57 protein-coding genes, 2 tRNA genes and 4 pseudogenes (2 of these 63 running past the window's edge) are annotated in these 55,998 nt (G+C 54.2%); 23 read left to right on the top strand and 40 right to left on the bottom strand.

Features of this window, described 5'->3' with window-relative positions; all coding sequences use genetic code 11:
• Positions 1-425, top strand: the final stretch of a protein-coding gene (locus tag AM379_RS16315) for an ABC transporter ATP-binding protein (protein ID WP_106503917.1). The gene continues 691 nt to the left of window position 1, outside the view; the window shows 425 of its 1,116 coding nt (coding positions 692-1,116); its start codon lies beyond the left edge, outside the window; the stop codon is at positions 423-425.
• Here the strand turns inward: AM379_RS16315 and hpxK are convergent.
• The 7 genes from hpxK to hpxU form a co-directional block, all read right to left on the bottom strand.
• Positions 422-1,663 (bottom strand): allantoate amidohydrolase, encoded by a 1,242-nt coding sequence (hpxK, locus tag AM379_RS16310; RefSeq protein ID WP_106503916.1) that lies wholly within the window; start codon positions 1,661-1,663, stop codon positions 422-424. The genes AM379_RS16315 and hpxK overlap by 4 nt on opposite strands.
• Positions 1,660-2,901: a pyridoxal-phosphate-dependent aminotransferase family protein gene (locus AM379_RS16305; RefSeq protein WP_014169474.1), complete on the bottom strand. Its 1,242-nt coding sequence runs from the start codon at positions 2,899-2,901 to the stop codon at positions 1,660-1,662. Before AM379_RS16305 ends, hpxK begins: the two co-directional genes overlap by 4 nt.
• 14 nt (positions 2,902-2,915) lie before the next feature.
• The gene (locus AM379_RS16300) at positions 2,916-3,653 is read right to left on the bottom strand and encodes an amino acid ABC transporter ATP-binding protein (protein ID WP_032677837.1); all 738 of its coding nucleotides are present in this window, start codon (positions 3,651-3,653) and stop codon (positions 2,916-2,918) included.
• Positions 3,634-4,290, bottom strand: coding sequence for an amino acid ABC transporter permease (locus tag AM379_RS16295; protein ID WP_025204495.1), 657 nt, complete (start codon positions 4,288-4,290; stop codon positions 3,634-3,636). The genes AM379_RS16300 and AM379_RS16295 overlap by 20 nt, the downstream gene beginning before the upstream one ends.
• Positions 4,290-4,955, bottom strand: coding sequence for an amino acid ABC transporter permease (locus tag AM379_RS16290; protein ID WP_040017102.1), 666 nt, complete (start codon positions 4,953-4,955; stop codon positions 4,290-4,292). Before AM379_RS16290 ends, AM379_RS16295 begins: the two co-directional genes overlap by 1 nt.
• A 4-nt stretch (positions 4,956-4,959) precedes the next feature.
• Positions 4,960-5,742, bottom strand: a complete 783-nt coding sequence (locus AM379_RS16285) for a transporter substrate-binding domain-containing protein (protein ID WP_020884739.1) — start codon at positions 5,740-5,742, stop codon at positions 4,960-4,962.
• A gap of 192 nt (positions 5,743-5,934) precedes the next feature.
• Positions 5,935-6,774, bottom strand: coding sequence for a MurR/RpiR family transcriptional regulator HpxU (gene hpxU / locus AM379_RS16280; protein ID WP_020884740.1), 840 nt, complete (start codon positions 6,772-6,774; stop codon positions 5,935-5,937).
• Between the two features lie 153 nt (positions 6,775-6,927).
• On the opposite strand from hpxU, the gene hpxW reads away from it, so the two are divergent.
• From hpxW to hpxZ, 4 genes are read left to right on the top strand one after another with little or no spacing between them, the layout of a single operon-like run.
• On the top strand, positions 6,928-8,511 hold the full coding sequence (gene hpxW / locus AM379_RS16275) for an oxamate amidohydrolase (protein WP_106503915.1): 1,584 nt from the start codon (positions 6,928-6,930) through the stop codon (positions 8,509-8,511).
• Positions 8,512-8,521: 10 nt separating this feature from the next.
• Positions 8,522-8,710 (top strand): oxalurate catabolism protein HpxX, encoded by a 189-nt coding sequence (hpxX, locus tag AM379_RS16270; protein ID WP_020884742.1) that lies wholly within the window; start codon positions 8,522-8,524, stop codon positions 8,708-8,710.
• Positions 8,707-10,104, top strand: a complete 1,398-nt coding sequence (locus tag AM379_RS16265) for an AtzE family amidohydrolase (protein ID WP_063156162.1) — start codon at positions 8,707-8,709, stop codon at positions 10,102-10,104. Before hpxX ends, AM379_RS16265 begins: the two co-directional genes overlap by 4 nt.
• Positions 10,101-10,487: an oxalurate catabolism protein HpxZ gene (gene hpxZ, locus AM379_RS16260; protein ID WP_032677834.1), complete on the top strand. Its 387-nt coding sequence runs from the start codon at positions 10,101-10,103 to the stop codon at positions 10,485-10,487. Before AM379_RS16265 ends, hpxZ begins: the two co-directional genes overlap by 4 nt.
• A gap of 91 nt (positions 10,488-10,578) precedes the next feature.
• On the opposite strand, the pseudogene puuE reads toward hpxZ, so the two are convergent.
• The 3 genes and pseudogenes from puuE to AM379_RS16245 all read right to left on the bottom strand — a co-directional run.
• Positions 10,579-11,496, bottom strand: a pseudogene (gene puuE / locus AM379_RS16255) (allantoinase PuuE); the annotation flags it as partial.
• Positions 11,396-12,269 (bottom strand): annotated as a pseudogene (gene hpxA, locus AM379_RS16250) (allantoin racemase). The pseudogenes puuE and hpxA, both read right to left, overlap by 101 nt.
• Entirely contained in the window at positions 12,269-12,985 is a 717-nt protein-coding gene (locus AM379_RS16245; RefSeq protein ID WP_106503914.1) for a GntR family transcriptional regulator, read from the bottom strand. Before AM379_RS16245 ends, hpxA begins: the two are co-directional and overlap by 1 nt.
• 144 nt (positions 12,986-13,129) lie before the next feature.
• Here AM379_RS16245 and AM379_RS16240 point away from each other — a divergent pair, with 144 nt between their 5' ends.
• Both AM379_RS16240 and guaD read left to right on the top strand, forming a co-directional pair.
• Positions 13,130-14,626 (top strand): NCS1 family nucleobase:cation symporter-1, encoded by a 1,497-nt coding sequence (locus AM379_RS16240; RefSeq protein WP_106503913.1) that lies wholly within the window; start codon positions 13,130-13,132, stop codon positions 14,624-14,626.
• A 99-nt stretch (positions 14,627-14,725) separates the two neighbouring features.
• Positions 14,726-16,045, top strand: coding sequence for a guanine deaminase (gene guaD / locus AM379_RS16235; protein WP_104440247.1), 1,320 nt, complete (start codon positions 14,726-14,728; stop codon positions 16,043-16,045).
• Here the strand turns inward: guaD and uraH are convergent.
• Positions 16,025-16,348: a hydroxyisourate hydrolase gene (gene uraH / locus AM379_RS16230; protein WP_014169459.1), complete on the bottom strand. Its 324-nt coding sequence runs from the start codon at positions 16,346-16,348 to the stop codon at positions 16,025-16,027. The two genes, guaD and uraH, sit on opposite strands and share 21 nt — an antisense overlap.
• Positions 16,345-16,845, bottom strand: coding sequence for a 2-oxo-4-hydroxy-4-carboxy-5-ureidoimidazoline decarboxylase (gene uraD / locus AM379_RS16225; RefSeq protein ID WP_106503912.1), 501 nt, complete (start codon positions 16,843-16,845; stop codon positions 16,345-16,347). The genes uraH and uraD overlap by 4 nt, the downstream gene beginning before the upstream one ends.
• 242 nt (positions 16,846-17,087) lie before the next feature.
• Between uraD and hpxO the strand changes: the two genes are divergently transcribed.
• Genes hpxO through AM379_RS16210 form a run of 3 tightly spaced genes read left to right on the top strand, consistent with a single transcriptional unit; the run spans position 17,088 to position 20,257 of the window.
• A complete protein-coding gene (gene hpxO, locus AM379_RS16220; protein WP_106503911.1) occupies positions 17,088-18,242 on the top strand; it encodes an FAD-dependent urate hydroxylase HpxO in 1,155 nt (384 codons plus the stop codon).
• A gap of 17 nt (positions 18,243-18,259) precedes the next feature.
• Positions 18,260-19,294: a molybdenum cofactor-independent xanthine hydroxylase subunit HpxD gene (hpxD, locus tag AM379_RS16215; RefSeq protein ID WP_032677828.1), complete on the top strand. Its 1,035-nt coding sequence runs from the start codon at positions 18,260-18,262 to the stop codon at positions 19,292-19,294.
• 12 nt (positions 19,295-19,306) lie between these two features.
• Positions 19,307-20,257, top strand: a complete 951-nt coding sequence (locus tag AM379_RS16210) for a PDR/VanB family oxidoreductase (RefSeq protein ID WP_106503910.1) — start codon at positions 19,307-19,309, stop codon at positions 20,255-20,257.
• A gap of 232 nt (positions 20,258-20,489) precedes the next feature.
• On the opposite strand, the pseudogene AM379_RS16205 reads toward AM379_RS16210, so the two are convergent.
• From AM379_RS16205 to AM379_RS16160, 12 genes and pseudogenes are all read right to left on the bottom strand, one after another.
• Positions 20,490-20,730, bottom strand: a pseudogene (locus tag AM379_RS16205) (PAAR domain-containing protein); the annotation flags it as partial.
• Between the two features lie 27 nt (positions 20,731-20,757).
• Positions 20,758-21,546: a hypothetical protein gene (locus AM379_RS16200; RefSeq protein ID WP_106503909.1), complete on the bottom strand. Its 789-nt coding sequence runs from the start codon at positions 21,544-21,546 to the stop codon at positions 20,758-20,760.
• A gap of 48 nt (positions 21,547-21,594) precedes the next feature.
• Complete coding sequence (locus tag AM379_RS16195) at positions 21,595-22,362, bottom strand: hypothetical protein (protein WP_106503908.1); 768 nt, start codon at positions 22,360-22,362, stop codon at positions 21,595-21,597.
• Positions 22,355-22,546, bottom strand: a complete 192-nt coding sequence (locus AM379_RS24380) for a hypothetical protein (RefSeq protein ID WP_236900301.1) — start codon at positions 22,544-22,546, stop codon at positions 22,355-22,357. Before AM379_RS24380 ends, AM379_RS16195 begins: the two co-directional genes overlap by 8 nt.
• Positions 22,547-22,591: 45 nt before the next feature.
• Complete coding sequence (locus tag AM379_RS24375) at positions 22,592-23,467, bottom strand: lipase family protein (RefSeq protein WP_236900331.1); 876 nt, start codon at positions 23,465-23,467, stop codon at positions 22,592-22,594.
• Complete coding sequence (locus AM379_RS24370) at positions 23,464-24,369, bottom strand: hypothetical protein (protein WP_236900300.1); 906 nt, start codon at positions 24,367-24,369, stop codon at positions 23,464-23,466. The genes AM379_RS24375 and AM379_RS24370 overlap by 4 nt, the downstream gene beginning before the upstream one ends.
• A gap of 33 nt (positions 24,370-24,402) precedes the next feature.
• Positions 24,403-24,834: a hypothetical protein gene (locus AM379_RS16185; RefSeq protein WP_106503907.1), complete on the bottom strand. Its 432-nt coding sequence runs from the start codon at positions 24,832-24,834 to the stop codon at positions 24,403-24,405.
• Positions 24,831-25,112: a hypothetical protein gene (locus tag AM379_RS16180; protein ID WP_106503906.1), complete on the bottom strand. Its 282-nt coding sequence runs from the start codon at positions 25,110-25,112 to the stop codon at positions 24,831-24,833. The genes AM379_RS16185 and AM379_RS16180 overlap by 4 nt, the downstream gene beginning before the upstream one ends.
• Before the next feature lie 45 nt (positions 25,113-25,157).
• The gene (locus AM379_RS16175; protein WP_106503905.1) at positions 25,158-27,686 is read right to left on the bottom strand and encodes a type VI secretion system Vgr family protein; all 2,529 of its coding nucleotides are present in this window, start codon (positions 27,684-27,686) and stop codon (positions 25,158-25,160) included.
• 185 nt (positions 27,687-27,871) lie between these two features.
• Positions 27,872-28,084: a hypothetical protein gene (locus AM379_RS16170; RefSeq protein ID WP_106503904.1), complete on the bottom strand. Its 213-nt coding sequence runs from the start codon at positions 28,082-28,084 to the stop codon at positions 27,872-27,874.
• Positions 28,081-28,722 (bottom strand): hypothetical protein, encoded by a 642-nt coding sequence (locus AM379_RS16165; protein WP_106503903.1) that lies wholly within the window; start codon positions 28,720-28,722, stop codon positions 28,081-28,083. The genes AM379_RS16170 and AM379_RS16165 overlap by 4 nt, the downstream gene beginning before the upstream one ends.
• A gap of 1 nt (position 28,723) precedes the next feature.
• Positions 28,724-29,184 (bottom strand): annotated as a pseudogene (locus tag AM379_RS16160) (type VI secretion system ATPase TssH); the annotation flags it as partial.
• Between the two features lie 644 nt (positions 29,185-29,828).
• Between AM379_RS16160 and AM379_RS16155 the strand changes: the two are divergent.
• Positions 29,829-30,080, top strand: a complete 252-nt coding sequence (locus AM379_RS16155; RefSeq protein WP_305963117.1) for a DUF4942 domain-containing protein — start codon at positions 29,829-29,831, stop codon at positions 30,078-30,080.
• Positions 30,081-30,189: 109 nt separating this feature from the next.
• Here the strand turns inward: AM379_RS16155 and AM379_RS16150 are convergent.
• The 3 genes from AM379_RS16150 to AM379_RS16140 form a co-directional block, all read right to left on the bottom strand.
• Positions 30,190-30,277 (bottom strand) — tRNA-Ser (locus AM379_RS16150).
• A gap of 133 nt (positions 30,278-30,410) precedes the next feature.
• A tRNA-Ser gene (locus tag AM379_RS16145) sits at positions 30,411-30,498 on the bottom strand.
• A gap of 144 nt (positions 30,499-30,642) precedes the next feature.
• Positions 30,643-32,271 carry an ABC transporter substrate-binding protein gene (locus tag AM379_RS16140; protein ID WP_068794471.1) on the bottom strand — a complete coding sequence of 543 codons (1,629 nt, stop codon included), beginning with the start codon at positions 32,269-32,271 and terminating at the stop codon, positions 30,643-30,645.
• 269 nt (positions 32,272-32,540) lie between these two features.
• On the opposite strand from AM379_RS16140, the gene yccA reads away from it, so the two are divergent.
• Both yccA and tusE read left to right on the top strand, forming a co-directional pair.
• Positions 32,541-33,200 carry an FtsH protease modulator YccA gene (yccA, locus tag AM379_RS16130; RefSeq protein WP_014169445.1) on the top strand — a complete coding sequence of 220 codons (660 nt, stop codon included), beginning with the start codon at positions 32,541-32,543 and terminating at the stop codon, positions 33,198-33,200.
• An 88-nt stretch (positions 33,201-33,288) separates the two neighbouring features.
• A complete protein-coding gene (gene tusE, locus AM379_RS16125) occupies positions 33,289-33,618 on the top strand; it encodes a sulfurtransferase TusE (RefSeq protein WP_020884782.1) in 330 nt (109 codons plus the stop codon).
• On the opposite strand, the gene yccX is transcribed toward tusE, so the two are convergent.
• The 3 genes from yccX to AM379_RS16110 form a co-directional block, all read right to left on the bottom strand.
• Positions 33,615-33,896, bottom strand: a complete 282-nt coding sequence (yccX, locus tag AM379_RS16120) for an acylphosphatase (RefSeq protein WP_020884783.1) — start codon at positions 33,894-33,896, stop codon at positions 33,615-33,617. The two genes, tusE and yccX, sit on opposite strands and share 4 nt — an antisense overlap.
• Positions 33,897-33,907: 11 nt before the next feature.
• Positions 33,908-34,636: a helix-turn-helix transcriptional regulator gene (locus AM379_RS16115; RefSeq protein WP_247609165.1), complete on the bottom strand. Its 729-nt coding sequence runs from the start codon at positions 34,634-34,636 to the stop codon at positions 33,908-33,910.
• A gap of 70 nt (positions 34,637-34,706) precedes the next feature.
• Positions 34,707-35,264: a kinase inhibitor gene (locus AM379_RS16110; RefSeq protein WP_106503902.1), complete on the bottom strand. Its 558-nt coding sequence runs from the start codon at positions 35,262-35,264 to the stop codon at positions 34,707-34,709.
• Positions 35,265-35,439: 175 nt separating this feature from the next.
• Between AM379_RS16110 and rlmI the strand changes: the two genes are divergently transcribed.
• On the top strand, positions 35,440-36,630 hold the full coding sequence (gene rlmI, locus AM379_RS16105) for a 23S rRNA (cytosine(1962)-C(5))-methyltransferase RlmI (protein WP_106503901.1): 1,191 nt from the start codon (positions 35,440-35,442) through the stop codon (positions 36,628-36,630).
• A 60-nt stretch (positions 36,631-36,690) separates the two neighbouring features.
• Positions 36,691-37,008, top strand: coding sequence for a heat shock protein HspQ (gene hspQ / locus AM379_RS16100; protein WP_013097248.1), 318 nt, complete (start codon positions 36,691-36,693; stop codon positions 37,006-37,008).
• Positions 37,009-37,042: 34 nt separating this feature from the next.
• Here the strand turns inward: hspQ and AM379_RS16095 are convergent, their stop codons facing one another.
• Entirely contained in the window at positions 37,043-37,459 is a 417-nt protein-coding gene (locus AM379_RS16095; RefSeq protein ID WP_025204532.1) for a CoA-binding protein, read from the bottom strand.
• A gap of 172 nt (positions 37,460-37,631) precedes the next feature.
• Between AM379_RS16095 and csgI the strand changes: the two genes are divergently transcribed.
• Positions 37,632-38,294, top strand: coding sequence for a curli synthesis inhibitor (gene csgI, locus AM379_RS16090; protein WP_032679662.1), 663 nt, complete (start codon positions 37,632-37,634; stop codon positions 38,292-38,294).
• 80 nt (positions 38,295-38,374) lie between these two features.
• The gene (gene mgsA, locus AM379_RS16085) at positions 38,375-38,833 is read left to right on the top strand and encodes a methylglyoxal synthase (RefSeq protein WP_020884788.1); all 459 of its coding nucleotides are present in this window, start codon (positions 38,375-38,377) and stop codon (positions 38,831-38,833) included.
• 59 nt (positions 38,834-38,892) lie between these two features.
• On the opposite strand, the gene helD is transcribed toward mgsA, so the two are convergent.
• On the bottom strand, positions 38,893-40,947 hold the full coding sequence (helD, locus tag AM379_RS16080) for a DNA helicase IV (protein ID WP_032677818.1): 2,055 nt from the start codon (positions 40,945-40,947) through the stop codon (positions 38,893-38,895).
• A gap of 123 nt (positions 40,948-41,070) precedes the next feature.
• Here helD and AM379_RS16075 point away from each other — a divergent pair, with 123 nt between their 5' ends.
• Together AM379_RS16075 and yccS are read left to right on the top strand one after the other, a co-directional pair.
• The gene (locus AM379_RS16075) at positions 41,071-41,517 is read left to right on the top strand and encodes a YccF domain-containing protein (protein WP_025204535.1); all 447 of its coding nucleotides are present in this window, start codon (positions 41,071-41,073) and stop codon (positions 41,515-41,517) included.
• A gap of 19 nt (positions 41,518-41,536) precedes the next feature.
• Entirely contained in the window at positions 41,537-43,699 is a 2,163-nt protein-coding gene (gene yccS, locus AM379_RS16070; protein WP_068794470.1) for a YccS family putative transporter, read from the top strand.
• On the opposite strand, the gene AM379_RS16065 is transcribed toward yccS, so the two are convergent.
• Positions 43,656-44,282 (bottom strand): TfoX/Sxy family DNA transformation protein, encoded by a 627-nt coding sequence (locus tag AM379_RS16065; protein WP_032677817.1) that lies wholly within the window; start codon positions 44,280-44,282, stop codon positions 43,656-43,658. The genes yccS and AM379_RS16065 overlap by 44 nt on opposite strands.
• 217 nt (positions 44,283-44,499) lie before the next feature.
• Between AM379_RS16065 and sulA the strand changes: the two genes are divergently transcribed.
• On the top strand, positions 44,500-45,009 hold the full coding sequence (sulA, locus tag AM379_RS16060; protein ID WP_032677816.1) for an SOS-induced cell division inhibitor SulA: 510 nt from the start codon (positions 44,500-44,502) through the stop codon (positions 45,007-45,009).
• A gap of 354 nt (positions 45,010-45,363) precedes the next feature.
• Positions 45,364-46,419, top strand: a complete 1,056-nt coding sequence (gene ompA / locus AM379_RS16055) for a porin OmpA (RefSeq protein WP_020884794.1) — start codon at positions 45,364-45,366, stop codon at positions 46,417-46,419.
• Positions 46,420-46,488: 69 nt separating this feature from the next.
• Here ompA and matP read toward each other — a convergent pair whose 3' ends face one another.
• Complete coding sequence (gene matP / locus AM379_RS16050; protein WP_014169429.1) at positions 46,489-46,941, bottom strand: macrodomain Ter protein MatP; 453 nt, start codon at positions 46,939-46,941, stop codon at positions 46,489-46,491.
• Between the two features lie 186 nt (positions 46,942-47,127).
• Here matP and AM379_RS16045 point away from each other — a divergent pair, with 186 nt between their 5' ends.
• On the top strand, positions 47,128-48,888 hold the full coding sequence (locus AM379_RS16045) for an AAA family ATPase (RefSeq protein ID WP_063925136.1): 1,761 nt from the start codon (positions 47,128-47,130) through the stop codon (positions 48,886-48,888).
• Between the two features lie 68 nt (positions 48,889-48,956).
• Positions 48,957-49,475: a bifunctional 3-hydroxydecanoyl-ACP dehydratase/trans-2-decenoyl-ACP isomerase gene (fabA, locus tag AM379_RS16040; RefSeq protein ID WP_014169427.1), complete on the top strand. Its 519-nt coding sequence runs from the start codon at positions 48,957-48,959 to the stop codon at positions 49,473-49,475.
• A 72-nt stretch (positions 49,476-49,547) separates the two neighbouring features.
• Here the strand turns inward: fabA and rmf are convergent, their stop codons facing one another.
• The 6 genes from rmf to rlmKL all read right to left on the bottom strand — a co-directional run.
• Positions 49,548-49,715 (bottom strand): ribosome modulation factor, encoded by a 168-nt coding sequence (gene rmf / locus AM379_RS16035; protein ID WP_013097261.1) that lies wholly within the window; start codon positions 49,713-49,715, stop codon positions 49,548-49,550.
• A gap of 258 nt (positions 49,716-49,973) precedes the next feature.
• A complete protein-coding gene (pqiC, locus tag AM379_RS16030; RefSeq protein ID WP_025204538.1) occupies positions 49,974-50,540 on the bottom strand; it encodes a membrane integrity-associated transporter subunit PqiC in 567 nt (188 codons plus the stop codon).
• Positions 50,537-52,177, bottom strand: a complete 1,641-nt coding sequence (gene pqiB, locus AM379_RS16025) for an intermembrane transport protein PqiB (RefSeq protein WP_106503900.1) — start codon at positions 52,175-52,177, stop codon at positions 50,537-50,539. The genes pqiC and pqiB overlap by 4 nt, the downstream gene beginning before the upstream one ends.
• 4 nt (positions 52,178-52,181) lie before the next feature.
• On the bottom strand, positions 52,182-53,435 hold the full coding sequence (gene pqiA, locus AM379_RS16020; RefSeq protein ID WP_014169424.1) for a membrane integrity-associated transporter subunit PqiA: 1,254 nt from the start codon (positions 53,433-53,435) through the stop codon (positions 52,182-52,184).
• Positions 53,436-53,448: 13 nt separating this feature from the next.
• On the bottom strand, positions 53,449-55,356 hold the full coding sequence (locus AM379_RS16015; RefSeq protein ID WP_014169423.1) for an ABC transporter ATP-binding protein: 1,908 nt from the start codon (positions 55,354-55,356) through the stop codon (positions 53,449-53,451).
• 12 nt (positions 55,357-55,368) lie between these two features.
• A protein-coding gene (rlmKL, locus tag AM379_RS16010) for a bifunctional 23S rRNA (guanine(2069)-N(7))-methyltransferase RlmK/23S rRNA (guanine(2445)-N(2))-methyltransferase RlmL (protein WP_106503899.1) crosses the window boundary here: on the bottom strand, positions 55,369-55,998 show its final stretch. Its footprint extends 1,479 nt past the window's final position; the window shows 630 of its 2,109 coding nt (coding positions 1,480-2,109); its start codon lies off the right edge, out of view; its stop codon occupies positions 55,369-55,371.

The raw sequence follows: 55,998 nt of genomic DNA, 5'->3' as shown, positions 1-55,998 counted from the left end.
CCGGGTTTATCGGCTCGCCGAAGATGAATTTCCTGCCGGCAACGGTAGAGGCCTGGCAACCGGGTGAGCTGACGGTGAGATTATCCCAGCAGAAGACGCTCACACTGGCCCTGACCACCACACCGTTGAACGCAGGCAGCCCGGTGACGCTGGGCATTCGTCCGGAACATTTAACCACCGATCTCCGCCACGGCACGCGGCTGACGTTTAACTGTGAAGTGGTTGAGCGTCTGGGCAATAACACCTACCTCTTTGGTCAGTGCTACGGCCACGACAATATGAAGATTTTGCTGCCGGGCGATGTGAAATTCGCACCGTGGCAGCAAATTGATGTGGCTTTTGACGATCGCCACTGCATGGTGTTTGACGAGCAGGATGTGCGGGTGAGTGCCGACATCGATGAAGCGGTACGCTCGGTCGCTTAACCCGCCAGACGCGTTACCGCACGCGTAAAGGCATCAATCGCCAGCGCGACATCCTCAGCCATCACCGATTCCGCCGGATGGTGGCTGACGCCTCCCTTACACCGCACAAACAACATCCCTACCGGCCAGCGCTCCGCCAGGGCGATGGTGTCATGACCGGCACCGCTCGGCAGCGATAATGTCTTCCCCTGCACCGATTCTACAGCCTCCGCCAGCAGTGCCTGCAGACGTGTATCGCATGGCGTGGCGGCGATTCGGTAAAATTCGTCGGCAGCAAAATGTATTCCGCGACGGGCCGCTATCGCCTGCGCCTGCGTCAGCAGTGCAGTAAGCAGAAGGTCAAGCGGCGCATCCTGCGGGCCGCGAATATCTAACGAGAGCGCGACCTCGCCGGGGATGACGTTTACCGCACCAGGCAGACAGCGCAACTCACCCACCGTGGCCACCAGGTTGCCGCCGTGCTGACGGGTGGTGTTTTCAATCAACACCATCCATTCGGCGGCGGCGGCCAGCGCGTCCTTACGATGCGCCATCGGCACGGTCCCGGCGTGGCCGGCCTCACCGGTGAAGCGGCAGTTCAGACGACGCGCACCGTTAATGGCTTCAACCACGCCCAGCGCCAGACCGGCCTGTTCCAGACACGGTCCTTGTTCAATATGCAGTTCCAGACAGGCGCTGAAATCATCCGGGCGTCGGGCGGCCATCGCGACACGGCTGGGATCTAACCCTGCCTGTACCATCGCCTGCGCCACGCTGATACCTCTGGCATCGCACGTGTCGAGCCAGCCCGCAGTCCAGGTGCCCGTCAGGGCGCGGCTGCCCAACAGCGTGATACCAAAGCGGGTACCCTCTTCATCGCAAAAGCCGACAATCTCAACGGCCTGCGCCAGCCGTTTTCCCTGCTGGTGCAGGCTGTCAACGACTTCAATGGCCGCCAGCACCCCCAGCATCCCATCGTAGCGTCCGGCATTGCGCACGGTATCCAGATGCGAGCCAAGCAATACCGCCGGTGCGCCCTCCTGCTCGCCTTCATAACGTCCGCAGATATTCCCCACGCTGTCCTGCCAGACGGTCATGCCCGCCTGGTTCATCCACTGCCCGACCAGCTGGTTAGCCTGCAGATGCTGGGCAGAGAGATACACGCGGGTAAGGGAATCCTGGGTTTCGCTGATGGCGGCCAGCGCATCGGCGCGGGCCATCACACGTTCTGCCGCCTGCTGGCGTGTCGCGTGATTCATAGCGCCGTCTCAGTGCGGTAATGATCCCACGCGGCCTGCATCGCGGCACCCTGCGTAGTGGAAAACTTCAGGTAGTTCAGTACCGACTCCAGCGCACTCAGGGTTGTCATCACGCAGTCTTTACGCGCGTTATAGCCCATGGTGCCAATACGCCACACTTTGCCGTGCAGCGGACCAAACGAAGTACCGATTTCAATGCCGAAATCCTCCAGCATCAGTTTACGCACCTGGTCACCGTTTACGCCCTGAGGGATAAGCACGCCCAGCACGTTGTTCATCTTGTGCCTGAGGTCGCCGAAGGTCTCGAGCCCCATCGCCTGAATACCTTTCAGCAGCGCATCCCCGTGCAGCTTGTGGCGGGCGATACCGTTATCCAGCCCTTCCTGCAGAATGAGGCGGGCACATTCGCGGGCGCCAAACAGCGCGGTGGTCGCTTCGGTGTGGTGGTTCAGACGCTCGGGTCCCCAGTAATCCATCACCATGCCGAGGTCGAAATAATTTGAGTAAATCATCTCTTCGTCGCCGTCGCGATGGGCATCGGTACGGATCCCCTCTTCGATGCATTTGCGGCGACGGATTGCCTCTTCCATCCGCGGGCTCAGGGTAACAGGCGAGGTGCCGGACGGACCGCCAAGACATTTCTGCATCCCCGCCGAGACCGCATCCAGCCCCCAGGCATCGGTCTCCAGGGCGTTGCCGCCGAGCGACGCGGTAGCATCGGTATAAAACAGGACATCGTAACGACGGCAGATTGCTCCGAGTTCCGCAAGCGGCTGCAGCATGGTGGTGGACGTATCCCCCTGCACGGTTAACAGCAGGCGCGGACGCACGCGTTTAATGGCATCTTCCACCCGATCCGGTGTGAACACCTCGCCCCACGGTACCTCGATGGTGTGGACCTCTGCGCGGCAGCGGCGGGCAATTTCGCACAACAGATGGCCGAAGCGCCCAAAAACGGGCACCAGCACCTTGTCTCCCGGACGAATGGCCGATACCAGAATCGCTTCAATCCCCGCGCGGGAGGTGCCGTCCACCAGCATCGTCCAGCGGTTTTCCGTGCGGAACACGCCGCGGTAGAGTGCCATGACGTCGTTCATGTAGTGGGTCATCGCCGGATCGTACTGGCCGATAAGCTGGCTCGACATGGCACGCAGCACGCGCGGATCGGCGTTGATCGGCCCCGGCCCCATCAGCAGACGTTGTGGCGGATTGATTTGCGGAAATTGAGCGATATCCATTTTTTAGTCCTTAGTTAATTGAGGCCGCGCACGGAGGAGATAAACTGTTTAAGCTCAGTGGTCTGTGGGTTAGCGAACAGCGTTTTACTGTCGCCCTGCTCCCAGACGCGCCCCTGATGCATAAACACCACGCGGTCGCCCACTTCGCGGGCAAAATTCATTTCATGGGTCACCAGGATCAGCGTCATCCCCTCAGCGGCCAGTTGTTCCAGCACCTTGAGCACTTCGCCTACCAGTTCCGGATCGAGCGCGGAAGTTATCTCGTCACAGAGTAAAACTTTAGGCGACATCGCCAGAGCACGGGCAATCGCCACGCGCTGCTGCTGGCCGCCGGAGAGGCTTGACGGATAGTAATCCAGACGGTCACCCAGCCCGACTTTCTCCAGCATGCGCTGCGCCAGTGCCTGACATTCTGCTGCGCTTTTCTTCAGCACCCGACGTGGCGCGAGCATCACGTTTTCCATCGCCGTCATGTGCGGGAAAAGGTTGAAGTTCTGAAATACCATGCCGACCGAGCGGCTGATTTCACGCGCCTGGGAATCCCGGTCGGTAATGGTCATGCCGCCGAGCTTGATGCTGCCGTCCTGATACCCTTCGAGGCCGTTAATGCAGCGCAACAGCGTGCTTTTACCCGAACCGCTGCGCCCGATAATTGAAATGACCTGGCCCATGTCGATGTCCAGATCCACGCCCTTGAGCACGTGGTTATCGCCGTAGTACTTCTGCACCTGATTAATGGTGATGAGAGGCATTGAATTTAGTCTCCAGATAACGGCTGTAGCGCGACAGCGGATAACACAAAATGAAGTAGCCGAGCGCCACCAGCGCAAAGACTTTAAACGGCTGATAGGTCACGTTGGTCAGCATCGTCCCGGCCTTGGTCAGCTCGATAAAACCGATAATGGATGCCAGCGCGGTCCCCTTAATCACCTGCACGGCGAACCCCACCGTTGGGGCGATGGCGATGCGTAACGCCTGGGGAGCCACCACGCGAAACAGCGTCTGGCCGAAGGTCAGCCCCAGACAGCGCGACGCCTCCCACTGCCCTTTCGGCAGCGCACGAATACTGCCAAACCAGATATCAAGCAAAAAGGCGCTGGTGTAGAACGTCAGGGCCAGCGACGCGGCGGTCCACGGCGAAACATCGATACCCAACAGCGCCACGCCGAAGAAGGCCAGGAACAGTTGCATCAGCAGCGGCGTGCCCTGAAACAGTTCGATATAGCCGCGGATAAGACGTTTTACCGTACGCCCGCCCGTGAGGCGCAACAGCAACAGCGGCAGCGTTACCGCCGCCCCGCCGACAAACGCCACCAGCGACAGCAGCACCGTCCAGCGTCCGGCGAGCAGCAGATTGCGAATAATGTCCCAGTCGGTAAAGGTGGTCATCATGCCTGTACCCCCAGCCACTTCCGTCCTGCCGCCATCATTAGCTGGCGCAGGGTAATTGACAGCACCAGGTAAATTCCGGTGGTCACCAGATAGACCTCAAAGCTCAGGAACGTTCTTGACTGAATCAGGTTGGCGGCAAAAGTCAGCTCTTCATAGGAGACCTGCGACACCACCGACGAACCGAGCATAACGATAATGCACTGGCTGACCAGCGCCGGATAAATACGCTGCAGGGCCGGTGGCAGCACCACGCGTATAAACGTTTGCAGGCGGGTAAGCCCCAGCACGCGGCCGGCCTCCCACTGTCCTTTGGGCGTAACCTGAATACCGGCACGGACAATCTCCGTGCTGTACGCACCCAGGTTGACGACCATTGCCAGCAGCGCCGCTTCGCCCGCCGTCATCTTCAGCCCCAGATTCGGCAGACCGAACACAATGAAAAACAGCTGCACGACAAAGGGCGTGTTGCGGATAATCTCCACGTAGCCGCCCCAGATCCGGCTGAACCACGTCGTCCGGCCGCTGCGAATCGCCGCCCCGAAAATACCGATCGCCAGCCCGCCGAGGGTTGCCATCACCGTCAGTTGAATGGTGACCCACAGCCCTGCCAGCAGCGACGGCCAGTACGGCCAGAGCGCAGAGAAATGGAGTTGCTCTGTCATCGCCTTACACGCCCAGGCTTGCCGGCAACGGCGCTTTCAGCCACTGCTCAGAGAGGCTATTCAGGGTGCCGTCTTTAATTCCCTGCTCGATCACCGCATCAACTTTCGCTTTCAGCGCCGGTTCGTTTTTCTTCAGCCCGATAAAGCACGGCGAGTCCTTCAGCATAAAGCTCGGAACCGGGGCTTTGGCGGCGTTCTGGCGGGAAATCGCCGCCACGACCAGATTACCTGTCGCCACGTACTGGACCTGACCGGACAGGTAAGCCGACAGCGTGGTGTTATTGTCTTCGTAGCGTTTGACGTCTGCATCTTTCGGCGCAAGGCTGGTCAGCACCATGTCCTCCACCGCGCCGCGCGTCACGCCAATGGTTTTTCCACTCAGTTGAGCAGCATCTTTCAGCTCAGCCCCTTTCGGGCCGAACACGCCGAGGAAGAACGGCGCATAGGCACGGCTAAAATCGATCACCTTTTCACGCTCGGCGTTTTTACCGAGGCTTGAGATCACCAGATCCACCTTATCGGTTTGCAGATACGGCACGCGGTTGGCACTGGTCACCGGCACCAGCTGCAGCTTGAGCTTCATCTGTTTTGCCAGATAGCGCGCCATGTCAATGTCGTAGCCCTGCGGCTGGAGATCGGTCCCGACCGAACCAAACGGAGGAAAATCCTGCGGGACGGCGATACGAAGAGTGCCGCGTTTCTCAATATCCTGCAGCTGGTCAGCTTTTGCTGGCAGGTTTGCAAACAGACAGACGGCCCCGGTCAGTGCAATCAATAACTTTTTCATGGTGCTTCCCCGTAACGTTAACATGAAACAAAAGATTCTTTGAATTGGATTTTGCAACTAATGTGCCAGATGAAGCGAAACGGGAAATTTTCTCTGAAGGCCTGATAAAACGAGAGCGGGGCGGAAAAGACCTCCCTTTTCCGCCCCGCTTTTCTGCACCATTTTAATGCAAAGCACCAGCCTGATGCCCCATTATCGCTGTTCCAGTTCGTCCAGCTGCTGATACAGGGAGGCGATATCGTGGATCCGGGGACGGCCTTTATCGAGGATTTCATGCAGGAAGGCATTAGCCAGCAGGTTGATCAGACTGTTGACCGACGAGTAGCTGTCGTACGCCGAGACGCTATCCAGCGGGGCGCAGAGCTGCCAGCTGGTCAGCGGAAACAGGCTGTGTGCCTGCGGCTCACACATCAGCAGAACCGGAATACCGCTGTGCTGAAGCTGCTGCAACAGCGGCCGAACGATCCGCGGGCGACGGCGAAACGCCATCATAATCACCAGATCGTCGGGCGTGAGATCGACCAGTTCCTCACTCAGGCTCTGCCCCGGCTGCGGCAGCAGCAGCACCTGCCCGCGCGCCTGCAACAGCTGCTGGCGCAGGTGCAGCGCCGCCGGATAGGCGTTGCGCATCCCGATAATCACAATCCGCCGTGCCTTCACCATTGAGGCCATGGCCTCGGCAAACTGCTGAGCATCCAGAGCGTTGACCCACTGGGTGAGGTTTGCCATCTCCTGCTTATAATGCCGCGCCAGCAGAGTGTTGCCCTGCACCGCATCGCGGTTATCGGTCAGCGGCATGCCGCTCTGGCGCAGCGTGCGCAGTTCGTCGCGCATCTCTTTATACTTCTCATAGCCCAGACGCTTAAACAGACGGCTCACCGTGGCTTTCGACACCCCGCTCAGCTGCGCCAGCTCGGCGCTGTTATAACTAATGAGGTCGTCGAAATGATCAAAAATAAAATCAGCCACCCGTTGCTCCTGCGGTGACAACGACGCGTATTGCGCTTTCAGACGTTCATCAAGCTGTTCCATAAAGCCTCTGTAACTTTTGTTTCACCTCACTATACCTTTCATTAAGCATGCCAGCTTCTTAAAACGTTATGTTACGACTGACGTGAAACTTTTCATTCATAACTGGAACAGCTTTTGCAGCACCTTGTGACTTTTGGGTTATGAGGACTCTCCATGCAAAGTAATGTCTCCGTACACGGAATGGCCGTGGCGCCCCACCATCTTGCCAGCCAGAGCGCCCTGGCCATTCTGCGCGAAGGCGGTAGCGCGATTGAGGCAATGGTCGCCGCCGCCGCAACCATTGCCGTGGTTTACCCGCACATGAACGGTCTCGGTGGGGACGGTTTCTGGCTTATCGTGCCGCCCGATGGCGAACCGGTCGCCATTGACGCCAGCGGCGCAGCAGGCTCACTGGCGACGCTTGCCGCCTATGACGATGTCTCTCAGATCCCCCATCGCGGGCCTCGTGCGGCGCTGACCGTGGCGGGAACGGTGAGCGGCTGGGACGAAGCGCTGAAGGTTTCGCGCACGCTGACGGGCACCGCTCTTCCCCTGAATCGCCTGCTGGCAGACGCCATTGACTATGCCCGAAACGGCACGCCGGTAACCGCGTCTCAGGCCGCTGCCACGGCCAGTAAGCTGGATGAACTGAAGGACCTGCCCGGCTTCGCGGAGACCTGGCTGACGGACGGCAAACCGCCACAGGTCGGCAGCCGGTTTTATCAACCGGCGCTGGCCTCCACGCTCTCGCACCTCGCAGAAGACGGTCTGGACAGTTTTTATCGCGGCCCGCTGGCGGAGCGTCTGGCCCGGGGCATGGCAACGCTGGGGCTGCCCATCACCCTGGCAGACCTAAACGCGCATGTCGCCCGGCGCACCACGCCGCTGAAATTACAGCATCAGCAAGGCGAAGTGTGGAACCTTGCGCCGCCAACGCAGGGGCTGGTGTCGCTGGCGATCCTCGGGATAACCGACCGCCTGTCCATGGCCGACGCTGACGAAGCGACCACCGTTCACCGCATTGTAGAGGCCACCAAACTGGCGTTTGGTCTGCGCGATGCCCATATCACCGACCCGCGCGAGCTGAAAACCGATATCCAGGGTCTGCTGGAACCTGCCGCCCTCGCCGCCCTCGCCGACCAGGTCGATGATAACCAGGCCGCACCGTGGGGCTGCGGCAAAGGCCCTGGTGATACGGTCTGGATGGGAGTGATGGATAACAGCGGTCTTGCCGTGTCGTTTATCCAGAGCATTTATCACGAGTTCGGCAGCGGCGTGGTCCTGCCTGATACTGGCATCGTCTGGCAAAACCGGGGAGCCTCATTCAGCCTCAATCCCCGTCACCTGCTGGCGCTTGCGCCAGGAAAACAACCGTTCCACACCCTGAACCCGGCAGCCGCGCGTCTGCATGACGGACGCGTCATGGTCTACGGCTCGATGGGCGGTGACGGCCAGCCGCAAACTCAGGCCACCCTGTTTACCCGCTATGTGGTGCAGGGGGTACCGTTGCAGGAGAGCATCGCCCGCCCGCGCTGGTTACTGGGGCGCACCTGGGGACAGACGTCCGACACCCTGAAGGTGGAAGGCCGCTTTACGCCCCAGACCGTCGCGCGCCTGCAGGCGCTGGGCCACGACGTGGAGTGCTTCCCGGCATTCAGCGAAGCCATGGGCCACGCGGGTGCGATTGTTCGCCATCCTAACGGGCTGTTTGAAGGGGCATTTGACCCGCGCAGCAACGGCGCCGCCGCCGGATTTTAAGGAGAGACTGATGAATACCACACAACCTGACTGGCATGCCTATCTGGCGCAAATGGAGTCCGTGCTGGGCGTTGAGCTGGATGACGCCCGCCGGGCAGAACTCCATGTGCAGTTCTGCCGTATCGCGGCGATGGCCGCCCCGCTGATGGCGCTTCCGTTTGATGACCGTCTGGAGATCGCAGGAGTATACAAAGCATGACGCTACACGAGATGAGTATCAGTGAGATCCAGCAGGCGCTGAGTGCAGGCGACCTGAGCGCCCATGACATCGCCCGCCAGACCCTGGAAGCCATTACGCGCATCAATCCCCATATCAACGCCTGGACCACCGTCACGGAAGAACGCATGCTGGCCGAAGCCGAGAATATCGACACCCTGCGTCGGGAGAAACGCCCTCTGCCGCCGCTGGCGGGCATTCCCTACGCGGTGAAAAACCTGTTCGACGTCGCCGGGCACACGACCCTTGCCGGTGCAGAGCTGTTCAGCCAGCGCCCCCCCGCCACCGCTGACAGCTTTGCGGTACGCCAGCTGCGCAGTGCCGGTGGCTTATTGTCGGGGATGGTCAACATGGATGCCTACGCCTACGGCTTTACGACAGAAAACAGTTACTACGGCGCAACGCGTAACCCGCACGATGTGACGCGCATTGCCGGAGGATCGTCCGGCGGCTCTGCCGCCGCGGTCGCTGCCGGACTGGTTCATTTTTCGCTCGGTACCGACACCAACGGGTCGATTCGCGTACCGGCCTCCCTGTGCGGAATATACGGTCTTAAGCCCACTTTTGGTCGTCTGTCACGCGCCGGCAGCCATCCGTTTGTCGCCAGTCTGGATCACATCGGGCCGTTTGCCCGTCGTGTGAGCGATCTGGCGTCGGTGTACGATGCACTGCAGGGTCGGGATACCAGCGACGGATTTCAGGCAGAGAGTTCCCGGGAGCAGACCCGGCCCCTGCTCGACCGCGGTCTGGATGGTTTGCGCTGCGCGGTGCTCGGCGGCTATTTCAGTACCTGGTGCGACAGCGACATGCGAGACGCCGTGGCGCGGGTGGCAAAAGCTCTCGACGTGCAGGAAACGCTGCAATTCCCCGATGCCGAGCTGGCCCGCTCCGCAGCGTTTATCATCAGCGCCTCGGAAGGCGGAAATCAGTACCTGCCCGCGCTTCGCCGCGAGCCCGGGCGTTTTGAACCCCATTCGCGCGAGCGACTGCTGGCCGGCGCGATGATCCCTTCTGCCTGGTATATTCAGGCCCAGCGTTTTCGCACGCAGGCCCGACAGGCGTTTAAAGCGTTGTTTGCGCAGGCCGACGTGCTGATCGCCCCGGCCACGCCGCGCAGTGCAACGCAAATTGGCGAAGAGATTATGGAGATCAACGGCCAGCCGTTACCGGTTCGCGCCAGCATGGGCATGCTGACGCAGCCGATTTCGTTTTTAGGTTTACCCGTTACCACCGTCCCGCTGCGCACCGCTCAGGGCGCACCTGTTGGCCTGCAGTTGATCGCCGCACCGTTTAACGAGCAAGCCTGCCTGCGCGTGGCGCGGGTTCTGGAAGCAAGCGGAATAACCGATGCCCGGCCAGCGGAGATGACACCATGATAAATCACGATGACATTAACCTTCCGTGGGTCGTTGCAGAAGTGACCGCAGCCTTTTACCGCTATGAAGACGCGCTGGTAAGCAACAACATTCCGGTGCTGGATGAGCTGTTCTGGCACGACAAAAACACGGTGCGTCTCGGTGCGGGCGAAAACCTGTACGGCATTGAGGAAATCCGCGCCTTTCGGGCGGCGCGCCCGTCCGCGGGTCTGCAAAGGACGTTGCGCCATACGGTAATCACCACCTTCGGAGAGGATTACGCCGTGTGTAGCACCGAATTCACGCGCGAAGGAACGGAGCGGATTGGCCGCCAGCAGCAGACATGGGTACGCTTCCCGTACGGCTGGCGAATTGTGGCGGCGCAGGTGAGCGTGATGGCGTAATGCTAATAACCCTGCCCGATGGCGCTTTTCCCATCAGATAAGCCGAAGGCCGGGACAGGCGTCACCGCCCGCCCGGCGCACTGCTGGATCGTTATTGTTGAAACGGGTGCACTTCACGCCAGTGATCGGCTATCTGCTGGCGGGTACAGACCCATACCCGATCGTGCTGCGCAAGGTAATCAAGGAACCGCTGCAGAGCACGAAAACGCCCCGGACGCCCCAGCAGACGGCAATGCATGCCGATGGACATCATCTTCGGCGCACGTTCCCCTTCTTCGTACAACACGTCAAAGCTGTCTTTCAGGTAGGTATAAAACTGCTCGGCGGTGTTGAACCCCTGCGCGGTCGCGAAGCGCATGTCGTTGGCATCCAGCGTATACGGCACAATCAGGTGGGGTTTGCGCGTGCCGTCGCTGCACGCCACTTGCGTCCAGAACGGTAAATCGTCGCCATAGTAGTCGCTGTCATAGTCAAAGCCCCCATGCTCCACTACCAGCTGGCGGGTGTTTGGGCTGTCACGCCCGGTGTACCAGCCGGCAGGCGGTTTGCCAAACAGGTCAGTCAGGACATGCACCGCCTTGTGCAGGTGCTCGCGCTCCTGGTTGATATCCATACTTTGATAGTGGATCCAGCGCCAGCCGTGGCTAACCACGTCATAATCAGCCGCTTTGATGGCGTCAACGATATCGGGATGTCGCGCCAGCGCCATTGCCACGCCAAAGACCGTCAGCGGCAGGCCACGCTTGCAGAATTCGTTATGGATCCGCCAGAACCCAGCGCGGCTGCCGTATTCATAGAGGGAGTCCATCGACATGTGTCTGTCCGGATAACTGGCCGCACCAATGATGTCCGAGAGGAATTGTTCTGAGCCGGCATCACCGTGCAGCACGTGGTTTTCCGCCCCTTCTTCATAATTGAGTACAAACTGCACGGCGATGCGCGCCTGGTTCGGCCACTGCGCGTGCGGCGGCTTGCCTGCATAGCCGCGTAAGTCCCGCGGATAATCTTCGTTAAAAAGCGCCATTATCACCCCCTCAATTAAAATGGATTCAGTGCCTGAAAGTGTCCGCTCAACGCTTTTTTCTCCGGGAAAGCCAGGTCCCCGTGCTTGCTGGTTGACAGCCCCAGCGCCACCAGCGACTCGACCATTTTCACCGCCGCGCTGACGCCGTCGATCACCGGCACGTGCAGCTCGCGCGTCAGCTCCTGCGCCAGCGTCGCCATTCCACCGCAGCCGAGCACAATCGCGCCGCAGCCATCTTCTTTCAGCGCCTGGATGCAGCGCGCGCGCACCTTCTCCTGAGCCAGGCCGCTACCGTCTTCCAGTGCCAGCACCGGCAGATCGATGGCATGCAGGGCTGCACAGTGGTCCTGGAAACCATACTGGTGCAAAAGATGGCGGGCGATAATCCGCGTGCGAGGCAGCGTGGTCACAACGGAAAAGCGTGTTGCCACCAGCGTGGCCATATGCATCGCAGCTTCTGCGATACCGATGACCGGCCCCTGCGCCAGCTCGCGCGCCGCCAGCAGGCCGGGGTCACCAAAGCAGGCAATCACGTGTCCATCCACGCCCTGTTGCCGTCCGCGTTTTATCTGTTCGAGAACGCCCACGGCGGCGATGGCCTCATCAAAATGACCTTCTATCGAGGGCACACCTGCGCTCGGGCAGACGGCGAGGATCTCCGTTCCCGGTGCTGCTACCGCGCGGGCTGCGGCGCCGATGGTTTCCGTCATCGCGAGGCTGGTGTTGGGGTTAATCACTTGTATACAAACAGACGACATTACGACTCCTTGTGGCTGGCGAACAGCCGGGCAAAATCAGGCAGGCACTCACCGGCCCGTTCGAAACAGAGGCTGGCGACAATATGTTCAAAATGGTGCATTAAGGCCTCACTCAGGGGCTGGAGCGCCTTCTGGCGCAAGAGTTCCACCATTTGCTCGTGGTCATTGCAGCGGCAGCCCTGACGCCACGGCGCGCCCCAGGCTGCGATCACCAGCGACGACCGCTGGCTCAGTCCGGTCACCATCTCTGTCAGCACCTGATTGCCTGAAATGGCCTGAAGCTGAATATGGAAATTGGCGGAGTGGCGGATTGCGGCGGGACCGTCATACGCCTCATGCGCCTGCTGCTCCTGGCGAATAATCCCTTCCAGTGCAGCCAGATGCGGCGGCTGACAGTGGGCCAGCACGTCCGGCAGGTTAGCCACCTCAAGCAGCGCGCGCGTGCGGAAGATCTGCTGCGCCTCTTCTACCGTCGGGCTGGCCACGTGTGCACCACGTTTGGGCGTTAAGGTGACCATTTGCACAGCAGCGAGTCGTTGCAGCACCTTGCGAATACCGGTGCGGCTCACGCCGAAGACCTCAGCCAGCGCCTCTTCAGGCAATTTACTTCCCGGGAGCAACTGATGTTCGACTATCGCGGTCATCAGCGCCTGAAAGATGGATTCATCTTTGTCATGCAGGTCTGGCGCGGTCTGCAGGCTGTTTATGTTGTTCATTAACCACTCCGATTTTTACTTTTCGCTATCGAATCGTATACATAAAAATAAAATATTGCATACAAGATTTATTATTTTGGCCTGGATCCTGCAACACCGTCTGCACTCCCACTTAACGGGTTTTCATTCACAGGAGCAGGTTTCATGCCAAACAGACAAAACGCGCAGCACGGTACGGCCGCTGATTCCGGTGCGGTTTACAGCCCACGGCTTTGCAATGAGGATCTGGCACCGACGCGTGACCAGAACTGGAGCTGGTACAACATCTTTTCTTTCTGGATGTCGGACGTCCACAGCATGGGGGGTTATGTTGTTGCCGCGAGCTTCTTTACGCTCGGGCTGGCAAGCTGGCAGGTCTTGCTCTGCCTGCTGATAGGGATTTGCATTGTGCAGTTGTGCGCCAACCTGGTGGCGAAACCGAGTCAGATGGCAGGCGTACCCTACGCGGTGATTTGCCGTCAGGCATTTGGCGTTTTCGGGGCCAATATTCCGGCGGTGATCCGCGGGCTGATTGCTTTCGCATGGTACGGCATTCAGACCTACCTGGCCGCCAACGCGCTGATGCTGGTGGCGCTTAAGTTCTGGCCTTCACTCGCGACGCTCACCACCGGTTCGTTCCTGGGCCTGTCGCATCTTGGCTGGATCTGTTTCGCTATCATGTGGGTGCTGCAGGCGATGGTCTTCTGGCACGGCATGAGCGCCATTAAGCGCTTTATTGATATCGCCGGTCCGGCGGTCTACGTGGTGATGCTGGCGCTGGCGGGATGGATTGTATACAAGACCGGTTTTGACGGCATCTCCTTTACCCTCGCCAGTAAATCCCTGAGCGCCGGTGAGCAGACCTGGCAGATGATCACCGCCACGGCGCTGGTGGTCTCTTACTTCCCCGGCCCGCTGCTCAATTTTGGGGACTTCTCCCGCTACGGTAAAAGCATGGGGGAGATCCGCCGCGGTAACCGCTGGGGCCTGCCGTTTAACTTCCTGCTGTTCTCCATCGTTACCGTGGTGATTGTGTCGGGTACGCAATCGCTGTTTGGCCGCATGATCACTGACCCGATTGAAACCGTCAGCCGTGTGGGCAACGATCTGGCCGTGGCCATTGGCTTGCTGACCATGATCACCGCCACCATCGGGATCAACATCGTGGCGAACTTCGTCTCCCCGGCGTTTGATTTCTCTAACTGTTCACCACAAAAAATCAGCTTCCGCACCGGGGGGATGATCGCCGCCGTCGGCTCTATCCTGTTAACCCCGTGGAACCTGTTTAACTCGCCGGAGCTTATCCACTACACTCTGGACGTGCTCGGGGCGTTTATTGGCCCGCTGTTCGGGATTCTGATTGCCGATTTTTACCTGATTAAGCGCGGCAAGGTCTCCGTAGACGATCTGTTTGATGACACGCCAAAAGGCAAATACTGGTATCGCAACGGTTTCAACCCGAAAGCCATCGGCGCGCTGGTGCCATCCGTTGCCGTTGGACTGGTGATAAGCTTTATTCCCTCCCTGCATGAAGTGGCCAACTTTAGCTGGTTTATCGGCGTCTTCCTGGGCGGGGTCACCTACCGCTGGCTGGCGCGGGAAGAGCGTGAAGCGGCAGGCGCCTCGTCGTTCAGCCCCCACGTGGCAACGCAAAAAGAGTAACCCTTCCTCCGGGCCGCAGTTCCTCTGCGGCCTTTTTCATTCTGGCACCGTTTTTGCTCAGTCTCATCACCCCGCTACGCAAACACTAAGGCAGGAATCATGATGGACTACCAGACTGCGATCCGCGGTGCATTTTTTGATATTGCCCGGGTCTGCGACAGTGCAGACGTTATCGCCCAACAGGCGCGCTACCTTGAAGACGGGCTGCTGTTCATCCATAACGGCAAAATTCTGGCGCAGATGCCCTGGCAGGAGGGCGAGCAGTATCTTGATCCCTATAAAGGGTACACCGACCTGCGTGGCAAACTGCTGCTCCCGGGTTTTGTCGATACCCACGTCCATTACCCGCAGACGGAGATGATTGGCGCTTTTGGTGAGCAACTGCTGGAGTGGCTGACCACCTACACGTTCCCGGTAGAAAGCCAGTTTGCCGATGAGGCCTATGCGAAAGAGATTGCGGCGTTTTTCATCAACCAACTGGTCAGCCACGGCACCACCACCGCGCTGGTGTTTTGTACGCTGCATCCTGAATCGGTCGAGGCGCTGTTCACCGAGGCCCTGCGCCTTAACATGCGCCTTATCGCCGGGAAGGTGATGATGGACCGCCACACGCCTGACTACCTGAGTGAAACCGCGAAAGAGAGCTACCGGCAGACGCGCGAGTTGATCCAGCGCTGGCACCACCGTGGACGGTTGGGCTACGCCATTACGCCACGCTTTGCCCCGACCTCCTCACCGGAACTGCTGGCCGCGGTCAGCCTGCTCAGAGAGGAGTTTCCCGACACGTGGATGCAGACCCATCTGAGCGAAAACCCAAATGAAGTGGCCTGGGTAAGCGATCTGTGGCCGGAACATGAACGTTATCTGGATGTGTATCATCATTACGGGCTGACCGGCGAACGCAGCGTGTTTGCCCATGGGATCCACCTCCATGAGAGCGAGTGGCGCTGTCTGCACGATACCGGCTCGGCGGTGGCGTTTTGCCCCACCTCGAACCTGTTTCTTGGCAGCGGACTGTTCCGCTTACCCGCCTGCTGGCAACACCAGGTGCGTATGGGCATTGGCACCGATGTGGGTGCCGGAACCACCTTCAGCATGCTGCGCACCCTCGGGGAGGCGTACAAGGTGGGTCAGCTGCAGAGCTACCGCCTGCGCGCCAGCGAAGCGTTTTATCACGCCACGCTGGGCGGCGCTCACGCCCTGAGGCTGGACGATAAGATTGGCAATTTCGCCCCCGGCAAAGAGGCCGATTTTATCGTCATCGACCCGGCCGTTACGCCGCTACAGCGCCTGCGTAACCGGCGCTGTCAGGACATTTATGAGCAGCTGTTTGTGCTGATGACCCTGGGCGACGAGCGCAATATTAGCGAGACCTGGGTCAACGGTGTGCAGGTGTGGTCAACTGCCGCGGTAGGTTGACCACCCGCCCGGCGCAATCACAAACGGCAGGTGGAAGTGCTCGTCTGCCGTTTCTCCCGTCACAAAATCGATCTGCGCGCAGGGGTAAAGCGTGTCGCGGCCGGTTTCGGTGAACCAAGCCCCTATCTCGGCCACCAGCCGGTAACGTCCTGCAGGCAGGAAAGGGATAAACGCGGTGATGCGCCCCTGGGCGTTAGTGAAAGCAGTGGCCAATACGACGCCGTCCTGCTCAAGATAAACCCTTACGCCCTGCGCCGGTTTTCCCGTCGAAATATCAAGAATATGTGTGCTTAACGTACTCATTCGTCAATGACTCCTTCCAGCCGAAGCAGCGTAATTTCCCGCAGCTGTTCCAGTGCGGCCTGTACCTCCTGCGCATCGCTGTTTGCCAGCCGGGCGTTGAGGGCGCGTAAAATCTCCTCACCGCTACGGCCTTTCGCGCGGATCAAAAACACGCGTCCAAAACGGGCCTCGTAGCGAGCGTTCCCTTCCTGCAGTGCCTGTGCCAGCTGCCTGTCGCGGTTGTCGACGGCACCCTGCTCCTGGCGCGAAAGCACCGCCTCCGCCCGGGCTCCCGTCGGTTTCTCACCAATTCGCGGGTGCGCATTCAGGGCCTGCGTAAGCGCCGTTTCATCCCAGGTTTGTGCCAATGTCCGGGCGGCGTCGAACAGTGCTTTGCGGTGTGAATAGGGCCGCCCCTGCACCAGCGCATCGGCCCAGTCGGGCAACGCCACGCAGGGCTGCAACTGCGCGAGCGCCTCTTCGTGGCTCAGTTGATTAAAAGTTTGCAGTGCAATCATACTCACTCCCGTCATATCGTCGTTTTATCGCTTTGCACAAACTACGCCACTCTTGCCATCCCCCATGAAACAGTCGATTCCGGATCGCACAACAGGAAATTATTGATTCATAAAAAGGCATTCTCACCGCGTTTGCGCACCTTAGCAGTGCAAAACCACCCCATACAACGCGCTTTTCGCCACTCTGCAGCCTGGTACGCAAATTGCTCTTCCCTTTTTACACCCTGCAAAAGGAGAGAAGCATGAGAGCAATCGTTATTGGCGCGGGCATTGGCGGCCTGAGCGCCGCTGTAGCGTTGAAGAAGGCGGGAATCGACTGTACCGTGTTTGAGGCCGTGAAAGAGATGAAGCCCGTCGGTGCGGCCATTTCCATCTGGCCCAATGGGGTGAAATGCATGCAGCACCTCGGAATGGGCGACATCATCGAGACCTACGGCGGCCCTATGCGCTTTATGGCCTATAAGGATCACCGGCGCGGCGATACCCTCACCCGCTTTAGCCTTGCCCCGCTGGTCGAGCGCACGGGCGGTCGCCCCTGCCCCGTGTCGCGTACGGAACTGCAGCGCGAAATGCTGAACTTCTGGGGGCACGAGAACGTTCAGTTCGGCAAACGCGTTGAAAGCGTCCGTGAGGACGCGGCTGGCATCACCGCCACCTTCACCGACGGTACTACCGCGACGGGGGATTTCCTGATTGCCGCCGATGGCAGTCACTCCGCGGTTCGCCCGTACGTGCTGGGCTATACGCCCGAGCGCCGCTACGCCGGTTACGTCAACTGGAACGGGCTGGTGAAGATTGATGAAGAGATTGCCCCTGCGCACCAGTGGACCACCTTCGTCGGCGAGGGCAAGCGCGTTTCGCTGATGCCCGTCGCCGGCGGACGCTTCTATTTCTTTTTTGATGTTCCGCTCCCCCTCGGGCTGGCGGAAGATCGCACTACCCTTCGCGCCGATCTCACGGGCTACTTCCGCGGCTGGGCGCCACCGGTGCAGAAGCTCATCGCCGCGCTGGATCCCGAGACCACCAACCGTATCGAAATCCACGACATTGAACCGTTCGACACCCTGGTGCGCGGCAACGTGGCGCTTCTTGGCGATGCCGCGCACAGCACCACGCCAGATATCGGCCAGGGCGGATGCGCGGCGATGGAGGACGCCGTGGTGCTGGGTGACTGCCTGCGCGAGAACCACAACATCGCACTGGCGTTGCGGCAGTACGAAGCGCTGCGCTGTGACCGGGTCCGCGACCTGGTGCTTAAGGCCCGTAAACGCTGTGATATCACGCATGGCAAAGACATGGCATTGACCCGGGCCTGGTACCAGGAGCTCAAAGAGGAGACCGGAGAGCGCATCATTAACGGTCTGTGCGACACCATTCAGGCCGGGCCTTTAGGCTGAACGCGAGAGGGACAACCATGAAAATACAACCGACTCCACCCGCCCATTGTACGTTTGAGCCAGAGGACTGGCTGCGTCTGGCAAAATGCTGGCATCCGGTTGCTCGCGCCTGCGACATCGGCGCGGCACCGGTCAAAGCCACCCTGCTCGACGAACAACTGGTTATCTACCGCGTCAAAGACCAGGTTGTGGTCGCCCGGGACGTTTGCCCGCACCGCGGCGTACCGCTGACGCTGGGCTTTCACGATGAACACGGGATTATCTGCCCTTATCATGGCTTACGCTTTGGTGAAGATGGACGCTGCAACCGCATTCCGTCCAGCCCTGACCAGCCGGTTCCCGCGAAGCTTAACCTGATTAACTATGCCGTGGAGGAGCGCTTTGGGTTGATCTGGACCTGCCTGGCGTTTGATCCGGATAACCCAATGCCGCTGCCCACCATGCCGCACTGGGATAACGACGGATTTCAGCAGATCAACTGCCCGGCGTTTGAAGTGAATGGCTTCGCCGGCCGTCAGGTGGAAGGCTTTCTGGACGTGGCGCATTTTGCCTGGATCCACACTGACACCTTTGCTGACCCCAATAATCCGCTGGTACCCCATTATCAGCCCCAGGAGACGCCGTTTGGCTTTGTTGCCGATTACTGGAGTTCGGTGAGCAACTACCCCGCCAGCTCCGATGTCCAGGCGCCGGAAGGCTTCCAGTGGCTGCGTCATTTTGAAATGCATCTGCCGTTTACCGCCACGCTGACGATCCATTTTCCGGGGGAAGCCAGGCTGGTGATCATGAACGCCGCCTCGCCCGTCTCTTCACGGGTAACCCGCATGTTCGCCCCTATCGCGCGCAACTTTGACCTGCATATTCCGGTAGAGGAAGTGCACGCCTTCAATTTGCGTATTTTTGAAGAAGACCGCCTGATGGTTGAGACGCAGCGCCCGGAAAGCCTGCCGCTGGATCTGACTCTGGAAGCCCACATCCCTGCGGATAAAAGCTCGATTGCCTACCGCCGGGGGCTGAAAAAGATGGGCTTCGGCGAGTTTTTCCTGGTGTGACGGAGGAACGTGATGAGCGAAATGTTGAGCGTTATTGTCGACGGTCTCTGGCGTGAGGGGGATAAGAGTCTCGCCGTCAGGCTGGTGTCAGAATGCGGTGAACCCCTGCCGGGCTGGCAGCCCGGGGCGCACATTGACGTGCATCTGCCCTGCGGGCTGGTTCGCCAGTATTCGCTGACCGGGGCAAGCGACAGCGAGTGCTATCTTATTTGCGTAGGACGTGAAGCCGCCTCGCGCGGCGGGTCACGCTATGTTCACGAGACGCTACGTCCGGGGCAGAAACTGCTTATCTCCTCACCGCGCAATCTGTTTGCGCTGCACGAGGCTGAACGCTTCTTGCTGCTGGCGGCAGGGATAGGCATAACGCCCTTGTATGCGATGGCCCGGCAGCTGGAGGCTTCCGGCACCCCGTTTACGCTGCACTATTACGTTAAAGAGCATGGCAACGCGGCGTTTGCACGTGAACTCATGCAATTTAAACACGGCGAGTGTGTCATCCATACCATCAGCCCGCGCACTGCGCTGGCAGAGCACATGCCCACGCCAGCGCCCGGTTTCCACGCCTGGGTCTGCGGGCCGGCAGGTTTTATGGAGAAAGTGTATCAGGTCGCCCTCACGAGAGGCTGGGCTGAGAGCAATCTTCACAGCGAAGCATTCCAGCCCGTTATGCCCGCCGACTGTAATGAAACGGGCGAGATTTTTACAGTCAAGCTGGCATCAACCGGCGAGCGCTGGCCAGTGCCGGCGGACAAAACTATCGCGCAGGTGCTGCTGGAAAACGGCGTGGCGGTACCCCTCTCCTGTGAAATGGGGATTTGCGGCGCCTGTCTGACGCCGGTTATCGACGGCGTAGTGGATCACCGGGATAGCGTGCAGTCGGAGGCGGAGAAAAACGCGGCAGACCAGCAGGTGGCGCTGTGCTGCTCGCGAAGCCATACAGGGGAACTGGTGATTGGGTTGTAGAACGAAAAAACCCTGCGATATTGCTATCGCAGGGTTTTCGGATTTGGCGGGATCCACGGATAGTCAAAACAAACGGCATACCGGGCTTCGGAGAAAAAGCATGTCCATAATCACCGATATCACCTCAAAAACAGCGGAACGGACGATAAAACGATCCCTCATGGCAGCATAACTGGCCTGACGCTTCATCATCCTGGCAAGCAGTGGTGCCTGCTCTGCCTGGCAGGTACTGAGCACTTGAAATTACAATACAACCGCACTGACATTTACAGCCATCGACGACAACAGCGCGACCGTTAAAGGTGCGGTGATCCTTCCACGATAGGATTAGTTCCATGCCCTTCTACCGGGCAGCTGGCCATATCGCCAACTAATGCGGCTTTTTTCCCATCGACAGTAATATTGGAGGAGGCGGAGATCACTTTTCCACCATGAGAAGTTTTGTCACCAAGCAAAACCAAGCCTTTTGTCATGTTGAATCCTCGAACAATAAATAAGAATCAATTAACGTTCATTTCATCAAGTTTTTTAAAGTCAGGTTTTATTTCTCGCGATGACACCCTTTCACCATTAGGATATATAAAAGTGAATGCCACTCCTTTTTTCTTTTCATAAGGGAACATCATCTCAACTTTCTTATCCTCATCGATTGTTGGATGGTAATTCACCCAAACATCATTATCTTTTATAATCATACGTACATCAAAAAAAGAACTTTTCTCCCCAAACAAGTTCAGTTTATCTGATTTTGTAGAGTTCTTTTGAGTACTCCACCTTTCTAATACGGGGTAATATTTAGGGGTGTAATTGAATTTATTTCCACTGATAATTTCAAATTGCCCATTTCTAGAAGCATCAGCATCAAATGCAACCGTTACGCCCACAGCGGAGCCTGGGATGAGATCCTTTCCAAGATGAGTCGCATCTATATATTCAATACCTACATTTACTGCACTTAAAGTCCATTTGCATGAACCGCCACCAGTCATAGCAACTTTTGCTTCCCAAACATCTCCAATTCTTTGCATCATAGGGATCCCGATAACGTTATAGCTGGGTTCTGTGACAACTGAGCCATCAAATCCACTGATTCTCTTTTTCATGCATTCATACGAGATATATCTGACTTCCAGCGGGAAGGGTTTTGTATACTGAGACGGTTTTTTTACTTCAATATTGACCCACTTCGTGTCAGAAGGCGGCGAGAGTGTTTTATCCATTGCATGTGCACAGCTATTCAAAATCAATGCAGACAGACAAACAGCGATAATTTTTATCAACTTATGCATTCCTATACCCCCGGATATAACAGATACAACTATACAAGCATAAAAGAATCATTTACTTTTCATTCCTTCTACTTTATCAAAGTCAGGAAAAGTTGAACCGTCAGATACAACTGTTCCATCCGGGTATATTATAGTGGGATGAGAGTCATCCGTTTTTTTTCTTGGCTCTATATATCTAACAACTTTACTTTCATCAATCATTGGCATATATGATATCGCTGTCGCCCCCTCCGCCCTATAAGAAAAAAATCTTTCCTTTGCAAGAAAGGTTAGCTCATTTTTTTGCCTTACCAAATGCCACTCTCTTATATATGGATAATATTTCGGAGTTAACCTAACATCCCCCTTCACGAAGGTGAACTGACCATTTCTTGATGCATCGTTATCAAATGCAATCGTTGCACCTACTGCAGCTCCAGGAGCAAGGCCTTCTCCAAGATGCGTTGCATTTATATACTCAATTCCTAAATTGAACTCGCTTAATGTCCAGTCACATGACCCACCGCCTCTCATCGCAACCTTAGCAATCCAGACATCGCTTTTACCCTGCTGCTGGAGCGGGATTTTCGTTCCGTTATAGCTCGGTTCAGTGACCGACGAACCATCAAAACCACTGGTCCTGTTTTTAAGACATTTATGCGAAATGTAAGTCACCTCAAGTGGAAAAGGTTTGGTATAACGCGATGGGTTTTTAACTTCAACATTCACCCACTTCGTGTCTGAAGGCGGAGAAAGTGTTTTATCCATTGCCTGTGCGCAGCTATTCAAAATAAATGCAGACAGACAAACAGCGATAATTTTTATCAACTTATGCATTTTCCATATCCTCTTCTCCATACAAAGCAAAACGTTCCAGAGCGTTACCACCATCTTTCATTAAGAGTGTCGTGTTTAATGCCACATCAAGCCTATCTTCCAACAAGAGAAACAATTCATTTCGCTTAAGCTCAGTGTCGGGAATATATTTTTGTTCTTCCGAAATTTGATCTTTAAATTTCACAATATTTTCAGCATGCTCAGTAAAGTGTTTCTTCTTACTCAGACCTTATTTATCAATCAAACCAAGAATTTTGTTATTAATGTAAGGCATATAAGATGTCATGAAGTGCTCCCCAAAAGTTAAATCCGCTAATCTGGATGGGTTTTGCTCTTCAGGAAAATATTTACTTAAATCATGAGCCGTTAATGATTTTTTATATTCATGCTGTTTTTTCCCAGCTTCTTCAGATTCCACCTCTGCAAATGATGGTACCAGATAAAGCTTTGCTGTAATTGGTAGCGGGCCACTCAAAGTTATACATCCAACTGGTTCAGGAAAACTAATTTTACACTCTTTCCATTCTCTAAATTGCGTTGCCGTGAAAAATGCAACGATTTTCTCATGATGCCAAAAACAATCCCCCAAAGATTTCAATTGATATGCCATCAATTCACCTACGGACCAAGTCATACCTAATAATGCACCAACTGGTCCCCACAAATTGTATAACTCATTGTCAACATTAGCTTCAGGTGGAACAGCAGGAACCGGGTCATTGTCATTAACATGGCGGTAGTGAGTTATGCCGGATAATTGCTGGATAGCATTTTTTGTAAATGTCCGAGGCATTCCATATGTATAAATCTTTGGATCTAAACTTCTTAGCCTCACTGAGTGGATCAAAGCTAATGCACCGCCTAAACTATGGCCGCATATAAACAATTTCAAGCCACCAGCTAATTGTTCTAACTCTAGTATTTGGTCATCAAATTTACGTTCAACTCGGCAATAACCACTCCAAAAACCATTATGGACTTTTCCGGCCGAAAGCAATTCGGTGCATGCTGTCTTATCCACATTGCATGTTTTAGTATTTACCGGAGAAAATGAAAGATCAGCTCCAACGTTATATAAACTTGCTGTGCCGCGCCATGAAACTATGAATTTACTGAGTTATAAACGTAATATAACTGAGTATCGCCATCGGCTTTGCCTGTAGCATTATTATTTTTCGGAGTGCTCCCGCCATCAGATGAAGATCCACCGGTATTTTTTGATGTATCCATAAATACCGGTGGATTATAGCGATCGCTATAGGGAACATCACATACAAGGGCATTGTAAGTATTGCTACCTTTATGAAACTTTGGTAATTTCTTTAAGTCCTGACATTGACTTATGAAAAAGCGGGTTATTGATTTTTCATCAAACACATTATCATCTGCATATGCCAGGCAAGCCCCTCCGCCTAAATTTATAGCATTAGCCAGCGAATAATCTTTCTGATGATGTAAGACAATTTCCCACGCCCGGAATGGGCATATTTCTATTACATGACGTTTTTCAAGCTGATTTGACCTTATCGTCAACCCTTTCATAACCTTGTCTGCAGGAAAATGAAATGGCGGCCACACTTCTCCTTTTCGTAGTTTAACGGAGGGAAGGGTACGGCAAAGTTCACCGATAACTGCATAGTGCCAGATATACTCTTTCTCTTCAACTTCAGGACGCACAATAGAATCATTTTCCGCATCGCGACTAACACGTAAGGCACGTTTTTCCATTTCCGTAGCCAGCTGATTGCCATCTAACGTCAACCTCATTTCCAGCCCATGCGGCATATCGACTCTGATTATCCCGTCAGTATCGCTCTGATCAGAATAAGTGAATCCCTCCACCGGCCCGGTAACTGGATGAGAACTTTCCACAGTCCATGGCATATTCGCCACAGGTTCGCCCTGCTCATCAACCAGTTGAAATTCTACCAAGTAGGGTTTTTGCTTTCCAGCCGTAGCTTTTGCCTCTGTATGTGTCACGGATGTCACTAATGAACTGCCTGCCATAAATATCCCTCTTTATTCAGATGTAACAAAAATTTATGAGCCTTGTTCTCTTGTAAGATAAAATGTCCCAATCTTAATTATCTCTGACAAGAATACAGCGGCAATAAATATCACTCCAAGTTTGATTGATATAGTTTTGAAGAACCATGGCAATATTGATATAGAAGGGATCATGAAGAACAGTCTGAATGGTGTTTGAAAATAAACTATCCAATTCACATACTTCCACTTTTTTAAAAGCATTACAGCAGAAAAAACAATCGACATATTAAACAGCAATGAAGATAAAAAAAGGACTAGCGAATAAAACTCTTGCTGTGGATAAATATTGCCAAAAGACAATATATCAGAAATTAAAGGAATTCTTCCCTGAGAGATATTCAGCCAGATAAATCTGGAAATATAAAAGAGATCAAACACCCCCCAAAAATATAATATATAGTTCTGATTTAATCTTAACTTCATTTATTTCCCTCATACATATCATCAGCGGTCGTTGGTTGCCAGTGCCAAGACTGACCCGTAACAGCCCAGGAATCGTCACCTTCTAAAAAAGTTTGCGTTATCTTTCGCTGTTGGCCATAACGATGTACTACAGATTGCTGCTCCATCTCGTCTGTAACATCAGATGGCAAAGGCTGCCATTCCTGAATCTTATCTCTTTTCGTATTCATATAGTCTTTCCCTTCAGAACCAAAAACACGCCCCTCATCTCCCATAGAGGTTAAGCGGTTGATTGCCATAATTGCAGTCTTCTTCAACCCGTGATAATCATGATCAACAGTAACTCAATGCCCAGGTCCTTCATCCTTTTGCTCACGTGGAAACTCGATTTTTACATTACCCGGTGTCGAGGAGTAAAACGGTGCAGTCTTTCCTGACGAGTCAGATATTCCTTCAAGCACCTCGCCATCTGGAGAGGTTACTTTATAACTCGTGAATGGTTTGATATCCCCTGATTCACGATCGGTAACAGTAAACGATCCGCCATACCCCTTAAGAAAAGTAAGAGGTGGAGTATCAAGTGTTGCAGGTCCCGTTTGGTTAACATTGGCCGCTTTCAGTAAAATATTTCCCGAACATCCCAGTTCAAAATTCCCGCCGCTAAGCTTTATATAAGCGCCACCGCAACTTAAAATCAGCTCCTTGCTGGCGTTCACCTTCACGCTTCCCTGGCCACTGGCAACAAGGATGTCCTGTAATGCTGAGACATTCATGGCATCTGCCTGCGCCTGAATGTCAACCTTCCCAGCTCCAGCATACATTTTGATTCCTGCAGCCTGTGCAAACAAACTTACAGCTTCGCTTGCCGCAACAGTGAATGATTGCCCGGCGCTGATATCCGTGTTTTTACCTGACATGAGGCCAATACTTGCCCCGCCTGAAGTAAGCCGGACAGCCTCAGGACTGAGAATGCCTATTCCAGCGGGAGCACTGGCCAGCAATCCCGGCATTTTTAGATATTTCAGTGAGCTGTTTAGCGTCTTTTGACTGTCGATGTCAGATACTGATGCCTTTGCCCCTTTTGCAGCAGCCTGGAGGCTTCTTGCCAGCGTGAGTGCCTGCTCCAGTTGTTCTACAGCCCTGTCCATTTCAAGCATTTTACTGCCGACGTCAGGCTGAGCATCTGCAGTAAGCAGAATGCCCTTACCACCACGAACGCTGACCCAGTCGTTAGTGCGCAACTCTGCCCCTTCACCACGAAGAACCCTGGAAGCATTGACGTTGTGCCCTAAATTCAGTTGGGTCTTACCCCCGTATTCGGTACTGAGCTTGACGTGCTCTTCGCCGCGCTTGTCCTCCATCCGCAGTTTGTTCAGGCCAGCTGTGCGGATAACGTTACGCGTGCTGTTGGCTTCAGTGACGTGGTCAACGTGGCGGGAGTCGTGGAGGGCGTGAGCGATGTATGGACGGTCCGGGTCACCTTCATGGAACGCAATGGCGACTTCAGTACCCTGTATCAGCGGAAAGTGAAAACCGTACTTGTCGCCTCCATAAGGTTTGGCAAAGCGTACCGGCATACTTTCCATGCCCTGACGTTTGTCGTCGCGGTCAGCGTCGAATTTCACCCGGTACATACCTGATGCATCCTGCCAGGCGTAGATATCGTTCTCTTTGGCGCTGGTCACTCGTGCCGTCAGGGTGCCGCTGACCACCGGGCGCTTTTTAGCAGCAGGACGCCAGCAGCGGTTCTCGTAGTAAGGCATCGCTACCCATGCCACCTTCAGGGCATTCTTACGGCTGGCAGAGTAGCCAGTGCGGATAATAACAATACCGTTCTCCGTTTCGCGGGGCAGTGTTGGTGGGATAGCCATTTCGGTGATGGTCAGCACCTGCGCCGGCCCCAGGGTGTGGTCGGTGCTGCTGCCGGTTACCGTGGTCTGGGTGGACAGAAAGCGCTCATGCTCCAGGCGCGCCCAGAAGTTACCGGTTTCTGCCGCCGGCGTGATTTTATCGCCACGTTCAAGGTGACGTGGCCGGTAGTGATACACATCACCGTAAGTATTCCCCTCCCCGTCGCCGCGGGTCATGTCAGCCGGTACTGAAGTCAGGATGTTCTGGGCTTCACGGTGGTTATAGTCACTGGCCGTGACAGAACGCTCCACCACGTTCTGCTGAACGTTAACGCCCCACACCGATTCGGCAGCATTATCATTCATCCCTGACGGGCTGCTGAGAGGTAGCGATTTGCCAAACGTCCAGGCGCTCTGCTTGTCAGCAAAGTGCACCACTTCAGTTTGCGTGTCCGGCTGCAGAGTGAAGAAGTAGAAAATCCCAACCTCGGCCAGCAGGCGTTCGATAAACTCCAGGTCACTTTCCTGGTACTGGTTTATCTGTTCCCGTTTTGGGTAAGTTTGTTTAAGCTTGAACTCATACTCCCATCCCTTCAAACCATGCTCGCCAAGAATTTGCTCTACCACTTCCGGCACTGATTTGTTGACGAAGAAACGGTGAGTACGAAACTGATTGCCCAACAGCGCCAGAAACGGCTCCAGCACGATGCAGTACTGCGCTTCATCCGCTGAACCGCCCGTACGCTCGAAATGCGTCACTACTCCGTGAACCACCTTGCGCGCCGTCAGGGAAAGCAGCTTACCCGCCCCCATGGTCAGCGTCGCTGGCTTGCTCAGCATCTGCCGGGCATCAATGTTCTTGTCGGCACTGGTGAAGTTGATGGTGTACTTGTACAGTGAACTCATCGCTTCTGAGCCGCTGAAACCTTCCACGTCAATATTTGCCGCACACGACGGAATATCCATTTGGTAACGGTTTAGCGGGGTATAGATTAAACTGCTCAGTGTATCTGTCAGACTCACGCTCTTGACTCCGTGTAATATTTCAACATCCTTAATGACCAGTGACGGAAAGAAAGACAACGATATAAGGTTTAAATTATTTTATTTAGCTACTCCACCGTATAGCCACATTATCTCTATGCCTGTTGGTAGGACGTTGTAAATATCTTCCTGATTGATTTTCAGGGGATGACAAAACCGTAAAGTTATTCATCATAAACATATGTATAAGCAAACCGATATATAAGATAGCCTGCAAAAAATTCTGCTATCGAAAACATACCCCAGATGTATCTGGATTCGCTTGAAGATAAGAAAAAAAACCAAATAGTAAATGCAATACCAGAAACACCCAGCCCCATCCCTGCCCCGCGAATTAATCGGGAAAGGATTACCAGAAGAATCACCTTGGTTTTCATAAGCCTCCAAAAAAGTATTCGCATACTTTATCAAACTCGGCAGGATTTCTGTCTCCTATTTCACAAGCTGTATCAAAAGGCTTAACGATATCTTCAACAATAAAATAAAGAAGATCCAGGTCACCCAGACGTTGGAGTTTATTGTGCAAAACAGGATTTCTGTCTTCGAGGTCTCTTGATGTATAAATTGCTCTGGATGTTTCAGCACCAGCAGATAACAATAAGCCCGCCAAACTTCCAGCAAAAAAGGCTGATACACCTCTGGATACTATTGCTTCGCCCAGCTTTACCCCCGTTAGTTCAGTAAACGCCATTTTCCCCATGAACGAACCGGAAACATTTTTCACGATAGAAGATATCTTTTCGGCGTGAATGCGTGAAATAAAATCTGCGAGAGAGGTCTTAATGATTTGCTCAATAACCTGATGATTAAATACACCCTTTTTAACTAATCGCGCCAGCCTGAACTTATCATCCAGATTATCTCTGCGATGCTCAGTATCAATGAAATCATACCCCAGATAGGCAAGACTGACTGGAAATGAAATAAACCCTTTTCCTATTGCCCCCCAAAAACCGGACCCATCGATATTAATGGCCTCAAGCATATCTCTGGCAATCTCTTTTGCGCTGTCCATATCACTCCCCCTCTATTACAGAGCCAGAGCGCACATCAAACTCCAGCCCGATGCCCTCTTTCTCACTCCATCCCAGAGTCAGGGAAGCGGATTTCTGCTTCGCAGCCATGTGTCTCAGCAACTGCTGACTCAGCACCGGCAGAATTTGTTGATTGAGCAGGCTGTCGACGTTACGCACGCCGGTATCCGGCAGCAGGCAGGCAGCAGTCAGAGCGTCATACAGGCTCTCTTCAATTTTCGTGGACAAGCCGTCATGACGATGCAGGCGCTTGCTCACCTGAGCGAGCTTCATTTCCACGATGGTACGCATGGCAGCCTCATGTAGCGGGCGGTAAATCACCGTCTGGAAACGGGCCAGCAGCGCCAGCTGAAAGTGGTCACATAAAATCGCAGCAGTTCCTGCAGATCGCCTTCGGTGGCGTCCGGCTGTTCATCCAGCAGTTGCATCAGGTGGTCGCTGCCGGTTTACATCATTCGATGGAAATTAACCCCCGGAATTAATAGCGGACGCATTCCATTCACCAGCATGTCAACACAATATTTATTTTTGAGTATTTGTCTGAAATGAAAAAATTTCGGATAAGACCCAATGGCCGGAGTGTAGGAACGTTCCCCACCCGATCGGAAATCAAAAAATGTAACAAAATGCTTCCCAAAGAAATCCTGACAGCCAAAGATCATCTTTCTGATTTATAAGAATTTTCTTGCATACCCCTTTAACCCTTATGAAATAAGGGTGTACAGTAAGTGATCAATTTAATTTAGGGACAACTTTGTATAAAATCTCATCAATCACATGAAATATCTGATTTTGTACTTTTATCAAAAAATGAAAGGCAGAACGTGCCTGCCTGTGTGAAAAATTGGCGACATTTACTGGCCTTCACCATTTTTATTATTTATTTAAATGGGTCTTATTATTTTCATCAGAAAAACAAATATCACAGGGAATTTTTGCATGCCTCGCCCCAGTACTCGTGATATGTGCATCTCAGGTATCGTTCGAGGAGTGGGTACGACCTTGAACAACAACCTGTTCTGTGTAGTTTGAAAAAATTCGGAAGGGTGTCGATCGTTCCGTAAGTTATATGCATAAGGGCGTACCTGTGAAGCTGATTCCCTTAGATCGTGTGGCTACATCCGATAACCATGAAAATGTAACCAGACGACTGAATGCTCTCATTGATGAAAACAGGCACTGCAATCGTGATGAAGATGAGATGTTTGCTATTAACTATTTTGAGAAGGGAACGACTCACGTCATTAAACGACCAGAACGGGTGGATAACCCCAATGACATCATCGCTGGCATTATCCTGGAACACCAGGAGCAAGATGTAACAGATGCCGGTTACTAATCCGTCCGATGAATTCTTAGCCCCACCGACACAAGCCAGACGGCAATAGCATACTGAAAACCGACAAAAACAAAAAACCCAGGTCGCATAACGACCTGGGTTTCAAATTTGGCGGAAGCGTAGAGATTCGAACTCTAGAACCCTTTCGGGTCGCCGGTTTTCAAGACCGGTGCCTTCAACCGCTCGGCCACGCTTCCAAAGTGAGGCGCACTATAAACATCTATTAGCGCCTTGTAAAGCAGGAATTTTTCTATTTTTTTCTGTGGGTGCTATCCCTGCCCCTTAAAAGCAAAAAGCCCCGCGATATGACTATCGCGGGGCTTTTATGTCTGGCGGAAGCGCAGAGATTCGAACTCTGGAACCCTTTCGGGTCGCCGGTTTTCAAGACCGGTGCCTTCAACCGCTCGGCCACACTTCCTAAGTGAGGCGAACTATAAACACCTCTCCGCATGCTGTAAAGAGTGACCGCATTCGTTCGCTTTAAAAATAGCCAAAACGCGTTTAATCGGTTGAATAGACAACGTATCGGCCATTTTATCAGCACAAAATTCAGCGTTCATGCTCAGTGTTTTTTGATATACATGTCCCTGGTGAAATAGTACCCCAGCTTGTCCGGCGTGAATCCTCCCACCCACGGTTTGACCAGGTGCGTGCGGACATAGTGATAAACCGGAATGGCAGGCACATCGCGCGCCAGCAAATCTTCCGCCTGCTGATAGAACTTACCGCGCTCTGCCGGTGTTTTGGCTTTCGCGGCGTTCACCAGCGCCTGGTCATACTCCGGATTGCTGTACTGGCTGGTGTTTTCGCTGTCACCGGTACGGAAGTTGTTCAGGAAAGTGGCAGCATCGTCGTAATCGGCAATCCAGGCGTAGCGCACTGCGTCAAAGTCGTGGGTATGCATCGTATCGAGCATCGTTTTCCATTCCTGATTTTGCAGCTTCGCCTCCACCCCAAGGTTTTTCTTCCACATCGAACTGGCGGCAATCGCGATGCGCTGGTGCGATTCAGAGGTGTTATAGAGCAGGTTAAAACGCAGCGGATGGCTGGCGTTAAAGCCGGCTTCGGCCAGCAGCTTTTTCGCTTCTTCGATACGTTTATCCATCGGCCAGCTGGCATAGTCCGGGTTCTGGAGCGTCACACCGCCAATATCTGGCTGGCTGATAAGCCACGCCGGACGCTGCCCCTGCCCTAAGACCTTCCCGGCAATGATCTCTTTATCCAGCGCCATGTTCAGCGCCTTACGTACACGCGCGTCGTTGAACGGCGGCCGGGTGGTGTTGAATTCATAGTAATAGGTGGCAAGCTGCGGGGAGACATCCAGCTGGCTACCCAGGGTTTTCTTGAGCTGGGCAAACTGGTTGATCGGCACCGTATAAACAATATCGATTTCACCTGCTTTAAAACGGTTTACATCCGAGGCCTCGGATGTGATCGGAAGATAGGTCACCTTATTGATAACGGTATGTTCGTTATCCCAGTAGCGCGGGTTACGCTCCGCCACGATGCGCTCGTTAACCACCCACTGCGACAGTTTATACGCTCCGCTGGTGACGATATGCTCCGGTTTGGTCCACTTATCACCAAACCGACCAATGAGCACCTTATCCACCGGCACCAGCGACGGGTGGGCCAGCATGGCAAGGAATGCGGCATTAGGTTGAGTCAGCGTGACCTCAAGCGTGGTATCGTTAATGGCTTTTACACCCAGCGTATCCGGTGCTTTTTTCCCCTGAGCGATATCAGCGGCGTTAACAATATGCATGTTGCCCGGATAGCTGGCATACGGCGAGGCGGTTTTGGGGTCTGTCAGACGCTGCCAGCTCCAGACCACATCCTGCGCGGTAATCGCGGTGCCGTCACTCCATGTGATGCCTGGACGCAGATGAAAAGTCCAGACGGTGTTGTCTTTGTTCTCCCATTTTTCTGCCAGCCGTGGCTGTATTTCACCAGTTGGAGAAACGCTAACCAGCCCTTCGAAGATATCGCTGATAATATTGAATTCGACATCGCTTTCGACTTTATGCGGGTCAAGTGAGGCCGGTTCATTACCGTTGTTTCTGACCAGTTCCTGTTTATCGGCCAGCTGTGTTCCTGCTGGCACGTTAGCCGCCCAGGTAGCCGTGCTGGCGCACAGGATCCCTGCCGTTAACAAAGAGAGTGTAAAGCGCGTGCGTGCTTGTGGTTTCATTTCCTTCGCCTTATTGTCTGTTTTTTGACGATCCGGAAATAACACTTAGCGCTCAAAGTGTAATAACGCAATATTTTTCAGTAACCTATAAGAGCTTGATCTGAATAAATGAAGCAAAGCGTTGTTCATTCTGCTGAAAAGGTTTTCTGAAGAATAAACAACCAGCAGTAACGCTAACGTCCTGAGTAAAGATGGGTAAAACCACTTTGAGACTGGCGCGCCGTTTCCTATTCTTTCCGCTAATTACATCTGTCATAAGAGAGTGACTTATGGATCGTATAATTACTTCTTCACGCGACCGCACATCGCTACTCAGTACCCACAAGGTGCTGCGCAATACCTATTTCATGCTCAGCCTGACGTTGGCATTCTCGGCGATGACCGCAACGGCCAGCACCGTGCTGATGCTGCCGTCACCGGGTCTGATCCTGACGCTGGTGGGGATGTATGGTCTAATGTTCCTGACCTACAAAACTGCTGATAAACCGGTGGGTATTCTGTCCGCGTTCGCCTTTACGGGTTTCCTGGGCTATATCCTGGGGCCCATCCTTAACGCCTATCTGTCCGCCGGTATGGGCGACGTGATTGGCATGGCGCTGGGCGGTACCGCGCTGGTGTTCTTCTGCTGTTCGGCCTACGTGCTGACCACCCGTAAGGACATGTCCTTCCTCGGCGGTATGCTGATGGCAGGTATCGTGGTGGTGCTGGTAGGTATGGTGGCAAACATCTTCCTGCAGCTGCCTGCCCTGCACCTGGCGATCAGCGCCGTGTTTATTCTGATTTCATCTGGCGCAATCCTGTATGAAACCAGCAACATCATTCACGGTGGTGAGACGAACTACATCCGCGCCACCGTGAGCCTGTATGTATCGCTGTACAACATCTTTGTCAGCCTGTTGAGCATCCTGGGCTTCGCCAGCCGCGATTAATCAACAATGCTGTGAACCAGAGCCCCGCTTATGCGGGGCTTTGTTTTTTGGTACACTGCTGCGGTTTTTGACTGACGCGTGAATGACTATGTTGAGTTTTGAAGGTAAAGAGATTGAAACTGATAACGACGGTTATCTGAAAGAGAGCAGCCAGTGGAGCGAGCCGCTGGCGGAAAAAATCGCCGAAAACGAAGGTATCGCCCTCTCCCCGGAACACTGGGAAGTGGTGCGTTTTGTGCGCGAATTCTATCTCGAATTCAACACCTCCCCGGCGATCCGCATGCTGGTCAAGGCAATGGCCAATAAATTCGGTGAAGAGAAAGGCAACAGCCGTTACCTGTATCGCCTGTTCCCGAAAGGCCCGGCAAAACAGGCCACCAAAATCGCCGGCCTGCCAAAACCGGTGAAATGCATTTAGTAGCGAATACCGAAGTTAACGTATTCCCGGCCGGGTTGATGGGGTTCGGTTAAAACCTTATCAACCCGCGCGCTGCGCGGCCCACCAGCTTTCAGCCATGCCACAAGCTTTTCAACCTGCTCCGCATCACCACAGGCAACGACCTCAACGCTGCCATCATCCCTGTTTCGCGCGTATCCCGTGAGCCCCAGCTGCATAGCTTCGCGCTGCGTGCTGTAACGGAATCCGACGCCCTGAACCATGCCGTGTACCCAGGCAATTGTGCAGATTTTTGACATTTTTCTACTCCTTAACGTAGCGTTTTCGGCAAACAGCCATAATGTTGCCGGAAACGGGCAGTAAAACGAGAGCTGGAAAGATAACCACATTGTAATGCGATTTCGCCAATAGGTAACCGGGTTGACTGTAAGTGTGACAGCGCAACGGCCATCCTCACCTCCTCAACAATCTGGCGAAAACTCTGCGACTCTTCGCGTAACCGTCTGCGTAGTGTCGGCACGCTCAATGCCAGGCGGCTGGCAACGTCCTGTGCAGTCCAGGCCCTGGCGGGCGACAGCATGATGAACTGCCGCACCTGCTCGGACAGGTGGCTATTACGCTCTATAAGCAACGGTCCTGCGACGCCGTCATGAAGCAATGCCAGCAAAAGGCCGAAAGCCTGATGCTTTTGTAACGCCTCCGGTAAATCCTGACGCACGGCATGCAGCAGGCTACTCCACATAAATGCCAGCCCCTCACTCAGGGGAGCACAGAGGGAATGTAATTCTGTGCGCGGCCAGGATTTCAGGTAATGCGTTTTAAACTCCGCCAGAAGCTCCGGTGACAACATCAATAAGTCAGAGCGAAAGAGACCATTCGCGGGTTGATTTATGATCTCCAGCGGCGTATTGGCGGGAATAATGATCAGCGACGCTTTCGTCGCCACCAGGCGGTTATCGTCCTGAACAATCACTTTACTGCCGTGAGTGATATGGCAAATGGCAGGAAGAAAGAGTTTAACCTGGTGCAGGTGATGCATTTTACTGGCACTCACTTCACCGGCCGTCAAATGTTTATGTTGAAACTGGACTCCCTGCACCGTGCCATCCTTATCTGCTGTAGGTAACGGTTAAGCTGGCCTTTGCCAGGACGTGACTGTTAAGCATAAAACCCACCAGCGCGCCGCTGGCATTCCTGTCGACAGGCAATTTATCCACATCCAGCGCCCAGACGGTAAACTGATAACGGTGCGGCTTATCCCCTTTGGGCGGACATGCGCCGCCGAAACCAGAATAACCGAAATCATTACGCCCCTGCACAACCCCGGCCGGTAATGTCTCCCCCTTCGGGTTTCCGGCATCGGCGGGAAGCGTCAGCGTCTGGAGGGGAATATTGACCACCGTCCAGTGCCACCATCCACTTCCGGTAGGGGCATCAGGGTCAAATACCGTGACGGCAAAACTTTTCGTCCCGACAGGCGGATTTTTCCACGCCAGTTGTGGAGAGTGATTCCCACCGTGGCACCCAAACCCATCAAACACCTGCTGTTGCGACAACGGGCGTTCAGTGGCCAGATCCTGACTGCTGATGGTGAAAGACGATGCCGCTAAAACATGAACACTGACCACCGCCAGGGTAGTTACTGCTATCGCAAGGCGCTTTCTCATTTGTGTTTCCCTTTGCTGTACCGGAAACCCTACTGTAAAGCCCACTGCAGAGCAGTGCTGTGCCTAAGCGATTTGATTTTGTGCCGAAACGCTCAAAGGCATCCGCAGATGATTGCGACTTGCTGAATGTGCTACTCTACGCGCCATTTCCCTGGAATCGACAGAATAGCAAATTATGAGTGTACGTTTAGTGTTAGCCAAAGGGCGCGAGAAGTCATTATTGCGCCGCCATCCCTGGGTCTTTTCCGGTGCAGTAGCCCGTATGGAAGGCAAAGCCAGCCTCGGAGAGACCATCGATATCGTTGACCATCAGGGGAAATGGTTAGCGCGAGGCGCATATTCGCCAGCGTCCCAAATCCGCGCTCGCGTCTGGACCTTTGATAAAAATGAAACGATCGATATTGATTTCTTCGTTCGTCGTTTACAGCAGGCGCAGCAGTGGCGTGAGTGGCTGGCAAAGCGTGACGGTCTGGACAGCTACCGTGTGATTGCCGGTGAGTCCGACGGTCTGCCTGGCGTGACGATCGACCGCTTCGGTAACTTCCTGGTACTGCAACTGTTAAGCGCAGGGGCTGAATATCAACGTGCTGCGCTGATCAGCGCGTTGCAATCGGTTTTCCCGGAATGCGCCATTTATGACCGCAGCGATGTGGCAGTGCGCAAAAAAGAGGGCATGGAGCTGACGCAAGGTCCGGTCACTGGTGAACTGCCGCCTGCCCTGTTGCCAATCGAAGAGCACGGTATGAAGCTGCTGGTGGATATCCAGGGCGGCCATAAAACGGGTTACTACCTGGACCAGCGTGACAGCCGCCTGGCCACTCGCCAGTATGTTGCCGACAAACGCGTGCTGAACTGCTTCTCCTATACCGGCGGTTTCGCCGTCTCGGCGCTGATGGGCGGCTGTGCCCAGGTTGTCAGCGTTGATACCTCTCAGGAAGCGCTGGACGTGGCGAAACAAAACGTCGAGCTGAACAAGCTGGATCTGAGCAAAGCCGAGTTTGTTCGCGATGACGTCTTCAAGCTGCTGCGTAAGTATCGCGATCAGGGCGAGAAATTCGACGTCATCGTGATGGATCCACCGAAGTTTGTGGAGAACAAAAGTCAGCTGATGGGTGCCTGCCGCGGCTATAAGGATATCAACATGCTGGCCATCCAGTTGCTGAACCCGGGTGGAGTGCTTCTCACCTTCTCCTGCTCCGGCCTGATGACCACAGATTTATTTCAGAAAATCATCGCTGATGCCGCAATAGATGCTGGTCGTGATGTACAATTTATAGAACAGTTCCGTCAGGCAGCCGATCACCCGGTGATCGCTACCTACCCGGAAGGGCTGTATCTGAAAGGGTTTGCCTGTCGCGTCATGTAACTTGAAAAGAGAAATATTGCCCGCACATAACGTGTAAGTAGTGTTTCCCGGGAGGTGACTATGATTGCCAGCAAATTCGGTATCGGCCAGCAGGTCCGCCACACTTTGCTAGGGTATTTGGGTGTGGTCGTGGATATCGACCCGGAGTATTCCCTTGATGAACCGTCAGCGGATGAGCTGGCGGTTAACGCAGAGCTTCGCGCCGCGCCCTGGTATCATGTGGTGATGGAGGGGGATGATGGACAACCCGTTCACACCTACCTTGCTGAAGCGCAGCTGAGTAGCGAACTGCAGGATGAGCATCCAGAGCAACCCACGATGGATGAACTTGCTCAGACTATCCGCAAACAGTTACAGGCCCCGCGCCTGCGGAACTAAGCGTGTAAAAAAAGCCCGATAAACGGGCTTTTTTTTATGACTTCGCCAGCCCCAGACGGGGAATCTCAATCGCCGGACATCGGTCCATTACCACCGTCAGACCGGCTTCTCGCGCCAGCACCGCCGCCTGCTCGTTAATGACACCCAACTGCATCCACAGCGTTTTCGCGCCGATGGCGATGGCCTCTTGTGCCACTCCCCACGCTGCCTCGGAATTGCGGAAAACATCCACCATGTCGACTTTTTCAGGTACCTCGTTCAGCGTGGCGTATCCCTGCTGACCCAGTAAGGTTTTACCGGCCACTTTCGGCGACACAGGGATGACGTGATAGCCCTGATCGAGAAGGTATTTCATCACCCGGTAGCTTGGGCGATCCGGTTTATCGCTTGCCCCTACCAGTGCAATCGTGCGCGTCGATGTCAGAATCTCGGCAATTTCGTTCTCTTTCATGGTTTTCCTCCAGGCTTTTTTATGAGTGTACGTCAAAGCGCACATCTCAACCATGCATCCCATGCAGATGCATGAGGGCAAAACGGCAGAATATGTCTATATGTTAGTAAACGTGATTATCGAAATATTTGGATACATTACCGCGGCCGAGTCATTTCAACAGGAGCCCTCTATGAAAACCGGCATTGCCACTGCTGTGATTGCGTTAGTGATGCCAGTTTGCGTCTTTGCGACCACGCTACGGCTTACAACGGATATTGATCTGCTGGTGCTGGACGGAAAAAAAGTGTCCAGTTCCTTGTTGCGCGGTGCGGACAGCATCGAACTTGATAATGGGCCACACCAGCTGGTATTGCGGGTAGAAAAAACCATCGGCCTCGCTAATCATGAACAACGCATGTATATCTCTGCGCCGCTGATTGTCAGCTTTAATACCCAGCGGGTCAGTCAGGTGAACATTACCCTCCCGCGTCTTGAAACCGAAAAAGAGTCGGCGGCCTTTGACGCCTCTCCGCGCCTTGAACTGCTGGACGGGGATTCAATGCCGATTCCGGTAAAACTCGATATTCTGGCGTTAACCTCGTCCCCGAAAGGCACCGATTACGAGGCCGCGACCGAAATCTATAACAAGGCGGGCAAACGCGCTTCCCTTCCACAGTTTGCCACCAGGATGGCCGACGACAGTACGCTGCTGTCCGGTGTCTCAGAGCTGGATGTTATTCCGCCACAGTCCCAGACGCTGACGGAACAGCGTCTTAAATTCTGGTTCCAGCAGGCCGATCCTGAGACCCGGGCGCGTTTTTTACAGTGGGTGAAGCAACAACCTTCATCATAAGCCACATTTTTTTCGCCTTTCTCTTGCAGCGTCAGGCGGTTCCCGTCATCGTGTAGTCAGTTAACCTGATGGATAAGATTATGGAACTGACAACACGCACGCTACCGGAACGCAAACACATTGCTCTGGTTGCGCACGATCACTGTAAACAAATGCTGCTTAACTGGGTTCGCCGCCATCAGCCATTGCTGGAAAAGCATGCTCTCTCAGCGACCGGGACAACCGGTAACCTGATCCACCGCGAAACGGGTCTGGAGGTCAATGCCATGCTGAGCGGCCCGATGGGCGGCGACCAGCAGGTCGGCGCTCAGATTTCTGAAGGGAAAATTGATGTACTGATTTTCTTCTGGGATCCGCTGAATGCGGTTCCGCACGACCCGGATGTCAAAGCCCTGCTGCGTCTGGCAACGGTATGGAATATTCCGGTGGCGACAAACCTGTCGACGGCAGATTTCATCATTGAATCCCCGCACTTCAACTCACCGGTTGAGATCCTGATCCCGGATTATCAGCGCTATCTTTCCGAAAGACTGAAGTAGTTTTTTGCCCGGTGGCGACACGCTTACCGGGCCTGCAATATTACCGCTCCGCTATCCCGTTAAGGCTTCCTCGCCACTGGCACATCAATACTCTTCAGAATATCGACAAACACCGACGGCTCCTCTTTGTTGAACAGCAGCCACACGCGATGACGCGCGCGGGTCATCGCCACGTACAGCAAACGCCGCTCTTCGGCGTCCGGAAAATCTTCCGGGACCGGCAGTAACGCCTGTTCCATTACCGACTCTCGTGCCGGAGCAGGGAAACCATCGCTCCCCTCTTTGAGCCCCATCACTATCACATAGTCGGCCTGCTGTCCTTTGCTGGCGTGGATGGTCATAAAATCGAGCTGCAGCTTCGGCCAGCGGGTCGCGGCTTTTTCCAGCGCCGCAGGCTTAAGATGGTGATAGCGTGCCAGCACCAGAATACGTTCATCCGGCTTCGCATAGCCGCTCAGTTTGTCCAGCAGCGGCTCCAGCTGATCGTCCACCAGCAGGGTAACGGCTTTTTTGTCCCCGGCCCGGAGGCTATTTAGCGGTTTTACCAGCTGATGCGGGTTCTGCTGGATAAAGCGGTTGGCAACTTCACCAATCCGGGAATTGAAGCGGTAGGTGGTATCCAGATCGCTGCGATCGCCTTCGCCAAAATAGTGATGGAATGCAGTCGTCAGGGAGAGCTGTGCCCCGCTGAAGCGATAGATAGCCTGCCAGTCATCGCCCACCGCAAACAGCGAGGTATGTTTATTTTGCGCCCTTAACGCCGAGAGCAGCGCGGCACGTTGCGGCGAGATATCCTGGAATTCATCCACCAGGATATGCTTCCACGGGCTGACAAAACGGCCTTTCTCAAGAATGATAATGGCCTGATGGATCAAACCGGAGAAATCGACGGCATTTTCCTCTTTCAGCGCGGTTTTCCAGGCTTTCAGTATCGGAGCCATCAGCTTAACCCGCTTCGAAAACAGGGCGCGGATCGTCTCCGGCGCGCTTTCAATCATCTCGGCCTGCGATCCGCCGTGCATCCGCATCAGGCTAACCCAGCGGTCGAGGCGAGAGCCCAGGCGACGAGCCAGTTTTTCATCCTGCCAGAAATTGCCTTCCGGTACGTCCCAGTTGAGTTCTTCTTCCAGCCACTGACGCCACCCTTTAGCCTGCGCCTTTTTCTCACTGCACTGCTGACGCCACGTTTTAATGAACAACGCCTGACGCGCCTGCGTGTCGTTTTCCAGCTTGCTGATGGCAGGCACTTTTTTACTGCCCTGCTGAATGATATGCAGCGCCAGGGCATGGAAGGTTCTGGCGGTAATATCCCGGGTATGCAGGCGTTCCTGTATGCGTTCGTCCATCTCCTCGGCCGCCTTACGGCCAAACGCCAGCAACAGTATCTGGTCGGCAACAGCCTCACCCGTTGTCAGTAGCCAACCCGCACGGGCCACCAGCACCGACGTTTTGCCGCTTCCGGCACCCGCCAGCACCAGCAGGGAGTGCTCGCCGTTAACCACGGCGCGCGCCTGTGCAGGGTTAAGCGGTGAAGATTCAACCGTGCTGAAAAAGTCGGCATAACGGGTCAGCATGGCATCTGTCCACGCCTGGTTGTGCGCCAGCCGGCTCTTGTCTGTATCGCCAAGCCAGGCCTGACACTGACGCCAGGCGTCACGGCAATTGTCGAACTCGTCAAGACGCGTCACGGATAACGGCAGTGCCGCCAGCGCCTGCCTAATCTTTTGCTGCAACCCGGCCGTCTGCTGGCGGGTGAGCCACATTTGTTGCTCGTTACTTTGTGCAATATCGTTCAGTACCTGCTGCAGTACCTGAGCGGCAATCACGCTCATATCCTGGCTCCACTGCTGCCAGAGCATATTCAGGTGATGATGGAAGCGCTGGGTCTCAGCCCACTCGGTACCGTGAAGGCGCACGACTTTATCGTCAGGCAGGACAAACTCCAGTTCGCCCCAGACCAACCCGCGTTTACAGTGGATAGCCAGCAGTTGATTAAACGGAATGAGGTATTCGTGGCGTTCTCCGGAGACTTTCACTCCGGCATTAAGGAGGACAACCCTGTCGTAGGGGTGTTGCGCCAGGCGTTTGCCTAATGATGTTGCTTTCAGTTCCATGTCCAGCCGAATCCACGAAGAGATAATTTACCTGACAGTTTAACTGCCAGTTTTAAGGTGCTCCAGCCTAAAAAAACGTTACAATCACTGGGCGTTAATCATATCGAAAGGAACTGAGGGTTTATGCGTACTGTTCTGAATGTTTTGAATTTTGTGTTAGGCGGTTTTGCCACCACTCTTGCCTGGCTTTTTGCCACGCTGGTGAGCATCGTCCTTATTTTTACGCTCCCCCTGACCCGCTCCTGCTGGGAAATCACCAAACTCTCTTTCATCCCGTACGGGAATGAAGCCGTCCACGTTGACGAACTGAATCCGGAGAGCAAAAACGCACTGCTGAACACGGGAGGCACGGTTCTCAATATTTTGTGGCTGGTTTTCTTCGGCTGGTGGCTGTGTGTGATGCATATCTTTGCCGGTATTGCCCAGTGCATATCCATTATTGGTATTCCGGTGGGGATCGCGAACTTTAAGATTGCCGCCATCGCGCTTTGGCCAGTTGGGCGCAGGGTCGTTCCGGTAGAAGTGGCACAGGCGGCACGTGAAGCAAACGCGCGTCGTCGTTTTCAGTAAATAAGGACTGGCCGTGCTTATGCTAAGCCCACTGCTTCGCCGTTATACCTGGAACAGCATCTGGCTTTATAACGTCAGAATATTTATCGCACTGTGCGGCACGGTTGCTCTGCCGTGGTGGCTGAATGACGTAAAACTCACCATCCCGCTCACGCTGGGAGTGGTTGCGGGGGCGCTGGCGGATCTGGACGATCGCCTTGCCGGGCGCCTGCGTAATCTTGTAATTACGCTGGTCTGTTTTTTTATCGCGTCAGCCTCCGTGGAGCTGCTCTTCCCCTGGCCCTGGCTGTTTGCCATTGGCCTTACGCTCTCTACCAGCGGGTTTATTTTGCTTGGCGGCCTTGGGCAGCGCTATGCCACTATCGCCTTTGGTGCCCTGCTGATCGCCATTTACACCATGCTGGGTGTTTCCCTTTACGATCAATGGTACCAGCAACCCATACTGCTGTTGCTGGGGGCCATCTGGTATAACCTGCTGACGTTAACCGGGCATCTTATTTTTCCGGTTCGCCCTCTTCAGGACAACCTTGCCCGCAGCTTTGAGCAACTGGCCCACTATCTTGAGCTAAAATCCCGGCTCTTCGATCCGGATATCGAGGAGGAGAGCCAGTCTCCGCTTTACGATTTGGCTCTGGCCAACGGTCAACTGGTCGCCACGCTTAACCAGACGAAAGCCTCACTGCTTACCCGTCTGCGGGGCGATCGCGGTCAGCGCGGAACGCGAAGAACCTTGCACTACTATTTCGCGGCGCAGGATATACATGAGCGTGCCAGCTCCTCGCACGTTCAGTATGCTGCCCTGCGCGAGAAGTTCCGCTACAGCGACGTGATGTTCCGCTTCCAGCGCCTGCTGTCGATGCAGTCTCAGGCATGCCAGCAGCTGGCACGCTCCATTTTGCTGCGTACGCCCTATCAACATGACCCGCGCTTCGAACGCGTATTTAGCCATCTTGATGCGGCGCTCGATCGCGTTCAGGCTAGTGGATCATCGCCGGAACATATTAAAGCACTGGGATTTTTGCTGAATAACCTGCGGGCGATAGATGCTCAGCTGGCTACCATTGAATCCGAGCAGGCGATGGCGCTCCCCGATAAAGATGTGGAGAATCAGCTTGCTGATGACAGCGTGCATAGCTTCAGCGATATGTGGCTGCGACTGAGCCGCAACTTTACGCCGGAATCGGCACTGTTTCGCCATGCGGTGAGGATGTCACTGGTGCTGTGCGTGGGTTATGCCATCATTCAGATAACCGGGTTACATCACGGTTACTGGATCCTGCTGACCAGCCTGTTTGTTTGCCAGCCAAACTATAACGCCACCCGCCACCGCCTTGCGCTACGTATTATTGGTACGCTGGTGGGCGTCGCTATTGGGCTGCCGGTGCTCTATTTCGTGCCCTCTGTCGAAGGCCAGCTGATCCTGATCGTGATCACCGGTGTGTTGTTCTTCGCCTTCCGTAATGTGCAGTATGCGCATGCCACAATGTTCATCACGCTGCTGGTGCTACTCTGCTTTAACCTGCTGGGTGAAGGATTTGAAGTGGCCCTGCCCCGCGTGATAGATACGCTGATTGGCTGCGCTATCGCCTGGGCGGCGGTCAGTTTTATCTGGCCGGACTGGCGATTCCGTAATTTACCGCGTGTGGTAGACAGGGCGATGAACGCGAACTGTCGATACCTTGATGCCATCCTTGAGCAGTATCATCAGGGTCGCGATAACCGTCTGGCTTATCGTATCGCACGCCGCGATGCGCATAACTGTGATGCTGAACTGGCTTCGGTGGTCTCTAACATGTCCACGGAGCCTCGCGCCACGGCAGAAATTCGGGAAACGGCTTTCCGCCTGCTCTGTCTGAACCATACCTTCACCAGCTATATTTCGACGCTGGGTGCCCACCGTGAGAAATTGACTCACCCGGCCATCCTCGCCCTGCTGGATGATGCCGTATGCTATGTCGATGACGCGCTTCATCACCGACCAGCCGATGAGCCTCGCGTTCAACACGCGCTGGATGAACTGGCTCAGCGTATAACGCATATTGACCCGGGAAGCGACAGCAAAGCACCGCTGGTTCTTCAGCAGATTGGCCTCCTTATCGCTCTGCTGCCAGAAATTTGCCGACTGCAACTGCAGATCGCTACCTGGAGGAGTGATTCTCCTGTGGCTCAGGCAGCGCATTAAACCACTCCGTTAACTCCCGGCGAATTCCCGCCGGGAGTGCCGCCTCATGAAGTCCGGCGATGGCCCCTTCCAGCGCGAACAGCACTTTAATGCTGAGCGCTTTATTTTTCGCCCGCATCTTTAGCCAGCTCGCACGGGCACCCAGCTCCCGCAGCGTCTCTTCATTAGTGATTCCGGCTTCAAAGAGCAGCACTTCAAGCTGAAAGGTGAGATTGGGCAAGTCCTTGAGGCGGTTTCGCCGATCACGCTGCGAACGCTCTTTTCGTGCCGCATTGAGCGCGAACGAGGAGAGCTGAAGCAGCCGTTCTCTGTCCTGCCACAGTCCGTCATCGACACGATAATAATTGAGCAGCACCGGACGACCCCGTTTCATGAGGGTTAAGAATGACGAGGCATTTTTTACACAGTATTTTGCACTTTCCTCACAGGCCCGGAGATACAGTTCCCCATCGGAGACCATAGCGAAGACGGCATCATCTACGGCCAGGGTATACCCCCCGAACAGCGCACGATGGTGGATTTCACCTAAGGGTGAAAGGTATTCCTGGGATTTATAAATCCGTTCATAAGATATCTTTTTCATGATATTTCCCTTCAAAATCATAAAGTAACAACGAAATTTCTTACTAGCGGATCCGTTAGCAGGAAAATAGGCAACTTATCGTCGTTGAGCAAGATGATTTTTCCAGGCGCATCAATAATGAATGAATTTTGCGAGTCGCTTTCCGAAAATGAGGTTGATCTTTATGCATACAGGGGTTACTGTATATCCATACAGTAACTACAGGGCTGGAATGAATATGTACACTTCAGGCTATGCAAATCGCTCAACCTCTCTCTCTTCTTCCGCTGGCAATGTCACGCAGAATTCCACCGGGCGTGTTTCGACAGGGCTTATCAGTGAAGTGGTTTATCGTGAAGACCAGCCCCTGCTCACTCAACTTCTGCTGTTGCCGTTATTACAACAGCTTGGTCAGCAGTCGCGCTGGCAGCTTTGGCTGACGCCTCAACAAAAACTGAGCCGTGAATGGGTGCAGTCCGCGGGCCTGCCGCTGACAAAGGTCATGCAAATTAACCAACTCTCTCCCTGCGATACCGTGGAATCGATGATCCGGGCGTTACGTACGGGGAATTACAGCGTGGTGATTGGATGGTTATCAGACGAATTGACCGATGAGGAACATTTTCGACTGACTGAAGCGGCTGAAGAAGGTAGTGCGATCGGGTTGATCATGCGTCCGGTTCGACCAGATTCTTATCGCAGAGGACAACTTTCTGGCCTAAAAATTCACTCAAATTTGTATCATTGAGGAAAATTAAGATTATTCCTAGAATTTTTTTTGACCACAAGATGCGATTTTAGTTCCAGGCGCCAAAACTGCGGCAAGGCTTGTCTGGTGCGGTTCTCCTTAATTTTATTGCACAAAACTCGTTCGAAAAATGTTAAATAATCGGTATACGGAACTTTTTTTTTCATATGCCTGACGGACTTCACACTTGTAAGTTTTCAGCTACGTTGTAGACTTTACATCGCCAGGGGTGCTCGGCCTAAGCCGAAGATATCGGTAGATTTATATTTGACCACGCCCCCCGGTGAAGGATTTAACCGTGAATCTCTATTGAGACCTTCATGGCGAATTTTGGATGATAACGAGGCGCAAAAAATGAAAAAGACAGCTATCGCGATTGCAGTGGCACTGGCTGGCTTCGCTACCGTAGCGCAGGCCGCTCCGAAAGATAATACCTGGTATGCAGGTGGTAAACTGGGCTGGTCTCAGTTCCATGACACCGGCTGGTACAACAGCAGCCTGAACAACGATGGCCCTACTCACGAGAGCCAGCTTGGTGCAGGTGCGTTCGGTGGCTATCAGGTTAACCCGTATGTTGGTTTTGAAATGGGTTACGACTGGTTAGGTCGTATGCCATACAAAGGCGACAACGTAAACGGCGCTTTTAAAGCTCAGGGCGTACAGCTGACCGCTAAACTGGGTTACCCAGTAACTGACGATCTGGACGTGTACACTCGTCTGGGCGGCATGGTATGGCGCGCTGACTCCAGCAACAGCATCGCTGGCGACGACCATGACACCGGTGTTTCCCCAGTATTCGCTGGTGGCGTTGAGTGGGCTATGACCCGTGATATCGCTACCCGCCTGGAATACCAGTGGGTTAACAACATCGGCGACGGCAACACCGTTGGTGTTCGTCCGGACAACGGCATGCTGAGCGTAGGTGTTTCCTACCGTTTCGGCCAGCAGGAAGATGCAGCGCCAATCGTTGCTCCAGCGCCGGCTCCAGCTCCAGAAGTACAGACCAAGCACTTCACTCTGAAGTCTGACGTTCTGTTCAACTTCAACAAAGCTACCCTGAAACCAGAAGGTCAGCAGGCACTGGATCAGCTGTACACCCAGCTGAGCAACCTGGATCCTAAAGACGGTTCTGTAGTGGTTCTGGGCTTCACCGACCGTATCGGTTCTGACGCTTACAACCAGAAACTGTCTGAGAAACGTGCTCAGTCTGTTGTTGATTACCTGATCTCTAAAGGTATCCCAGCTAACAAGATCTCCCCACGTGGTATGGGCGAAGCTAACCCAGTTACTGGCAACACCTGTGACAACGTTAAAGCTCGCGCTGCACTGATCGACTGCCTGGCTCCAGATCGTCGCGTAGAGATCGAAGTTAAAGGCATCAAAGACGTTGTAACTCAGCCAGCGGCATAAGTTATCGTCTTATAAAAAAACCCCGCATTGCGGGGTTTTTTATTATCTGAATCTGAAGAAAACAAAAATCTATTTCTTACCCAAGAGAGCCTGAAGATCATTCTTCAGCGTCGACATCTGGTTGGCGTACTTCTCTTTATGCTCGGCATCTTCAATCAACTGCACTATCGTTTCTGACAGCGTTTTCCCACGCCGTTGCGCAAGCCCTGCCAGACGTTGCCAGACCATAAACTCCAGGTCGATGGATTTTTTGCGAGTGTGCTGATGCTCCGCATTAAAATGCCGTTTGCGACGCGCACGAATAGTTTGCTTCATCCGGTTTAACAACGCAGGATTAATGTGTTTCTCAATCCAGCCGTTAACTTGTACCGGTTCATTTTCGAGGGTCAGCAAAATATCCACGGCTTCTTGCGCTGCGCTGGCTTCGATGTAGCAGGTGATCAGCTCCCCTTCACGGTGCTTTTTGACCAGGTACTTCCATTTCCAGCCGCTTTCGAGATTTTCCAGTTGTTGATATTTCATTGCGATCTCAGTGTTACCACGTAACTCTGTTCAGAATATCAGTTTTTTGGCAATCTGCTGAAAAGAAATCATATCCTGTGAGTGAATGCAGCCAATCGCCCTGCCGAAATGCCCAATCCTGCTTGGGTAGAGCCCCCCGCTTACGGTATACTCCACGCTTTTACATCTAACTAAAAAACATCAACTTTGACCATTACGAAACTTGCATGGCGTGACCTCGTTCCGGATACCGAGAGCTATCAGGAACTGTTTGCACGACCCGATCTCGCAAAAGAACACGAATTCATCCTTAGCGATACGCAACCCCGTTTGCATTATGCGCTGGAGCAGGTGTTAAGCCCCTGGGCAACATCACCCTTCATGATGCTCAAGGCCCCGGAAGAAGCGGAATATCTGACGCTTCTGGGTGATGCCATGCGCCAGTTGCGACCGCAAGCGAACGCCGTCTTTGGCGGCCAATATCGTATCGCGGGACATGATGTCACATTCGAACCGGCAGAGCAGCCCGACGACCGCTTTGCTGCCAGGGGTGAAGTGATTACCGCTAACTGGGTCGAGGCTGAACAACTCTTTGGTTGTCTGCGCCAGTTTAACGGTGAGCTCTCGCTGCAACCTGGGCTGGTGCACCGCGCGAATGGCGGCGTACTGATCATCTCGTTGCGCACCCTCCTCTCACAACCTCTGCTGTGGATGCGCCTGAAAACGGTGGTTAGCCAGCAGCGTTTTGACTGGGTTGGCTACGACGAGTCTCGTCCCCTGCCCGTCTCAGTTCCTTCAATGCCGCTGTCGCTGACCGTGGTGCTGACGGGTGATCGTGAATCGTTGGCTGACTTCCAGGAGATGGAGCCCGAACTGGCTGATCAGGCGGTCTACAGCGAATACGAAGATAACATCCAGATTACCGATGCCGATGATATGGCACAGTGGTGCCAGTGGGTGTTGAGTGTTGCGGAACGTTTCGCACTGCCAACGCCGGCCGCCGACGCCTGGCCTGGTTTGATCCGCGAAGCGGTTCGCTATACCGGTGACCAGGAGACGCTGCCGCTCTGCCCGCTGTGGATCGGCAAGCAGTTACGTGAAGTGGGTGTCGTCAGCGGTAACGGCGCATTCACCGGTGAGCAGCTTACCCAGATGCTGGCGCAGCGTGAGTGGCGTGAAGGCTATCTTGCTGACCGTATGCAGGATGAAATTCTGCTGGAACAAATTCTGGTTGAGACCGAAGGCGAACGTATCGGGCAGATCAATGCCCTGTCGGTGATTGAATTCCCCGGCCACCCGCGCGCTTTCGGGGAACCTTCCCGCATCAGTTGCGTTGTGCATGTCGGTGACGGTGAGTTCACTGATATCGAACGCAAAGCCGAGTTGGGCGGCAACATTCACGCTAAAGGCATGATGATCATGCAGGCGTTCCTGATGTCAGAGCTGCAGCTTGAGCAGCAAATCCCCTTCTCCGCCTCGCTGACGTTTGAGCAATCATACAGTGAAGTCGATGGTGATAGCGCCTCTATGGCGGAGCTGTGCGCCTTAATCAGCGCCCTGGCAGAAGTGCCAGTTAATCAGAACATCGCGATCACCGGCTCGGTCGATCAGTTTGGTCGTGCGCAGCCAGTGGGTGGTCTGAACGAAAAGATTGAAGGCTTCTTCTCGATTTGTCAGCAGCGTGGGTTAAACGGCAAACAGGGGGTGATTATTCCTGCCCCTAACGCGCGCCATTTGAGCCTCAGCCAGGACATTCTGGATGCCGTGGAACAGGAACAATTCACCATCTGGGCCATCGAAGGCATTGATGATGCACTACCCTTACTGACAAACCTGGTATGGGACGGCGAAGGGCAAACAACCCTGATGCAGACTATCCAGGAGCGCATTGCTCAGGCGACGCAGCAGGATGCTCGTCATCGTTATCCCTGGCCGTTACGCTGGTTAGGCTGGTTTAGTTCAAACTGATCGGACTTGTTCAGCGTACACGTGTTAGCTATCCTGCGTCCTTCACTAAAATAAGGCTTACTGAGAACATGGTAGATAAACGCGAATCCTATACAAAAGAAGACCTTCTTGCCTCTGGTCGCGGTGAACTGTTTGGCGCTAACGGCCCACAGTTACCGGCCCCGAACATGCTGATGATGGACCGTGTCGTGAAAATGACCGAAACCGGCGGCAACTTCGATAAGGGTTACGTAGAAGCAGAACTCGATATCAATCCGGACCTGTGGTTCTTCGGTTGCCACTTTATTGGCGATCCGGTAATGCCTGGGTGTCTGGGTCTGGATGCAATGTGGCAGCTGGTTGGCTTCTATCTGGGCTGGCTGGGTGGTGAAGGTAAAGGCCGTGCGCTGGGTGTGGGCGAAGTGAAATTTACCGGACAGGTTCTGCCTACTGCGAAGAAAGTGACCTATCGTATTCACTTCAAACGCATCGTTAACCGCCGCCTGATTATGGGCCTGGCAGATGGCGAAGTGCTGGTAGACGGTCGTCAGATTTATACCGCAAACGACCTGAAAGTGGGTCTGTTCCAGGACACTTCCGCGTTCTGATTTCGCGTTGAGCGACCCCATAAAGACGAAACCTCCGCAGTGCGGAGGTTTCTTTTTTTGAAAGAGACGTTATCAGGCTATGAGTGCCCTGTCGCCGATGGCTTCTCGCCAGCCTCCAAGCCATTGTGACCTTTGATTTATCGTCTGATAAGGACACATTTCTTTAGATCGTCCAGCGATGCCGGCCTGATAACCACGTTGATGAGCCCGTTCCAGGCGATCTCGTTTCTGTCTCTTCATGCCTCGTTTCCCTCATTCTTTTGTCTGGTGGAAAGAAAACAGTGTCTGCACAAACTTGCGCAGGCACAGATAACGAATACCCCGAATTAGTCGCAGCGTCAATGTTCAAAATTCATACGGGTGTCATATTTGTGAGCTACCTGGAAGATCATTTGTACAAAAATTGTGACCCGGCACAAGTAACGGTCTGAAGTGAAACTGAAAAAAAAAACCGCAATCAGCAACAGGCCGACTGCGGTTTTTACCGATGAATTTTACTTATGGCAGCCGGGAAATCTCCCTGGCGATGCTGGCCGACTCTTGCGCCCACCCCTGGGCCAGCACTTTCACCATTTCATCGTAGCCATCTTTCTGCTGCTTCAGCTCAAGATGGAAAGGACGCTTAATCATCTGGCCCTGATGGTTCAGCAACCACTCTCCGCTAATCACCACCGCACCGTCATAACGGCCATGGAAACCCGTAACCGTGACGTTCAGCGTATCCTGGTCGTTACCCAGCGGCTGCGACGCGACAACCCAACCCGGAAGCTGGCTGCCCAAATTGGCCACCAGCGTGTTGCGCAGCTGCTGATCCAGCGGGCTGGCCCACAGGTTGTTTGTCGCAATCACGTATTTTACGTCGCTGGTCTGGTAGACCACGCCGTTGCCTGCCAGATAATCCGGCACGGCAACCTGCTCAACCCACAGCAGACGGTTTCCCTGACTGGCGGTACTTTGTACCCCGTTTTGCGCGGCAAGAGGCAACTGATAGTAGCTCTTGTTCTCCACGCCTGAACTGCACGCCGTTAACAGCAGAGCGCCAACCATTAATAGCCATTTATTCATTCTTTTGCCCTCTTAGGCTCAAGATCCTTTTTATCTTTCGCTTCGAACACCAGCGCGTTGCTCTTCTCATTGAGCGTTTTCAGAACCGGCTGCAGTTCACGCAAGACCTGATCAAGACGTTGCATATCTGCCACCATCTTGTTGTACGCCGCCGAGCCAGGCTGGAAGCCCTGCATACTGCGGTTAAGCTCACGCAGCGTTTTCTGCATATCCTGCGGCAGCTGCTGCATGCTCTGGCTTGCGGTGATCTTGTTGATGTTATCCAGCGTGGTTTGCAGGCGACGCATTGTTGCCTGACTTTCGCTGAGCGAACTGGTCGCGGCTTCAATCATCGGATTCAGTGGCAGATTGTTAATCTTATCCAGTGTCTCCATCAGACGCTGCTGGATCTGTGCCAGGCCGCTGCTCACCGTCGGGATGATCTTATAACCACCGAACTCCCGGATACCGGTAATCGGCGGGGCTTTTGGATAGAAGTCCATATCCACATACAGCGCACCGGTCACCAGGTTGCCCGTCTTCAGCGACCCACGCAGACCCCGGTTCATCAGTTCGGTAATATGCGTACCAATATCCTGATTCTCACCAATCTGGTTGAGCAGACGTTCCGGCTCAATGCGAATCAGCACCGGAATGCGGTAATCGTCATCCAGTACCTGCTGCAGACCCGGTACAAAGAACGGAACTTGCCCCACCGTACCCAGGCGAATGCCGCGGAATTCGACAGGCGCGCCCGGCTGAAGGCCACGGACGGAATCTTTAAAGAACATCAGGAAGTCGATGTGATCGGTATAGAGTGCGTCCTGAATGCTGCGTTGATCGTCAAAGAGCCTGAACGCCGTTTTCTCTGCAACCGGCTGTCCCAAATCTTGCCCTTCCGGCACATCAAAGCTTACACCGCCACCAAACAGCGTGGTCAGGGAGCCCATCTCAACGCGCATTCCCGCTGACGTTAGATCAACCGCGATCCCGCTGTCCTTCCAGAAACGGACGTTGCTGGTGACCAGCCGATCGTTTGGCGCATTGATGAACAGCTGATAGCTGATGGTGCGCTTTTGCGGATCAAAGGTACTTGTTTCAACCGATCCCACGCGATAACCGCGGAACAGCACGGGATCGCCCGCCGTTAACTGGCCCGCTTTTTTACTGTCCAGGATCACGCGGATGCCTTTCGCATCTGGCGGCGCAAGCGGTGGCGAGTCAAGCAGCTGGTATTGCACCGGCTGGCTTCCTTTTTTACCCGGCTGCAGTTCAATGTAGGCACCGGAGAGCAGCGTACCTAAGCCGCTGATCCCTTCACGTCCTACCTGCGGCTTGACCACCCAGAAAGCAGAATCACCGTGCAGCAGTTTTTCCATGCCCGCGTTCAGGCGTGCCTTGATTTCCACATGGGTTAAATCGTCGGTCAGGGTTGCGCTTTCAACCACGCCCACATCGACGCTACGGCTTTTGATGGTCGTTTTACCGCCCTCAATCCCCTCGGCATTGGTGGTGATGAGCGTCACTTCCGGTCCCTGATGGCTGTAATGATAAAACAGGATCCATGCACCGATCAGCGCGGTCACGATGGGGAAAATCCACACCGGCGACCAGTTTTTGACCTTCTGCACTTTCGCCTCTCCACTCTTATTTTCCATGCTCTTACTGTTCCTCATGGCTTGATTCAGGCTCACGATCCCACGATAAACGAGGGTCGAAGGTCATGGCCGCGAACATGGTCATAATAACGACCAGCGCAAACATTAATGCCCCCATCGCGGGATAAATACTCATCAATCCGCCCATCCGCACCAGTGCAGAGAGAACGGCAATAACAAACACATCAATCATTGACCAGCGTCCAACAAACTCGACGACTTCATAAATCAGGTGCATGCGTTCGCTGTCGCGTTTGCCATGGCCTTTCGCATCCCAGCAGAGCCAGGCAATGGCGATCATTTTTAACGTGGGTACCATAATACTGGCAATAAAGATCACCCCCGCAACGGGATAGGAGCCTTCACCCCACAGCAGTATTACCCCGGCAAGGATTGTCGAGGGCATTTTGTCACCGAGCAAATCGGTGATCATAATCGGCAGGATATTGGCCGGCAGGTACAACATGATGGAAGTCACCAGCAGCGCCATTGTCCACTGCAGGCTATTTTTACGTCGCACGTATCCTTTTGTTTCGCAGCGCGGGCACACATCCAGATCGGCTGGCAGCACAGCGGTGCAGCATGGGCAAGAACGAAGCCCCTGGCGGATGCCTGGCACCCCCACCTTTACCGTCTGCACCAGCCTCGGTGCCGGCGCGATATCGTCCCACGCCCAACGTCTGTCCACACACTGGAAGGCGCGCAGTTGCAGCACGCAGTACAGACACCAGGGTACAAAGCTGCTGCCGATACCCACATCGCCATACGCCATCAATTTGACGAAACTGACCAGGATACCTGCCAGAAAGATTTCGGCCATGCCCCAGCTTTTTAACTGGAACAGGATACGCGCGAGCCAGATTTTAAGCGCGAGGGGCATCGCGACGCGGTTCACCAGCAACAGAATGACGACCAGGCAAAAAGCCGGGACGATCTGTACGAACAGGAGGAAAAAGGTGCCGAGGCTGGCATAGTCTTCCGAGAACATAACCCCCGGAATTTCAAGCAAATCGACCTGGCTGGTCATCCCTCCCACCTTCATATAAATGAAGGGGAAGAGATTGGAAAGCAGCAGCATGAACAACGCTGCCAGCGCATAAGCAGTGGGACGCTGCCTTGGTGCGTCCCACTCGGTTGTCAACGTCGTACCGCAACGGGGACACAGGGCTTTATGTCCGTGACCAAGCTCTGGCAACGCCACGAGCATATCGCATTGAGAGCATAATATATGCCTGTCGGCATGGTGCTGGTCACACATATTGTATCCCTGTTTATGCGCCGTTCTTCAGAGACTCAAGGTACTCCCAGCGCTCAAATGCTTCTTCCAGGGCTTTTTCAGCCGCGGACAGTTCTGCCAGTACTTTTTGAGTATAGTCATGCGATTGGGTAAAGAATGACGCATCAGCGACCTGCGCCTGCAGATCTTCAAGTGCGGCTTCCAGCTCTTCAAGACGCTGAGGGAGTCCTTCCAGTTCGCGCTGCAGGTTATAGCTTAGTTTAACCGAGGTTTTCTTGACAGTTTCTGCTTTTGTTACAGCAGGTTCGGAACTGGTTCTGGATTTAGCCTGTTTTAGCGCCTGAGACTGCGACTGCTGTCCTTTCGCATCGTGATAGCCGCCCACATACTGTCCGATTCGCCCTTCACCTTCGAAGATCCAGCACTCGGTCACGGTGTTATCGACGAACTGACGGTCGTGGCTTACCAGCATCACGGTTCCCTGATAGCCGTCGATCAGCTCTTCCAGCAGTTCGAGCGTTTCCACATCCAGGTCGTTTGTTGGTTCATCGAGGATCAGCAGGTTACTTGGCTTCAGGAACAGACGTGCCAGCAGCAGACGATTTCGCTCACCGCCTGACAACGCGCGTACCGGCGTCAGCGCACGTTTCGGATGGAACAGGAAGTCCTGCAGGTAGCCCAGCACATGGCGCGGCTTACCGTTAACCATCACCTCTTGTTTACCTTCCGCCAGGTTATCCATCACCGTTCTGTCCGGATCCAGCTCCGCACGGTGCTGGTCGAAGTAAGCCACTTCGAGCTTAGTACCGCAGTGAATGCGGCCGCTGTCAGGCTTCAGCTGATCCAGCATCAGCTTCAACAGCGTGGTTTTACCGCAGCCATTCGGCCCGATCAGCGCGATTTTATCCCCACGCTGAACCTGTGCGGAGAAGTCTTTCACCAGCACTTTGCCATCAACCTGATAGTTGACGTTTTCCATTTCGAAGACAATTTTGCCGGAACGGGAAGCCTCTTCAACCTGCATTCTGGCGCTGCCCATCACTTCGCGGCGCTCGCTGCGTTCACGACGCATCGCTTTCAGCGCGCGAACGCGGCCTTCGTTACGGGTACGACGGGCTTTGATGCCCTGACGGATCCAGACCTCTTCCTGCGCCAGCTTGCGGTCGAATTCAGCGTTCTGCAACTCTTCCACACGCAGGTTTTCTTCTTTCTCCAGCAGATAGGTATCGTAATCGCCAGGGTAGGTCACCAGCTTGCCGCGATCGAGATCGACAATACGCGTGGCCATATTGCGGATAAACGAACGGTCGTGGGAGATGAAGATAATGGTCCCGTTGAAGGTTTTGAGGAACCCTTCCAGCCAGTCTATCGCTTCGATATCCAGGTGGTTCGTCGGTTCATCCAGCAGCAGCACTTTCGGCCCGCTGACCAGCGCGCGGCCAAGCGCAGCCTTACGCAGCCAGCCGCCAGAAAGCGCCGACAGCTCCATGTCCGGTTCCAGTCCGAGCTGCGCCAGCACTTCATTGATGCGGTTTTCGAGCTGCCACAGGCCGTGGTGATCGAGCATCTCCTGCACTTTCGCCAGTTCGTTAAGATTCTTGTCGCTCGGGTCGGTCATCACCAGGTGAGAAATCTCGTGATAACGCTTCAGGTATTCAGCCTGCTCAGAGATACCTTCGGCAACAAAATCGTAAACGCTGCCGGTCACGTGACGCGGCGGATCTTGCTGCAGGCGAGAGACGATAAGATCCTGCTCGTAAACAATACGCCCGTCGTCCAGGCCCTGTTCGCGGTTGAGGATTTTCATCAGCGTGGATTTACCCGCGCCGTTACGGCCGACCAGACAGACGCGCTCGTTGTCCTCGATGTGCAGTTCTGCATTGTCGAGAAGCGGCGAGTCGCTGAAAGAGAGCCACGCGCCGTGCATACTAATTAAAGACATGTATTATTCCTTTCAGACCGCGGAGATCAACCAGCAGTTATGGATCTGACGATTACGGGCAAAGTCCTGGGACAGCGTTTTTTGGCTAATTTCTTGTGCTTTCAGCCCCAGAGCAGCCAGCCCCTCATGATCCATGCGGAAGCCGCGTTTGTTATTCGAGAACATAATGGTACCGCCCTTACGCAGCAGGCGTTTCAGGTCGGTCATCAGGCGCAGGTGATCGCGTTGAACGTCAAAGCTATCTTCCATACGCTTGGAGTTAGAGAACGTTGGGGGATCGATGAAGATCAGATCAAATTGTTCGTTCGTTTCGCGTAGCCAGCCCAGCACGTCAGCCTGCATCAGACGATGCTGACGCCCGGTGAGACCGTTCAGGCGCAGGTTACGTTCTGCCCATTCCAGGTAAGTACGGGACATATCCACCGTGGTGGTACTGCGCGCGCCGCCAAGGCCAGCATGCACACTGGCGCTGCCGGTATAGGAGAACAGGTTCAGGAAGTCTTTACCCTTGCTCATCTGGCCCAGCATGCGGCGGGCGATACGGTGGTCAAGGAACAGACCGGTATCCAGATAATCGGTCAGGTTAACCCACAGGCGCGCGTTGTATTCGCCCACCTCGATAAAGTCACCCTTCTCACCCAT

It is taken from the genome of Enterobacter cloacae complex sp. FDA-CDC-AR_0132, assembly GCF_003010695.1.
GTDB classification, from domain to species: domain Bacteria; phylum Pseudomonadota; class Gammaproteobacteria; order Enterobacterales; family Enterobacteriaceae; genus Enterobacter; species Enterobacter ludwigii.
This window is presented reverse-complemented; position numbering and strand designations above follow the sequence as displayed.

Excerpts from the sequence above, each read along its gene's own strand:
- hpxK (WP_106503916.1), bottom strand. The coding sequence starts at position 1,663 with ATGAATCACGCGACACGCCAGCAGGCGGCAGAACGTGTGATGGCCCGC.
- AM379_RS16305 (WP_014169474.1), bottom strand. The coding sequence starts at position 2,901 with ATGGATATCGCTCAATTTCCGCAAATCAATCCGCCACAACGTCTGCTG.
- AM379_RS16300 (WP_032677837.1), bottom strand. The coding sequence starts at position 3,653 with ATGCCTCTCATCACCATTAATCAGGTGCAGAAGTACTACGGCGATAAC.
- AM379_RS16295 (WP_025204495.1), bottom strand. The coding sequence starts at position 4,290 with ATGACCACCTTTACCGACTGGGACATTATTCGCAATCTGCTGCTCGCC.
- AM379_RS16290 (WP_040017102.1), bottom strand. The coding sequence starts at position 4,955 with ATGACAGAGCAACTCCATTTCTCTGCGCTCTGGCCGTACTGGCCGTCG.
- AM379_RS16285 (WP_020884739.1), bottom strand. The coding sequence starts at position 5,742 with ATGAAAAAGTTATTGATTGCACTGACCGGGGCCGTCTGTCTGTTTGCA.
- hpxU (WP_020884740.1), bottom strand. The coding sequence starts at position 6,774 with ATGGAACAGCTTGATGAACGTCTGAAAGCGCAATACGCGTCGTTGTCA.
- hpxW (WP_106503915.1), top strand. The coding sequence starts at position 6,928 with ATGCAAAGTAATGTCTCCGTACACGGAATGGCCGTGGCGCCCCACCAT.
- hpxX (WP_020884742.1), top strand. The coding sequence starts at position 8,522 with ATGAATACCACACAACCTGACTGGCATGCCTATCTGGCGCAAATGGAG.
- AM379_RS16265 (WP_063156162.1), top strand. The coding sequence starts at position 8,707 with ATGACGCTACACGAGATGAGTATCAGTGAGATCCAGCAGGCGCTGAGT.
- hpxZ (WP_032677834.1), top strand. The coding sequence starts at position 10,101 with ATGATAAATCACGATGACATTAACCTTCCGTGGGTCGTTGCAGAAGTG.
- AM379_RS16245 (WP_106503914.1), bottom strand. The coding sequence starts at position 12,985 with ATGAACAACATAAACAGCCTGCAGACCGCGCCAGACCTGCATGACAAA.
- AM379_RS16240 (WP_106503913.1), top strand. The coding sequence starts at position 13,130 with ATGCCAAACAGACAAAACGCGCAGCACGGTACGGCCGCTGATTCCGGT.
- guaD (WP_104440247.1), top strand. The coding sequence starts at position 14,726 with ATGATGGACTACCAGACTGCGATCCGCGGTGCATTTTTTGATATTGCC.
- uraH (WP_014169459.1), bottom strand. The coding sequence starts at position 16,348 with ATGAGTACGTTAAGCACACATATTCTTGATATTTCGACGGGAAAACCG.
- uraD (WP_106503912.1), bottom strand. The coding sequence starts at position 16,845 with ATGATTGCACTGCAAACTTTTAATCAACTGAGCCACGAAGAGGCGCTC.
- hpxO (WP_106503911.1), top strand. The coding sequence starts at position 17,088 with ATGAGAGCAATCGTTATTGGCGCGGGCATTGGCGGCCTGAGCGCCGCT.
- hpxD (WP_032677828.1), top strand. The coding sequence starts at position 18,260 with ATGAAAATACAACCGACTCCACCCGCCCATTGTACGTTTGAGCCAGAG.
- AM379_RS16210 (WP_106503910.1), top strand. The coding sequence starts at position 19,307 with ATGAGCGAAATGTTGAGCGTTATTGTCGACGGTCTCTGGCGTGAGGGG.
- AM379_RS16200 (WP_106503909.1), bottom strand. The coding sequence starts at position 21,546 with ATGCATAAGTTGATAAAAATTATCGCTGTTTGTCTGTCTGCATTGATT.
- AM379_RS16195 (WP_106503908.1), bottom strand. The coding sequence starts at position 22,362 with ATGCATAAGTTGATAAAAATTATCGCTGTTTGTCTGTCTGCATTTATT.
- AM379_RS24370 (WP_236900300.1), bottom strand. The coding sequence starts at position 24,369 with ATGGCAGGCAGTTCATTAGTGACATCCGTGACACATACAGAGGCAAAA.
- AM379_RS16185 (WP_106503907.1), bottom strand. The coding sequence starts at position 24,834 with ATGAAGTTAAGATTAAATCAGAACTATATATTATATTTTTGGGGGGTG.
- AM379_RS16180 (WP_106503906.1), bottom strand. The coding sequence starts at position 25,112 with ATGGCAATCAACCGCTTAACCTCTATGGGAGATGAGGGGCGTGTTTTT.
- AM379_RS16170 (WP_106503904.1), bottom strand. The coding sequence starts at position 28,084 with ATGAAAACCAAGGTGATTCTTCTGGTAATCCTTTCCCGATTAATTCGC.
- AM379_RS16165 (WP_106503903.1), bottom strand. The coding sequence starts at position 28,722 with ATGGACAGCGCAAAAGAGATTGCCAGAGATATGCTTGAGGCCATTAAT.
- AM379_RS16140 (WP_068794471.1), bottom strand. The coding sequence starts at position 32,271 with ATGAAACCACAAGCACGCACGCGCTTTACACTCTCTTTGTTAACGGCA.
- yccA (WP_014169445.1), top strand. The coding sequence starts at position 32,541 with ATGGATCGTATAATTACTTCTTCACGCGACCGCACATCGCTACTCAGT.
- tusE (WP_020884782.1), top strand. The coding sequence starts at position 33,289 with ATGTTGAGTTTTGAAGGTAAAGAGATTGAAACTGATAACGACGGTTAT.
- yccX (WP_020884783.1), bottom strand. The coding sequence starts at position 33,896 with ATGTCAAAAATCTGCACAATTGCCTGGGTACACGGCATGGTTCAGGGC.
- AM379_RS16115 (WP_247609165.1), bottom strand. The coding sequence starts at position 34,636 with ATGCATCACCTGCACCAGGTTAAACTCTTTCTTCCTGCCATTTGCCAT.
- AM379_RS16110 (WP_106503902.1), bottom strand. The coding sequence starts at position 35,264 with ATGAGAAAGCGCCTTGCGATAGCAGTAACTACCCTGGCGGTGGTCAGT.
- rlmI (WP_106503901.1), top strand. The coding sequence starts at position 35,440 with ATGAGTGTACGTTTAGTGTTAGCCAAAGGGCGCGAGAAGTCATTATTG.
- hspQ (WP_013097248.1), top strand. The coding sequence starts at position 36,691 with ATGATTGCCAGCAAATTCGGTATCGGCCAGCAGGTCCGCCACACTTTG.
- AM379_RS16095 (WP_025204532.1), bottom strand. The coding sequence starts at position 37,459 with ATGAAAGAGAACGAAATTGCCGAGATTCTGACATCGACGCGCACGATT.
- csgI (WP_032679662.1), top strand. The coding sequence starts at position 37,632 with ATGAAAACCGGCATTGCCACTGCTGTGATTGCGTTAGTGATGCCAGTT.
- mgsA (WP_020884788.1), top strand. The coding sequence starts at position 38,375 with ATGGAACTGACAACACGCACGCTACCGGAACGCAAACACATTGCTCTG.
- helD (WP_032677818.1), bottom strand. The coding sequence starts at position 40,947 with ATGGAACTGAAAGCAACATCATTAGGCAAACGCCTGGCGCAACACCCC.
- AM379_RS16075 (WP_025204535.1), top strand. The coding sequence starts at position 41,071 with ATGCGTACTGTTCTGAATGTTTTGAATTTTGTGTTAGGCGGTTTTGCC.
- yccS (WP_068794470.1), top strand. The coding sequence starts at position 41,537 with ATGCTAAGCCCACTGCTTCGCCGTTATACCTGGAACAGCATCTGGCTT.
- AM379_RS16065 (WP_032677817.1), bottom strand. The coding sequence starts at position 44,282 with ATGAAAAAGATATCTTATGAACGGATTTATAAATCCCAGGAATACCTT.
- sulA (WP_032677816.1), top strand. The coding sequence starts at position 44,500 with ATGTACACTTCAGGCTATGCAAATCGCTCAACCTCTCTCTCTTCTTCC.
- ompA (WP_020884794.1), top strand. The coding sequence starts at position 45,364 with ATGAAAAAGACAGCTATCGCGATTGCAGTGGCACTGGCTGGCTTCGCT.
- matP (WP_014169429.1), bottom strand. The coding sequence starts at position 46,941 with ATGAAATATCAACAACTGGAAAATCTCGAAAGCGGCTGGAAATGGAAG.
- fabA (WP_014169427.1), top strand. The coding sequence starts at position 48,957 with ATGGTAGATAAACGCGAATCCTATACAAAAGAAGACCTTCTTGCCTCT.
- rmf (WP_013097261.1), bottom strand. The coding sequence starts at position 49,715 with ATGAAGAGACAGAAACGAGATCGCCTGGAACGGGCTCATCAACGTGGT.
- pqiC (WP_025204538.1), bottom strand. The coding sequence starts at position 50,540 with ATGAATAAATGGCTATTAATGGTTGGCGCTCTGCTGTTAACGGCGTGC.
- pqiB (WP_106503900.1), bottom strand. The coding sequence starts at position 52,177 with ATGGAAAATAAGAGTGGAGAGGCGAAAGTGCAGAAGGTCAAAAACTGG.
- pqiA (WP_014169424.1), bottom strand. The coding sequence starts at position 53,435 with ATGTGTGACCAGCACCATGCCGACAGGCATATATTATGCTCTCAATGC.
- AM379_RS16015 (WP_014169423.1), bottom strand. The coding sequence starts at position 55,356 with ATGTCTTTAATTAGTATGCACGGCGCGTGGCTCTCTTTCAGCGACTCG.